We start from the raw sequence: 43,756 nt of genomic DNA on the forward strand, positions 1-43,756 counted from the left end.
TGCTGTAATCCTTGCTGCGCTGGTCGGTGTTGCGGATCAGCAGGGCGATGGGCGTGCCCGTGGTCTTGCCCTCGTACACGCCGGAGAGGATTTCCACCGCATCGGGCTCGTTGCGCTGCGTGACGTGGCGGCTGGTGCCAGGGCGGCGCCGGTCCAGGTCGGCCTGAATGTCCGCCTCGGACAGCGGCATGCCGGGCGGACAACCGTCAATCACGCAGCCAATGGCCGGGCCGTGGGATTCACCAAAATTGGTGACTGCGAATAGGGTTCCGAAGGTGTTGCCGCTCATGGGGCGGGATTATCCCAGAGCGGCGTGCGCCGCCGTCGCTGGGGCCCTCCACAGAGCAGGCCCCACCCAAGAATGACAGGCACAACATGGGGTTCAGATGAATACTTGCCACAAACGCGCTTGGCAGTGCGGCGCGCACTTGCTAGCATCCATGGACGATCTTTGGGACATCCATGCCCGTTTCAGCCCCGCACACTTCCGGCCCTCCTTCCCACCACGGCATCATGCCGCCAGCCCCTTTGGCCGATGCCCCGTTGCGCAGGGCACTGGATGCCAGCGACAACGCCATCGTGATGAGCAACAGCACCCGGCACGTGGTGTATGTGAATGAAGGATTCACCCGCCTGTTTGGGTTCAGCCCTGCGGAGGTGCTGGGCAAATACCTCAGCGACGTGCTGCTGGGCCCACACTCCGACCCCGGGCTGCTGAGCGAAATCCGTGATGGCATCGACCAGCAAGGGGGCTTTCATATAGAGACGCTGCTGTACAGCAAGGCTGGCCAGCCACGCTGGGTGTCGATGATGATCAATGCCTCGAACGAGGCCTCCGGCGGACCGGGGGGCAGCATCACGGTGCTGACCGACATCACACTCACCAAGATGCACGAGGTGCTTCAAAAGCGCGTGCTGGAGGGCATGGTCAACGAATTGCCGCTCGCCGACCTGATGGCTCTGGTGTGCCGCGAAGTGGAACGCATCGCCCCCGAAGTCACGGCCTCCATCCTGTCCGTGGACGAGCTGGGCCTGCTGCACCCGCTGGCAGCGCCCGGGCTGCCCCCCGCCATCTGCCAGGCGCTGGACGGGGTTCCCATCGGCCCTTGTGCCGGATCGTGTGGCACTGCGGCCTTCCGGCGGGCGCCTGTTGTGGTCACCGACATCACCACCGACCCCTTGTGGGCCGACTACCGCACCCTGTTCGAGCCCAGCGGCATGCGAGCCTGCTGGTCCAGCCCGATCTGTGACCACGCAGGCAAGGTGATTGGCACCTTTGCCTTTTATTTTCGGGAGCCGCGCGCGCCGGACGCGCTGCACCATCGGCTGGTGGACGTGTGCCTGCACCTGTGTGCGCTGGCCATTGAACGCAACGCCACACGCCAGCGCATTCACCAGCTCGCCTTTTTTGATGAACTCACGGGCCTGCCCAACCGCGCCATGTTCCGCAGCAGTGCGGAGCGTGCGCTGGCCAGCCTGCGGCAGGAAGACCACCCTGGTGCGGTGCTTTTCATCGACCTAGACCGCTTCAAGCAGGTCAACGACACCCTGGGCCATGCCGCAGGCGACGCGCTGTTGTGCGAAGTGGCCAAGCGACTCACGCAGTGCCTGCGCGCGCGCGATCTGATCGGCCGGCTGGCGGGTGATGAATTCGTGCTGCTGTTGTCCGAGTGCAGCACTGGGCAAGTCGTGCAGATGGCCCAGAGCATCCTGCAAGAGATGGCCCGCCCCATGGACCTCCACGGGCAAGCCCATGTCTGCCACGCCAGCATTGGCATTGCGATGTTTCCGGACGATGGCGATGCGATCGACACGCTGCTGCGCCACGCTGACCAAGCCATGGTCCAGGCCAAAAGCGACCACCGGCACAGCCTGCAATTGTTCAGCGCCGAAATGAACCGGCGCGCACAGGAGCGCGCCGCCCTGGAACGCGCCTTGCGCCAGGCGCTGACCGACCGCAGCCTGAGCCTGCACTACCAACCCCAGGTGCTCAGCAGTGCGCCTGGCACCCTGCACGGTGTGGAAGCGCTGGCGCGCTGGCAACATCCCGAATGGGGCATGGTGCCCCCCAGCCGGTTCATCCCAGTGGCCGAAGAGGCCGGCCTCATTCACGAACTGACCTTGTGGCTGCTGGACGAAGCCTGTGCGCAGCTGTCGGCCTGGCGTGCAGCTGGCCACAGCGTGCCCTGCGTGGCCGTGAACCTGTCAGGACGCAGTTTTCACCAGGCAGAGTTTGCGCAGCAGGTCTGCGACGCGCTGGAGCGCCACGGCCTGCGCACCAACGATGTGCTGCTGGAGATCACCGAAAGCGTGATGATGGATGCACGGCCGGTAACGCTGGCCAACATCGAGGCGCTGCACCACAAGGGCTTTAAGCTGTCGCTCGATGACTTTGGCACTGGCTACTCCAGCCTGAGCTACCTGCACCGCCTGCCCATCAGCGAACTCAAGCTGGACATGGCGTTTGTGCAAGACCTCACCACCAGCCCCACCGCACGCGCGCTCACGGTATCGGTGCTCAGCATTGCCCACAGCCTGGGCATGGTGGTGGTGGCCGAAGGGGTGGAAACTACAGGCCAGCAGCAATGGCTACAGGCCCACGGTTGCCCTGTGATGCAGGGCTATCTGTTCGGCAGGCCCATGCCACCAGATGAACTGGAAGCCTGGCTTTGCGCGCCTGCGCGGGGCGTGAGTTGAGAACAGCGCTCGGTGTCGCAGACGTCGCAGCGTTCAGCCGCTGCGGGACTCGTCTTCCGGCCAGTCGCGGATGTAGGCCTTGAGCATCTTGTTCTCGAAGTTCTGGCTGTCCACGACGGCCTTGGCCACGTCGTAAAAGCTGATCACGCCCATCAGCATGCGGCGGTCCATGACGGGCATGTAGCGCGCATGGCGGTCCAGCATCATGCGGCGCACTTCGTCCATGTCGGTTTCGAGCGTGCAGGTCAGGGGCGCGTCGTCCATGGCCGAGCGCACCAGCATCGTGCCCACGCTGCCCCCGTTTTTGACCAAGGCCTGGATCACCTCGCGAAAGGTGAGCATGCCCACCAGGTCGCCATGCTCCATCACCACCAGCGAGCCAATGTCGCGCTCGGCCATCAGGCTCACGGCACCCGCCAGCGGCTCGTCCGGCGATGCGGTGTAAAGGGTGTTGCCTTTGACGCGAAGGATGTCGCTGACTTTCATGGTGCAGAGTCTCCGGGGGATCGGGAAGAGTATGTGTGGACCCACAGGCACCAGCACATCCGCTGGGGTTGCCCAGGTGCTGCAGGCCGTTTGTCGGCAAATATAGCCCACAATGCCCGCCTGCATTGACAACATGGGAGACACAAGATGCCCGGTTACTCCGACCCCGGCTTTGACACGCTGGCGCTGCACGCAGGCGCGAGCCCCGACCCCGCCACTGGCGCGCGCGCCACGCCCATCCACCTGACCACGTCGTTCGTCTTCGAGTCGAGCGACCACGCGGCTTCGCTGTTCAACCTGGAGCGCGGCGGCCATGTGTACAGCCGCATCAGCAACCCCACCAACGCGGTGCTGGAACAGCGCGTGGCAGCACTGGAAGGCGGCGTCGGCGCGATTGCCACCGCCAGCGGCCAGGCCGCGCTGCACCTGGCGATTGCCACACTCATGGGCGCGGGCAGCCACATCGTGGCCAGCACGGCGCTGTATGGCGGCTCGCAGAACCTGCTGCACTACACGCTCTCGCGCTTTGGCATTGAGACCACCTTCGTCAAACCCGGCGACATTGACGGCTGGCGCGCCGCTGTGCGCCCCACCACCAAGCTGTTCTTTGGCGAAACCGTGGGCAACCCAGGCCTGGATGTGCTGGACATCCCCACCGTATCCTCCATCGCGCACGAGGCCGGCGTGCCGCTGCTGGTGGACTCCACGCTCACCTCGCCCTGGCTCATCAAGCCCTTCGAGCATGGCGCCGACCTGGTCTACCACTCGGCCACCAAGTTCCTCTCAGGCCATGGCACCGTGGTGGGTGGCATCGTGGTCGACGGCGGCAGCTTCGACTGGGACGGCCCAAAATCCGCCGGCAAGTTTGCCGAGCTGACCCAGCCCTACGACGGCTTTCACAACATGGTGTTCACCGAGGAGAGCACCGTGGGCGCCTTTCTGCTGCGCGCGCGCCGCGAGGGCTTGCGCGACTTTGGCGCCTGCATGAGCCCGCACACGGCCTGGCTCATCCTGCAAGGCATTGAAACCCTGCCGCTGCGCATGGCGCAGCACATGCGCAACACCGAGAAGGTGGTCGAATTTCTGGCCACACAGCCCTTTGTGTCGCGCGTGGGCCACCCTATGCTGGAGTCGCACGGGAGCCACGCCCTCGCGCAAAAGCTGCTGCCGCGTGGCGCGGGCTCGGTGTTCAGCTTTGACCTCAAGGGCAACCGCGAGCAGGGCAAGAAGTTCATCGAAACCCTCAAGGTCTTCAGCCACCTGGCCAATGTGGGCGACTGCCGCAGCTTGGTGATCCACCCGGCCAGCACCACGCATTTCCGCATGAGCGACGAAGCGCTGGCGGGCGCAGGCATCAGCCAGGGCACGATCCGCCTGTCCATCGGCCTCGAAGATGCCGACGACCTCATTGACGACCTGAAACGCGCGCTCAAAGCCGCAGAAAAGGCGGGGGCCTGACCATGCACATCCAAGTCAACGGCGCCGCCATCTACTGCTACACCGGCGGCAAGGCATTTGATGCCGCCAAACCGACCGTGGTGTTCATCCATGGCGTGCTCAACGACCACAGCGTGTGGGCCCTGCAAAGCCGCTACATGGCCAACCACGGCTGGAACGTGCTGGCCATCGACCTGCCCGGCCACTGCCGCAGCAGTGGCGAGGCGCCCGCCACGGTGGAGCAAGGCGCTGACTTCATCGGTGCGCTGCTCGATGCCACCGGTGTGCAGCGCGCAGCGCTGGTGGGCCATAGCTGGGGTTCACTCATTGCCATGGAGGCGGCCGCGCGCCTGAAGGACCGCATCAGCCACCTGGTGCTGGTGGGCACGGCGTTCCCGATGAAGGTCTCGCCCGCACTCATCGAAGCGTCACAGACCGACCCCGAGAAGGCGATGCGCATGGTCAACGTGTTCTCGCGCAGCACCTTGTCTGCGCCCCCATCGGCCCTGGGCCCAGGCACCTGGGTGTTTGGCGCGGGCATGGCGCTGGGGCGCAAGGTGCTGCGCAGCAATACGGCGGTCAACGTGTTCCACCGGGGGTTTGTGGCCTGCGATAGCTACACCGGCGGCGAAGCCGCCATGGCGCAGCTGACATGCCCGGTGCTGTTTGCGCTAGGCAGCCAGGACCAGATGACACCGCCCAGAGCCGCGCAGGGCCTGGTGAATGCGGCACGCGCAGCAGGCAAATCCGTGTCGATGGCCAACCTGCCGGTGGGCCACAACCAGATGACCGAGGCGCCGGAAGAAACGCTGTTCGCGCTGCGCGACTTTCTGGCCCGCTGAGCAGCGCTCCGCACGCGTCCCGGCCTGGAGTCAGGCCGGGACGCGCCGCCATGCGGGCCACTGCCACTGCGTGAAAGCACGCAGCAGCCATTCCACCGGACCATAGGCTTGCGTGGCCATCCAGCGGTGGCTCCACGCCAGCTGGGTGGCGTACAGCACCAGCACGCCCAGCACCACCCACCCAGGCGACACTTGGCCCACCAGCGCCAGTCCGTAGGCCGTAAAGACCAGCGCCCCCACCAGCGACTGCAGCAGGTAGTTCGTCAGTGCCATGCGCCCCGCTGGTTGCAGCGCAGCGCCCAGCCGGCGGCCGGCTGGGCCGCGCTGCAGCAACCACAGCAGCAGCGCGACATAGCCGAAAGTGAGAAACGGTGCCGTGGCCAAATCCACTGCCAGTGCAGCCAGACCCACATGCTCGGGCGAGTGAGCGCTGCCGCCTCCCTGCGTAGAGGCATAGAACAACGCGCCCGCCACACCGACAGGCAGGCAGCACACCATCCAGCGGCGCAGTCGCGCGGGGTGCTGCGCCACAGTGGCCAGATAGCCGGTGCGGTGCGCCGCCAGCCCCAACAGGAACATGGCCAGCGCACACGGGCCCTGCACGAACACCAGCACAAACCACACGCCCTCGGCCATGTCCCACCCGCGCTGCGCAATGGCCTCCAGGGCACTGGCGCGATACGCTTGCGCGGCTTGCTGCGCCTTGGCGTGCAGCTCTGCCAGGGGCAAGTCCATCGGCGGCACCTGCGCCGCCAGCCAGGCCAACAGGCCCCAGCCAGCGGCAGTGGCACCCAGCAGCACCAGTGCCAGCACCACTGCCGCGCCCGGACGCACGTCCCGCCATGCGAGCAGCAGCACACCCAGCAGCGCATAGGTAACCAGGATGTCACCCGCAAACAGCAGCCACGCATGCGCCAGCCCCAGCAATGCGAGCCCCAGCAAGCGCCGCAAAAAACGCGGCACGAAAACGCTGCCGGTGCGCCGGGCAGCGTCCATCTGCAGCGCAAAACTGTAGCCAAACAGCATCGAGAACAGCAGATAGAACTTGGTCTCGAAGAAGAAGCTCACCAGCCAGCGCACGGCGTGGTCCACCGGCCGCGAGAAGGCCGGGTCAGACACCCCCACGCCAAAGTAGGTGGAGGCAAAGCTGCCCGCATTGACCATGAGGATGCCCAGCAGCGCCAAGCCGCGCAGCGCGTCGATGGCGTGTTCGCGGCCCCCTGCGGGGGCAGCGAAGGACGGGGTGGTTGTGGATTCCGTGGAAGTCATCCTGGCGATGGTGACAGAACCTGTTCAACGACAGCCCACGGCATCTCATGTCCACAGTGGCACTGCATTTTCAAGGGCTTGGGCGTATAAAGCGTTTGGCATCAGGTAGCCCCACCCCCAAGGAGACAACGATGGACATCAGTGCCCCCCACACCACGACCACCGACCCGCGCACCTTCAAGCGTTTCGCCGACTTCTACCCCTTTTACCTCGGCGAACACAGCAACCCCACTTGCCGCCGCCTGCATTTCGTGGGCTCCACGCTCACCCTGGTCTGCCTGGCCATGCTGGTGGTCACGGGCAAACCGCAGTACCTGCTGTATGGCCTGCTGTGCGGCTACGGCTTTGCCTGGGTGGGTCACTTCGGCTTTGAGAAGAACAAACCCGCCAGCTTCAAGCGGCCGCTCTACAGCTTCATGGGCGACTGGGTGATGTACAAGGACATCTGGACGGGGAAGGTGCCGTTCTGAAGCGGTGATTCGCCACAGCTGTCACGGCGATAAATTCAAGTAAAAACAGGTCCTAGCGCTTATCCAGAAAGCGCCAGCAGCTATATATTCGATAGCTTACATGGGCACGGCCCGCTGCGCGCCCAGGCCGGGGTCAGCGCCTGCGCCCACCTGCAGCACATCCTCCAGCAGCAACCCGTCCAGCCGGGCCTGTGACCACAGCGGCTGCAAGCTCTCGGCGCGCTCCAGCAGCAGGCGCTGCACCAGCGGCGCCAGGGGTGTCGCGCCCGGGTTGGCCAGCAGCACATAGCGCGGCTCGGGCACGTCCGATGCGTCCACCGCCGCATCGTTGACCTGGCCCACCCAGTCCAGCGCGGTCAGCGCCTCGAGCACCGGGGCCAGCTGCAGCACATCCACCCGCAGCAACTGGGCGAGCTGGCCGGGGCGCAGGCCTTTGAGGGGCTGGTGGCGCACGCGGTGCAGTTGCTGCAGCACCTCCACTGCCAGTTGAAACGTCCAGCCCGCCACGGTGCCGCGCCGCGCCACACCTGCCAGCAAGCTGGGCAGGTAGGCCGTAACCACCGCGCCCAGCAGCACGATGACCCAGGCCACATAGATCCACACCAGCAAAATGGGCAGCGTGGCGAATGCACCGTACACCACCGAATACGTTGGCACCTTGCCGAGGTACAGCGCCAGCACCTTCTTGGCCAGCTCGATGCACACGGCCACGAACAGCCCACCCGTCCAGGCGTGCCGCCACTTCACCGGCGTGTTGGGCACATAGTGGTACAGCGACGCCATGCCCCCCGCCAGCACCACAAACTGGATCGAATCGAACAGCAGCTGCACACCATCGGGCAGGCGCTTGACCAGCCCGCCCGAGGCCGACATTACATACGACGTGAGCGCCAGACTCGCCCCCATGAGCAGCGGGCCGAGTGTGATGGCGGCCCAGTAGATCAGCACCCGCTGGCCCAGCGGCCGCAGCCGCTGCACGCGCCAGATGTCGTTGAGGGTGCGGTCGATGGTGAGGATCAGCGCCAGCGCCGTGGCCAACAAAATGCTGAAACCTGCCACCCCCAGGCTGCTGGCCTTGGCCGCAAACTGCGTGAGGTAGCCCAGCACCTGTCGCGAGATGCTGTCGGGCACCAGGCTGTTCACCAGCCAGCCCTGCAGCGCATCCTGCAGCTTGCCGAAGATGGGGAAGGCCGTGAACACTGCCAGCGCCACGGTGAAGAAAGGCACCAGCGCCAGGATGGTGGTGAAGGTCAGGCTGCTGGCCGTGAGCCCCAGATGGTCCTCACGAAAGCGCTCACGCAGCGTCTGGGCCGTGGTTTTCCAGGGGAAGTGCGACAGCTCGGTCACCAGCGCCTCCGCGCGCTGGGCCACTGCCTGTAAGGACAAGGACATGGCCGATATGATGCCACCCCAATGACCGCATCACCTTCTGCCCCGCCCGCCCTCCCCGTTCCCGCAGACAGCGCTGTGGAATCCACGCGCTGGCTGGCCACCGGCAGCCTGCTGGCGCTGATTGTTCTGTGCCTGGCCTGGGAGCTGGTGCTGGCCCCGTTGCGCCCTGGTGGCTCATGGCTCGCACTCAAGGCGCTTCCGCTGTGCATCCCGCTGGCGGGCATTCTCAAGAACCGCATGTACACCTACCGCTGGGTCAGCCTGGTGATCTGGCTGTATTTCACCGAAGGCGTGGTGCGCGGCTGGAGCGACAAGCCCCCGTCGCAGTGGCTGGCCTGGGCCGAGGTGGCCCTGTGCCTCGTGTTGTTCACCGCCTGCACGCTGCATGTGCGGCTGCGCCAGCGCAATGCCAAGGCGGCTGCAGCCGCCTCTGCTGCAGCCTGATGCCAACCTCCTCTTTTCATCGCCTTGAAGAAGAAACTCCTTGACCATGACCACTCTGCTTGACACCCTGCGCGCCATCGTCGGCCCCGCCAATGTGATCACCGAAGGCGACCTCTCTGCCTGGGAGCAGGACTGGCGCCGTCGCGTGCGCGGCAAGGCCCTGGCCGTGGTGCGTCCCGCCAGCACGCAGGAAGTGGCGGCTGTGGTCAAGGCCTGTGCAGCAGCAGGCACCGCCATCGTGCCCCAGGGCGGCAACACCGGCCTGGCCGTGGGCTCCACGCCCGACGACTCGGGCACGCAGATCGTGCTGAGCCTCACCCGCATGAACGCGGTGCGCAGCGTGGACACCGACAACCTCACCATGACGGTGGAAGCTGGCTGCATCCTGCAGAACCTGCAGGATGTGGCGCAGAACGCGGGCGTACTGTTCCCCCTGAGCCTCGCGGCCGAGGGCAGCTGCACCATTGGTGGCAATCTGGGCACCAACGCAGGCGGCACACAGGTGGTGCGCTACGGCAACGCGCGCGACCTGTGCCTGGGGCTTGAGGTGGTCACCGCCCAGGGAGAGGTGTGGGACGGCCTCAAGGGCCTGCGCAAGGACAACACGGGCTACGACCTGCGCGACCTGTTCATCGGCAGCGAAGGCACGCTGGGCATCATCACCGCTGCGACGTTGAAGCTCTACCCCCAGCCCGCCGCCAACCTCACAGCCTGGGCCGCCGTGCCGTCGATGGAACACGCCGTGGCCTTGCTTGGCCTGGCGCACAAGCAGCTGGGGGCGGGCCTTACGGGCTTTGAGGTGATGGGCCAGTTTGCGCTGAGCCTGGTGGGCAAGCACATGCCGCAGCTGCGCGTGCCCTTTCTGGGCGACGACAACGCGCCCTGGTGCGTGCTGCTCGAAAACTCCGACAGCGAATCCGAAGAACACGCGCGTGCACGGTTTGAGTCGCTGCTGGAGACCGCGTTTGAAATGGGCTGCGTGACCGACGCCGTGGTGGCAGAGAACCTCACGCAGGCCCACCAGCTCTGGCACATCCGCGAGAGCATTCCGCTCGCCCAGGCCGAAGAGGGCCTGAACATCAAGCACGACATCTCGGTGCAGATCTCGCGCATCCCCGCCTTTGTGGCCCACACCGACGCGGTGCTGCAGCGCGAGATCCCCGGCGTGCGCCTGGTCAACTTCGGCCACCTGGGCGACGGCAACCTGCACTACAACGTGCAGGCGCCCGCCGAGGGCGACCCCAAGGCCTTTCTGCGCGAGCACGAAGCCCATGTGAACCACCTCGTCTATGAGGCCGTGGCCGAGTTCGGCGGTTCATTCTCGGCCGAGCACGGCATTGGCGAACTCAAGGCCGACAAGCTGGAGAAGTACCAGTCGCCTGTGGCCATGGGCATGATGCGCGCCATCAAGCAGGCGCTGGACCCGCAGGGAATCATGAACCCGGGGCGGGTGCTCCAATAAATCTACTGGAGGTCACCCCATGACCGCTGCGGTTACCGTGCGCCCCGTCCAGCCCGAAGACTATGCCGCATGGCGCCCGCTCTGGGACGGCTACAACGCGTTCTACGGCCGCTTTGGCGCCACAGCGCTGCCCGAACACATCAACGCAACCACCTGGCAGCGCTTGCTGGACCCGGCAGAGCCCGTCTTCTGCCTCGTGGCGCACGACGCTGCGGGCGGCAAGATCCTCGGGCTTGCGCACTACCTTTTTCACCGCAGCACAACACGCATCGATCCCATCTGCTACCTGAGCGACCTGTATGCCAACGAAGCCGCGCGGGGCCGGGGCGTGGGACGTGCGCTCATCGACGCCGTGTACAGCGCAGCGCGGGCAGCCAAGGCATCGCGCGTGTATTGGCAAACCTACGAAACCAATACCACCGCGCGACTGCTGTACGACAAGATGGCCAAGCACCATGGGTCCATCGTCTACTCGCAGGAACTCTGATCAACGCCTGCCGGCCACGCCGAGATTTACTATGAAAACAATAGCTGATTGCGCTTACACATCAAGCGCCAGGGCCATTTTTTATTAACATTCTCGCTTCCAACAACTGCCATAACCCTGATGGACAGGGCACTCGGCGAGGTCGTGGCTCTGGGCATCGCGTTCCACGCGGCCCAGAGCCCCCTTCAGAACACCTTGCGCATCGGCTGTGCCTGCAGCCCTGCCCAAGACTGCACTGCACCTGCGGGTTCATAGCCATTGCGGCGGTAAAAAGCCTCCGCCGTTCGCGTGCTCTCCAGCCCCAGTGCCGCCAGCCGCGACTGTCGCGCGTGAGCCTCGGCCTCACGCAGTAGGGCGTGGCCTACGCCCTGGTGCAAGGCCTCTGGCACCACATAGCACAACGCCAACGTGGCCCTCGCCAGCAGCGCAAAGCCCACCATCATTCCGCCCCGGTATGCGCCCCACACCGCAGCGCCCGGCGCGGACATCCACGCAGCAAGGTTCTCGGGCGTCTTGTTGGCCAGCCAGGCCGTCAGGATAGCGGGGTCATTGGCATGGTCGAGCACGCAGCAGTGGGTGATGGACCGACGGATGACCGTGCAGGCGGCTTCTGCCGCCTCGGGGCCCACCGGGATGATCTTTGTGCCCTGAGGCACTGCGCTAACCGCAATCACGCCGAAACCAGCCCTGCAAGCGCGACAGCCAGCACAGCGAGCACCCCATAGAACAACAAGCCCACGAATATCAGGCCATTGGTCGTCACCACACGCTGTCCTTCATGCCGGAACGACAGTGCGCCCGCTGCACTCCAGGTCCGCGCTTCGTTGCTGCCCCAGCGCTCAGAGCGCCAGCGGCCCAGGCCGACCACCCGCACCACCTGAGCACCCGTGAAGACGATCAGCACTTCAACCACTGACCACAGCATCGCAACCAGAAACTCCGTCATCGGCATCCTCCGCAAATCTGCGACGGGAAATGATAGACGGCCTGCCACTCCAGAGACGGTGACCGAACCCCCATGTCAGCGCGGGTCTTGGGCTGCGGGATGCTGCTGGTTCCATGCGCGGGCAGCTTCCCAGCCCGGCGGCACGCAGCCTTGCTCCATCACGCACAAACTGGCGCAGGCCAGCGCATGGCGCAGCGCCTGCTGGCACGCATCGGCCGCCAGCGCTTCGACAAACCGCACAAAGCTCGCACCACCGGCAGCCTGCGATTGCCGCAGCAAATGCGCCAGCAGCCCGGCCAGAAAGCTGTCGCCCGCGCCCACGGTGTCCACCACTGGCAGCGGCTGGGCCTCTTTGGCAAAACGCTGCACGCCGTTGCGGTGCAGCAGCCAGGCGCCTTCCGCGCCCAGCGTGAGCGCCAGCAGATGGGCCTGTGGGTTGGCGGCCAGCAGGTGCTGTGCGCGGGCCAGGGCATCCACACCAGACACGGCCAGATGCTCCAGGTCTTCGTCGCTGGCCTTGATGATGTGGGCATGGGCCAGCGCGGCGTGCACCGTGGTGCGGTAGGCCGCCAGGTCGGGCATGACGGAGGGGCGCAGATTGGCATCGACCACCACACAGCGGCCTGCGGCGCGCTGGGCGGCCAGCCACGGCAGGTAGATGGCAGTGTCACGCGCGTCGAGCGCCAGCGCGCCGGTGCACACCAACTGCAGCCCGGGCAAGGTGGCGCAGCTATCGCCCAGACCTGCAGCGGACACGGCGCGGTCGGCCACGCCTTCGCGGTAGAAGGCGTAGTCGGGGTGGCCATGTGAGTCGAGATTGACCACGGCCAGTGATGTGACCGGCTGCACGGGCTCGGGCTGGGCCAGCACCACGCCGTCAGCCACCAGTTGCGCAGCCAGTTCACGCCCAAAACGGTCGCGCGACAGGGGGTTGAGGTACTGGGTGCCCACGCCCTGTCGCGCCAGCGCGCGGCACAGGTTGTAGAGCGCGCCGCCCAGGCACGGCAGGTAGCTGCCATCGGGGCGGCGGATCAGGTCGATGAGGGCCTCGCCGGCAATGGCGGCGTGGATGGGCGCTATGCCGTTGGAAATCGTGGATGCGGAAGTCATGGACGTTTGGAAGGAAGCAGACAGTGCGTCAGAACTGCGATTGCAGCGCGGGGTACAGCGCGACAAAGCGGGCATAGCGTTCGGCCAGCTGGGCTTGTTGTGCGGGCTGTGGCATGAAGGTGGCGTCAGCGGGCAGGGGCTGGCACCAGTGGGCTTCGTCACCACCGCAGGCCATGGCGGCGAGGCGCGCGGCACCTAGGGCTGCGGCAGCGTGTGCGCCCTGCGGGCGCTGCAGTGGGGTGCCCAGCGCGCTGGCCAGCAGCTGCGCCCAAGGGCTGCTGCGTGCGCCACCCCCGACGAGCGCCAGGGGCGCATCACTCCGACCTGTGTCACTACCCTTCCCCGGCCCTGCGGCGCGCATGGCGTTGAGACCATCGAGCAGGCCAAAGCCCACGCCTTCCATCACGGCATAGGCCAGGTCCGCCGCTTCGTGCTCGGCCCGCAGGCCCATGAACACGCCGGTGGCAGCCGCGTTGTTGTGCGGTGTGCGCTCGCCACTCAGGTACGGCAAAAACAGCGGCGCCTGCGCCTGGCGGGTGGTGTTGAGGACGCTGACGGCGTCAGACAGTTGCGCCTCGTCGCCACGCCCCGTCAGCCGGGTGACCCAGCCAAACGCACTCGCTGCACTGAGCATGACCGACATGTGGTGCCAGCGCTGCGGCAACGCATGGGCAAAGGCATGCACGGCGCGCTCGGTGGCAGGCGCAAAAGCGTCCGTCACGCGAAAGACCACACCCGAGGTGCCCAGCGACACAAAGCCCTGCCCCGCAGTACGGGCGCCCACGCCCACGGCACTGGCGGCGTTGTCGCCCGCGCCAGCAGCCACGACGATGCTGTCACCGAGCCCCCAGCGGCGTGCCACATCGCTGCGCAGTGTGCCGGTGGGCGCAATGCCCTCGGCCAGCGCAGGCATGTGCGAAACATCGAGCCCACAGGCTTGCAACATGGCCGGGCTCCAGGCGCGCGCCTGCACGTCCAGCCACAGCGTGCCCGATGCGTCGGACATGTCGCTCGCCATATCGCCAGTGAGTTGCAGGCGCAGCCAGTCCTTGGGCAGCAGCACGTTGCGGATGTGGTCGAACACGGCGGGCTCGTGCGTGCGCAGCCACAGCAGCTTGGGCGCGGTGAAGCCGGGCATGGCGAGATTGCCGGTGATCTGGCGCGAGGTGGGCACAGCCGATTCCAGCTGCGCACATTCGGCGCTGGCGCGGCCGTCGTTCCACAGGATGGCCGGGCGCAGCACCTGGCCCTGCGCGTCCAGTACCACCGCGCCATGCATATGGCCCGAGAGGCCGATGCCCCGCACCTGCGCCCACGGTGCGGGAGCCTGAGCGCGCAACTGCGCCACAGCAGTCTCCACGGCGGCCCACCAGTCGGCGGGGTGCTGCTCGCTCCAGGTGGGCTGGGGGCGCAGCTGGGGCACGGCGGCATCTGCCGTAGCGACCACAGTGTGCGCATCGTCCAGCAGCAGGAGCTTGACACCCGAGGTGCCTAAATCGATTCCGAGGTACATGGGTGATGGACGGATGTCAGTGATTCACAGTGAAAGCCATGGCCCGGTCTTTGCCTTTGGCGGGCTGCGTGCAGGGGTCACGCAACAAGGGCCTCCCCCCCTCTCGGGGTGCAGATCCGGCTGGGGATCAGGAAGTCTTTCCAAACCTTCCAGCGCCCTGCTTGCGGTACTCGCTGGGCGTCATGCCCTTGATGTCCAGAAAGCGGCGGTTGAAGTTGGCCATGTTGTTGAAGCCCACGTCATAAGCAATGTGCGTGATGTAGCGCTCGGTCTCCATCAGCAGCTGGCACGCGCGGTTCACGCGCACCAGATTCACAAAGTCGGTGAAGGTATTGCCCGTGGCGCGGCGGAAGAAGCGTGAGAAGCGGCTCTCCGTCATGCCCAGCTCCTGCGCCAGGTCGGCCGCCGACAGCGGGTCGGCCAGATGGTCGGTGATGCGGCTCACGATGGCGTTGATCTGGTCGAGCTGGGTGTCGTTGTCCTCGCTTTGCAGCTGCGTGCTCGACAGCAAGCGAAAGTCGGTGCAGCGCGCCAGGTCGCTCATGAACTCACAGAAAGCGCCGAACCGGGCGAGCCCCTGGCGCGCCTTGATGCGGTGCCAATGCTCTTGCGCCTGCGCTTCCATGCCGAAGAACTCCACACCGTGGCGCGCGCGCTCCAGCAGAGGCAGTACCTCGCGCAGCTCGGGGATGGTCTCGCTGCTGGCCACCAGCGGCGCGTGCGAGAACTGGATCACCAGGTCGCGCAGCGGCACGCCGCCTTCGGGCAGGTCCATGCTGATCCAGTTGTGCGGCAGGCGCGGCCCGGTCAGCACCAGGTGGCCGGGCTGGAACTGACCGATCCAGTCCCCCACAAAGACCTTGCCAGAGGTGGCCGTGATCAGGTGCAGCTCGTACTCGTCGTGGTAATGCCAGCGCGCCAGCGGCGTGGGAAACCCGTGCGACAGGCAACGGATGAAGCCCGCCGTCTCGGGCGACTCGTAGCCCAGCGCGGGCGAGCGCACATAGTCGTGCTCCAGCTCGGGCTTGGTCTGGCGCGGGGCGATGGGCATCTTCACGGTCATGGCGGTAGTGGACTCAAATTACACCAGCATCAGGCGCCTGTCCGCTCCGCCACAAAAGCCAGCACGCGGGCATAGGCTTTGCGCAACGCGTCCACCAGTTGGGGGTGGCCGGCCATCTCGCCCCACAGGGTCGTGTCGGCCGCATACGCTGCCACGGGGTCAGCGGCATCGCAGATGGCATGGGCCACGGCGGGGTCCATGGCCTGGTCCTGGTAGGTGTAGGGAATCTGCCCCGCGTGCCAGCGCTGCAGGTAGGCCAGGAACAGCGCTGGCAGCATGGCCACGCTGTCGAACGAAGCGTTGCGCGCGAGCTTGTCGCGGATAGTGGGCGCAATCATGCCGGGGATCTTGGAGAACGCATCCATGGCCACGCGCTGGTTGGTGTCGGCAATGGCAGGGTTGCCGAAGCGGTCCAGCACCACGTCGCGGTACTGCTCCAGGTTGATGGGGCATGGCTGCTCTGGGGTGTGGAGCACCGGGATCGCGTCGTCGGTGACGTAGTCGTAGGCCATCTGGCGAATGGCCGCGTCGTGTGTGCCTTCGTGGATGTACTGGTAGCCCGCCAGCGTGCCCGCCCAGGCAATGCAGCTGTGGGTGGCGTTGAGCAGGCGGATCTTGGCCTCTTCGTGCGCCTGCACCGACCGCACCATCTCGACGCCGACCGTTTCCCACGCGGGGCGGCCTGCGATGAAGTCGTCTTCAATGACCCACTGGATAAAGCTTTCACCCATGAGTGCTGCCTTGTCATCCCAACCTGTTGCAGCCTTCACGCGCTCGGCCACATCGGGCGTGGGGCGCGGCGTGATGCGGTCCACCATGGCGTTGGGGCTGGTGGTGTTCTGCTCTACCCACTCTTTGAGTGGCGCATCGCCCAGCGCCTCGATGAACTGCAGCAGCCCGCCGCGCGAGCGGTCGCCGTTGTGGCGCAGGTTGTCGCAGTTCATCAGCGTCACGGCGCCCGCACCGGCTGACCTGCGCGCGCGCAGGATGCTGACCAGACCGCCGTAGATGGTGTGGCCTGCCTGGCCCGCCTTCACGGCCGCCAGGTCGGCGCGCAGGTCGGCAAACGTGGGCCAGTCGAGCTGGTTCTGGGCATCCAGGTAGTAGCCCGCTTCGGTCACCGTGAAGCTGATGATGCGCGTGGCAGGGTCGGAACCCATGGCAATCAGCGGGGCCAGGTCATCCTGGTAGGGGATCACCCGCTGGATCGACTCGATGACGGTGTAGTTGCGCTCGCCTTGGGGGGTGACGGTTTCGAGCGTGTAGCGCCCATCCTGCGCTTGCAGCGCCGCGATGGTGTCGGCCATGTCCGGGCGCAGGTTGCCGCCCGCGATGGCCCAGCGAGTGTCTCCCTGCTGGCGCAATGCGTGAACGTAAACGGCCTGGTGGGCGCGGTGGAACGAGCCCAGGCCCAGGTGCAGGATGAAATTCATGGTGCGTGACTGCGGGTTTCTAGAGATCAAAGTTCGTGGGCATCATCACGACGTCGCGGATGGTCATGCCGCGCGGGCGGGTGAGCATGAAGAGCACCACGTCGGCCACTTCGGAGGCCTCGATGAGGCTGCCGCTGGCCTTGGCCTCGGCGAGCTTCTCCGCGGGCCAGTCGGCCAGCAGCGAGGTGATGACGGGCCCGGGCGAGATGGAGCCCACGCGGATGCCGTGCTTGAAGACCTGGCGGCGCACGGTCTGCACGAAGCAGTTGACGGCCCACTTGGACGATGCGTAGACGGGCTCCCACGGCGTGGGGAAATGCGCGGCCAGCGAGCTGGTGACGATGATGTCGCCCGTGCCGCGCTCGATCATGTGGGGCAGCACGTTGTGCACGTTCTTCATCACCACGTTGACGTTCAGGTTGAGCATGCGGTCGATAGCGTCGGGGTCGGCATCCACCAGGTCGCCGCCCACATACAACCCAGCATTGGCGTGGAAGATGTCGAGCTGACCAGCCAACGCCAGCGTGCGCTGCAGCAGGCTGGCGCATTGCCTGGCATCGAGCAGGTCCAGCACCAGCGGCAAGGCGCCGGGGCCGAGGGCTGCACACGCCTTGGTCAGCGCGGCCTCGTCACGGTCGATCAGCACCACACGCGCACCAGCGTTGGCCATGGCTTGGGCACTGGCAAAGCCGATGCCCGATGCGGCGCCGGTAACGGCCGCCACCTTGCCTTGAAGTTCTTGTCCGGGGGGCATGGAAGCAGTCATGGCGGTCATGCGGTCTGGCGGGCCACCACGCGGCCGTTCGGGTCGAACCAATGGGCTTGCGAGGCATCGATGTCCAGGCAAACCGCATCGCCCGCACGCAGGCCTGTGCGGTCGTTCTGGCGCGCCACAAACTGCGCGCCGCTGGGCGTGCTCACGTAGATCAGCGTCTCGGCGCCCAATGCTTCCACCAGGTCCACCTGGCCCGGCACCGGCGTCGCGCCGGTGTTGCGCACCGTGATGTTCTCGGGTCGCAGGCCGATGGCACCGCCCTCCGCCCCGGCGGGTGCCTGCTGTTGTACAGGCGATGGCAGCTGCGGCAGGGGCACCACATTCATCTGCGGCGTGCCGATGAACTGGGCCACGAACTGGTTGGCAGGCTTGTCGTACAGCTCCAGCGGCGTGCCCACCTGCTCGATGACGCCATCGCGCAGCACCACCACGCGGTCGGCCAGCGTCATGGCCTCGACCTGGTCGTGCGTGACGTAGATGGTGGTGGCCCCAAGGTCGCGGTGCAGCTTGGCGATCTCCACGCGCGTCTGGCCGCGCAGCGCCGCGTCGAGATTGGACAGTGGCTCGTCAAACAGGAACACCTTGGGCGCGCGCACGATGGCGCGGCCGATGGCCACGCGCTGGCGCTGCCCGCCCGACAGCTCCTTGGGCGTGCGCTGCAGGTACTGCGTGAGGTTGAGGATGCGCGCGGCGTTCTGCACCTTCTCGTCGATCACCTGCTTGTCCACCTTGGCGAGCTTGAGCGCAAAGCTCATGTTCTCGTACACGCTCATGTGCGGGTACAGCGCATAGCTCTGGAACACCATCGCCAAGTCGCGCTTGCTCGAGGGCTGGTCGGTGATGTCGCGGCCGTCCAGCATCAGGGTGCCGCCGTCGATATTTTCGAGCCCCGCAATCAGCCGCAGCAGCGTGGACTTGCCACAGCCCGAGGGGCCGACGAAGACGATGAACTCGCCTTGCTGGATGGTGAGGTCGATGCCCTTGATGGCGCGGTGTTCACCAAAGAATTTCTCGATGCCGCGCAGTTGAAGGTAGGCCATGGAATCGGGTTCCTGAAATCTTGAAAACTGGGAGGAAAACTACGGCTTACTTGACCGCACCAAACGTCAGGCCCTGCACCAGCTGCTTCTGGCTGAACCAGCCAAAGACCACGATGGGTGCAATGGCCATCAGCGAGGCGGCGGACAACTTGGCCCAGAACAGGCCCTCGGGGCTGGAGTACGACGCGATCAGTGTGGCCAGCGTGCCAGCCTTGGCGGCGCTGAGGTTCAGGCTCCAGAAGGCCTCGTTCCATGACAGCACCAGGCACAAGAGCCCGGTCGATGCCAGGCCGCCCATGCCCAGCGGCAGCAGCACCAGGCGCACCTCCTGCCACAGCGTGGCGCCGTCCATGCGCGCGGCTTCCAGAATCTCGCGCGGGATGTCCTTGAAGTGCGAATACAGCATCCAGACCATGATGGGCAGGTTGGACAGCGCGAACACGATGATGAGCGCAAGCTGCGTATCGAGCAGGTGGCTCTTTTGCGCCAGCACATAAATGGGTACCAGCGCGCCCACGGCGGGCATCATCTTGGTCGAGAGCATCCACATGAGGATGTCCTTGGTGTACTTGCCCTTGAAGAAGGCCATGGCGTAGGCCGCAGGCGCGGCCAGCATCAGGCCCACCAGGGTAGAGACCACGCTGGTGATGACCGAATTCTTGGCGTACAGCAGGTAGTCGCTGCGCTCCTGCACCTCGTGAAAGTTCTCGAGCGTGGGGATGAAGAACAGCTGCGGCGGCACGGCGATGGCCTGCAACTCGGTCTTGAACGCCGTGAGGAACAGCCAACCCAGCGGAAAGAACAGCAGCAGGGCCACGCCCCAGGCGGCCACGGTGCGCAAAGCCAGCAGGCCCAGCGGGTAGTTGGAGCGGCGTCGTTTTGTCGTTGTCATGAGCGTTGCCCCGTCTTACTTGTCAAGGTTCTTGCCGACCATGCGGATCAGAAACACCGCCGCGATATTGGCCAGCAACACTGCGAACAGCGCCCCGGCCGAGGCCACGCCCGCGTCGAAGTTGAGCAGTGCCTGCTTGAAGATCAGGAAGGTGACGTTGGTGCTCGCATCGCCCGGCCCGCCACCCGTGGTGGTGTAGATCTCGGCAAAGATGCTGAGCAAAAAGATGAGTTCGATCATCACCACCACCGCCACCGAGCGCGCCAGGTGTGGCACATACAGGTAGCGCAGCTGCTGCAGGTAGTTGGCGCCGTCCATGCGCGATGCTTCGAGCTGCTCGTGGTTCATGCTCTGCAATGCGGTCATGAAGATCAGCGTGGCAAACGGCAGCCACTGCCATGACACCATGACGATCACCGAGAACAGCGGGTGGTCGGTAAGCCAGTCCACCGGCTGTGCGCCAAAGAACATCCACACCTGGGCGAGCACGCCGTAGATGGGGTTCATCATCATGTTCTTCCACATCAGCGCGTTCACCGTGGGCATGACGAAGAACGGCGAAATCAGCAGCACCCGCACGATGCCACGGCCCGCAAACGGCTCGTTGATGAGCAGCGCAATCGCAATGCCAAACACCACCGTGATGAGAATCACACTACCCAGCAGCAAGATGGTGTTGACCACCGCCGTGCCGAACGAGGGGTCGGTGACGAAATACTCAAAGTTCTCCAGCCCGGCAAAGCCGGTCTGGTCCGGCTGCATGAGGTTGTAGCGGATGAGCGAGAAGTAGATCGTCATCACCAGCGGCACGATCATCCACAGGAAGAGCGTGGCCATGGCAGGCGTGAGCAGCAGGCGAGGGAGCAGGCGGCGGTTCATGGAAGCCTCAGAAAATAGTCCAGCAAAAATAGGCGTTCAGTCGGCGACGCGAGTGGGCCGAGTCGGGGTTGCTGTACCGGGGCCGCACGTTTGTACGGCGAGGAATACAGGCCCCGGATCGGCCCGTGCAGTAGCCGAATGAATGCCTATTTGTAGTAGCCGGCCTTTTTCATTTCGCGGTCTGCCGACACCTGGCTGGCCTTGAGCGCGGCGTCCACCGTCGTCTTGCCCGCCAGTGCTGCGCTCATCTGCTGACCCACCGCGATGCCGATGGCCTGGAACTCAGGAATGGCCGCGAACTGCACACCCACGTACGGGCTCTTCGGCAGGGTCGAATCCGTCGGGTTGGCCGAGTCGATGGCAGTCTTCTCTGCGGCCGCAAAGCGCGCTGCCTTCTGGAACTCCGGCGCCGCATACGTGCTCTTGCGCGTGCCGGTGGGCACGTTGGCCCATCCGTTGGTCTTGGCCACCAGCTGGATGTAGTCCTTGCTGGTGGACCAGGTGATGAACTTCTGCGCGGCGTCGACCTTTTTGGAACCAGCCGGGATGGCCAGATTCCACGACCACAGCCAGTTGGCGCCCTTCGGCGTGTTCATGGTGGGCGCCTGGGCAAAGGCCATCTGGTCAGCCACCTTGGACTGCTTGGGGTCGGCCACGAACGATGCCGCAATGGTCGCGTCCACCCACATGCCGCACTTGCCCGAGTTGGTCAGCGCCAGGATCTCGTTGAAGCTGTTGGCTGCAGAGCCGGGCGGGCCGTAGTTCTTGAGCAGGTCCACGTAGAAGTTGATCGCGTCCTTCCAGGGCTTGGACTCGAGCTGCGGCTTCCACTGCATGTCGAACCACTGGCCGCCGAAGGTGTTGACCAGCGTGGTCAAGAACGCCATGTTGTCGCCCCAGCCCGGCTTGCCGCGCAGGCAGATGCCGTACACGCCGTTCTTGGGGTCGTGCATCTTGGCGGCCAGGTCCTTGATCTGCGGCCAGGTGGGGCGCTCGGGCACCTGCACGCCCGCCTTGTCGGCCAGGTCCTTGCGGTACATGAGCATCGAGCTTTCGCCGTAGAACGGCGCAGCGAACAGCTTGCCGTCGATGGACAGGCCGTTGCGCACGGCGGGCAGCAGGTCGTCCACGTCGTAGGCGGCGTCGGTCTTGAGCTCCTGCAGCCAGCCCTTCTTGCCCCAGATGGGCGCCTCGTACATGCCGATGGTCATCACGTCGAACTGGCCGCCCTTGGTGGCGATGTCGGTGGTCACGCGCTGGCGCAGCACGCCTTCTTCCAGCGTGACCCACTTGAGCTTGATGTCGGGGTTGGCCTGCTCGAAGTTTTTGCTGAGCTTTTGCATCTCGATCATGTGGCCGTTGTTCACGGTGGCAATGACCAGCTCGGTCTGCGCGCTGGCGGCGCCGCACAGCGACAGGGCCAGTGCAGCGGCCAGGGCGAGGCGCTGAGGAGCAAAAACACGGGGGGAATGTGGCATCGGAATGTCTCCTTCGTAATTGGTATGGGATCGACCGTTCAACGCCAGTGCAGGCATACGGCATTGACGAACTGAACGATACCGATGCTGCAATGCTCGATTGGTACTCCAGATGCCTCCACAAATACTAATTTGCACCAGATACTCAGGATTTATACCTAGAGGTGTCAACAGGGTATCTAACCGACCAGGAAGAGAGGGGCCGGACCCCCAGCACGGTTAGTCGCGGATGCCCCAAATCACTATCAAATCAATAGCTTTTGGCGCTTATCTATCAAGCGGTAGAGGCCAATTTAATCCATATTTCGTGCACCAAGGCCCACCGGGGAAGACACCACTACCCCCTCCTCCATCCATTTGCCCGTCCGCCCACGGCAGCACTGCTCCCGTCAGAAATCCACCGTGGCAGAGAGAGTCACCGTGCGAGGACTTCCCACATACAGCCAGTTGCCGGAGCCGCTGGACCAGTAGTTGCGGTTGAACAGGTTGTCCACGCCCGCGCGCAGCACCAGCGGCCGGCTCCACGCCTGGGTCTTGTAGCGGGCACCGATGTCCCAGCGCGTCCAGCCCGGAATGCGCCGCAGGTTGGCGGCGTCCACATGCTGCGCGCTGCTGGAGATCATGCGGGCCGACAGCGTCAGTCCTGGAACGGCAGCCACGTCGTGGTCGCTGCCCAGGTTGAGCTGCCAGCGCGACACATTGGGTGCGGCGTTGCCGTTGTAGGTGCCGCCTTCGGTTTGGGTCAGCCGGGCATCGTTGAAGGTCACGCCGCCCAGCAGGCGCGTGCCCCGGGCCACCTCGCCGAAGACATTGAGTTCAACGCCGCGGTTGCGCTGCTCTGCACCGACCTGGTAGGTGAACGTGCCATCGCCGTTGGACGCCACCAGCCCGCTCGGCTTCTGGATGTGGAACAGGCTCGCTGTGGTGCTGAAGCGGCCCCAATCGGCCTTCACGCCCACCTCCCGCTGCTTCGTCCGGACCGGCGGGAACACCTGCCCGGCGTTGGTGGTGCCCAGCGGCGCTGAATCGCCCTGGACCAGCCCTTCGATGTAATTGCCGTAGAGCGATACGTGCGGCTGTAGCTTGAACACCGCCGCCAGCGCCGGCGTTACCGCGTGCTCGTCGTACGCGGTGCTGCCTGCCCCGGTGGTGGTGTCGTACTTGACGACCTTCACGCGCTGGTAGCGGGCACCCAGGGTGACGGCCAGGCGGTCTTGCCACAGCGAGACGGTGTCTGACAGCGCCACAGACGGCAACTGCAAGGAATCGGTCTGTGGCGGCCGCGATGAGAAACCGTCGATGGACGGACGCGCTGTGGCCGCGGGTGCATACATGTTCGTGGCGAAGCTGTCGAAGCCGTAGTACTGCGCCGTGAAGCCGCTGTCCTTCTTCAGGTACGACGCATGCAGGTGGATGCGGTGCGTGAGCTCGCCGGCGCGCACCGTGCCCTGCAGGCCACCTTGCACGGTGCGGTAGTTCGTCCAGTTGGGCCAGAAGTACGTGGTGGCCTGCGAATCGCCCTGCACGCTGGTCACGAACACGTCGGTGGCCAGGTAGCGGGACCGCGTGTGGCTGCCACCCGCGGCTGCAGAGAGCGTCCAGTCCGGGGTGAGGTCGTACTCGGCTTTGGCCAAGAGGTAATTGCTCTGTGACCTGGCGAATTCCCAGTCCTGGGCGATGCGGTGGCTGCCCCGGGGCGGCCTGGGGATGCCAATGCCGTCGTCGATGCCAAAGCCCGCGGCACCTTGTGGCGCTTCGTTGTTCATCGTCTGGTGGCCGGCATCCACCGAGGCCCGCAACTGACTGCCCCGGTAGTCCACGGCCAGCGCCGCAGCGCCCAGCTCGACGGACTGGCCCTGGGTGGCGGTCTTCCCGTCACGGTAGACGCCGTTGAAGCGCACACCCCACTGGTGGTCGTCGCCGAACCGGCGGCCCACGTCCAGGTGGCCGCCCAGGTTGCCTTTGGACAGGTAAGTGGTGGTCAGGCGGGTCAGCGGCACATCGCCCGCCCGCTTGGGCACCAGGTTGATGGCGCCGCCCACCGCGCCGCCCGCCCCAGGCGCCATGCCGTTGAGCAGCGCGTTGGGGCCCTTGAGCACCTCGACGCGCTCGGCCGCTTCGACCGCCACGGCACGGTTGGTGGCGATGCCGCCGATGCCGTCGAACAGCACCGAGTCCTGCACCGAGAAGCCGCGGATCAGAAAGATGTCGCCCCCCGCGGCAGCGTTCGTCAGGCTGTAGGACACCGTGCGCACGGACGGGTCGTTGGCCAGCACATCGGCCACGGTGATCGCCTGCTGGTCCTGCATGAGTTCGGCCGTGTAGCTGGTGATGTGAAACGGCGTGTCCATCAGGCTCTGCTGACCCAGCAGGCCGACCCGGCTGCCCGTGGCGACCTGGCCGCCGGCATAGGCGGGCAGCAAATCGCCGGGCGCTGACTCGGCGCTGGCCGTCACGGTGACGGCGCCCAGGGTGGCGGCATCGCTGAGCCGGGGCGCCTGCGCTGCAGGGCGCGATGCCTCACGCAGCGTGAAGACGCCGCCCGTGGCCTGCCGCAGCTCCAGCCCCGAACCCGCCAGCGCGCGGCGCAGTGCCTCGGGTGCATCGAAGCGGCCGCGCACGGGCGCCGCGTTGCGGCCTTCCACCAACTGCGCATCGGCGGTGAGGGCCAAGCCTGCGTCGCGCGCGATGCGGTTCAGGGCAGCCCCCAATGGCCCGACGGGCAGATCGTAGTCGCGCACCGCCGCAGCGCTGGCCGTGGCCGCAGGGGCCTCTGCCGTGGCTGGCTGTGCAGCCACCGCAGAGGCCGCCAGCGCCATCAGCAGCGCCGCAGCGCAGGGGTTCAGCGGAAAGGGGAAAACAGCAGAGGGCATGGGTCAGACTCCGAAACGGTCACGTCAGAAAAGAGGGGCAACCGCGCGGATGCACGGTCTCTGTCTGATTGCCGAACGGGTGCCGAAAAGTGAGAGGGGGCCGGGGCAATTTCTTTTTTTGGGCCGGCATCGCTGGTGGATAGGATGCCGGCTGGCAGCGGCGCTCTGGGTTGATCTGCTTCGGCGGGTTGATCTGGGTTGAACTGAATGGAACCGTCGATCAGCCGCACCAAGTCACTCATCTTTTGATAGCTGCCAGCGCTTACCCATCAAGCGGTAGCGGCCGATTTTCTTAGTATTTTCATCCTCAGGGCGCAGCACGCGGCTTGAGCATGACCCACCAGCGCGTGGTCCAGACCACCTCCACCGGCACGGCCGCGGTCAGCGCCAACAGGGCTTGGTCGGTGTCCGCCAGGGGCAGCGTGCCCGTCACGCGCAACCCGGCCACACGGGGGTCGACACCCAGGTGGCCGACCCGGTGCCGCGCCAGCATGGCCACCACCTCGCCCAAAGGTTGGTTGTCCACGACCAGCATGCCGTCCTTCCAGGCGTCGGCATCGGGCGGGGCCGCCCACGGGTCCACCCACCCGCCTTCCAGCCGCGCGCCCTGCCCGGCCGACACGATGCGCTCGGCAGCGCACGGCTCGGACGCTGCTGCCGCACAGTTCGCCGGGCGGGCCGCAACGGCCGACTGGGTGACCGCGACCTCGGTGGCGGGCGCGCCACGGCCCTGCGCCCCATCGCTGCCAGCGGTGTGCGCCCGTGGCCAGCGGCGCACGGTGAAGCGGGTGCCCAGAGCGCGCAGGCTGCCGTCCTCGGTCAGCACGACGAACGGGCGTCGCTCGGCCGGGTCGGCATGGCTGGTTTCCACGGCCACCTCGCCCGCGCGCAGGTGGATGGCGCGCTGGTCTTGGCTGAACACGACATCCACAGCGCTGCGGGTGTTCAGGTGCAGCACGGTCTGGTCGGGCAGCACGATGGTGCGGCGCTCGCCGGTGGCGGTGCGGTGGTCGGCCAGCAACTGGCCCACGGGCTGGTAGCGGTCCAGCACCAGCACGCCGCAGGCCACCGCCAATGCCAGGCCCAGCACGGCGCCCGCCACACGGGCAGGACGGCGCTGGCGCGGTGGCAGCAGCAACGCTGCGCGGGCTCCGGGACCTGCGGCGGCACGGGCCAAGTGCTGGTCGATGTCGCCCAGCTGGCGCCAGGCGCGGGCATGGTCGGGGTGTGCGGCCAGCCAGTCGGCCAGGGCTTGGGCGTCCGCCGGCGAGTTATCACCCTCGCCCTGGCGCAGTTGCCAGCCGATGGCGGCCTCCAGCACGGCAGGCGGCACGGGATGGTCGTCGCCTGTACCACCAGGTGGGCCGCCCATTGTCCAGCCCGCACTGCTCACGCCGCGCCGCCAAAACGCAGGTGGTAGGCGTGGCGCATGGCGTTGGCCAGGTACTGGCGCACGCGGGGCACCGACACCTGCAGCTGCTCGGCAATCTCTGCATGCGTGAGGCCATCGAGCCGGTTCATGAGCCACGCTGCGCGCGTCTTGGGCGTCAGGCCCTGCAGCAATGCATCGACCGCGTGGAGCATCTGCACGGCGGCCAGGCGCTCTTCGGGGGATGGCTGCAGCACCTCGGGCTGCAGGGCCAGGTCTGCCAGGTAGGCGCGCTCCAGTTCACCCCGGCGCCAGAAGTCCACCAGCAGCCCGCGTGCCACCGTGGTCAGGTAGGCGCGCGGCTCGCGCATCGCGTCGGGGGCGATGGCGGTTGGCCGTGCGAGCAGGCGCACGAAGGTGTCCTGCGCCAGGTCGGCCGCATCGTCGGCACAACCGAGCCGCCGGCGCAGCCAGGACTGCAGCCACCCGTGGTGGTGGCTGTAGAGCGCGTGCAGGGGATGAGCGGCAGACATGGCGTGACGGCCTTTTTGAGAATGATTCTCGATTATAGAAACACATTCCCGCCCAGATCCTGGGCACGCCACCACGCGGACAGGTCGGCTGCGCGCTCAGCGCCGCGCGTTTTCCATCATCGTGGCAACGTGGGCCGGCAGGGTCTTCGGGGTCCCCAGGTCCTGTACGTCCCATTCCTCCCCGCCGGTCAGCAGCCATACGCGTACCGTGTCGGTGGCGGCGTGGATCACGATGGCGGCGGCCGCCGTGTCGCCTGCGTCCGGCCGGTTGCCGGTGATGTAGAGCATGGAGCCGTCTTGCCGCAGCGGCCCACTCACCTGCAGGTTGTCCAGCAGCACGTTGTAGTTGGCGAGACCGAGCAGCCCACGCAGCCGCTCGGCCAGCGGGCCGGCACGCAGGAAGTCTGAGCCCCCGACCGGATAGTTGCCTACCTGGGTTTGCAGGTTCCCCCAGGGATTGGCGGGCGCGGCAGGTACGTCGTTGAGCACAGGACGCGCGACCTTGCGCGGCGCAGTGGGCGCGGTGGGTACCGTACCCACGCAACCCGGCAGCAGCACCGCCAACGCAAGAGCGGCCAGCACGGCGCGTGACAAAGGGGCTGGAGAGACAGGGCGCATGATCGGGGGCTTCTTTCTAGAAAGGGCAGATGGGCGAAAAGGTCTGCGAGCTTAGCCGGTTCCAGCCGGCAGCCGCCCCCCTAAAATCGCGTCTTTCGCCTTCCAACCGCCATGACAGAACACGCCCGCCCCGTCCGCTCACAATACGAAGACTTCATGCGCCACGTGTTCACCCATGGCGTGGACAAGTCGGACCGCACGGGCACCGGCACCACCAGCGTGTTCGGCCACCAGATGCGGTTTGATTTGAAAGAAGGCTTCCCGCTGGTCACCACGAAGAAGGTGCACCTCAAATCCATCATCCAGGAGTTGCTGTGGTTCCTCACGGGGTCGAGCAACAACAACTGGCTCAAGGAGCGCGGCGTGACCATCTGGGACGAATGGGCGCGAGAGGACGGCGACCTGGGCCCGGTGTACGGCGTGCAATGGCGCAGCTGGCCCACGCCGGACGGCGGCCACATCGACCAGATCAGCGACGTGATCAATACGCTCAAAACGAATCCCGACTCGCGCCGCATCATCGTGAGCGCCTGGAACGTGGCCGAGCTGCACAAGATGGCGCTCATGCCCTGCCATGCGTTCTTCCAGTTCTACGTGGCCCCGGCACAAGAACCCGGCGGGCGCGGCACGCTCAGCTGCCAGCTGTACCAGCGCAGCGCAGACATCTTCCTCGGAGTGCCCTTCAACATCGCCAGCTATGCACTGCTGACCCACATGGTGGCCCAGCAGTGCGATCTGGACGTGGGCGACTTCATCTGGACGGGCGGCGACTGCCACATCTACAGCAACCACCACGAGCAGGTGCAGACCCAGCTGGCGCGCACGCCCTACCCCTACCCGGTCTTGAACATCAAACGCAAGCCCGACAGCATCTTTGACTACGAGTACGAAGACTTTGAAGTGCTGGACTACCAGTGCCACCCCGCCATCAAGGCTCCTGTGGCCGTTTGATCAGCCGACATCCCTCTTTGGTACCCCCTACCTCTTGAGTCCCAAGGGCAGAGTCAACAGCGCCTTGCCTGCTTCCACCCAACACCACGAGCTTTTATCCATGTCTTCCGGCGGATTTCACGTACACGGCCCCCACGACCACGCAGTGGAGCATGCCACCCACGGCGACCACGCTGCAGCGCACGGCACCGACAGCAACTCGTCGATGAACAAGATCGCCATGTTCACCGCCATCGTGGCCACGGTGGGTGCCATCTTTGCCTACATGGGCGGCGCCACGCAAGCCAATGCCGGCCTGCTCAAGAACGACGCAGCCATCAAGAAGACCGAAGCATCCAACCAGTGGAATTACTTCCAGTCCAAGAGCACCAAGCAATCCCTTGCCGAGCTGGCCCGCGACCTGGCGCCCGACGACCGCAAGGCAGGCTACCAGACCAAGGTGGAGCGCTACGAGGCCGAGAAAAACGAGATCAAGGTGGTGGCCGAAAAACTCGAAGCCGACGCCCATGAGTTCGACCGCAAGAGCGAGGCCCAGATGCACCAGCACCACCGCTGGGCACAGGCCACCACGGCGCTGCAGGTGGCGATCGCCCTGGCCGCCATTGCGTTGCTGACCAAGAAAAAATGGCTGGAGTACGGCATGTACGGCGTGGCTGCCGTAGGCCTGGGCGTGGGCGCCCTCGCCGCCTTGCATATCTGAAACAAGGAGGCCCCACCATGCCCCTGCACCTCATCTACGCCCGCGCCGCCAATGGCGTCATTGGCAAGGACAACACCATCCCATGGCACATACCGGAGGACATGGCGCACTTCAAGCAACTCACGCAGGGCTGCGCCGTCATCATGGGCCGCAAGACTTGGGACTCATTGCCCCCGCGTTTTCGCCCCCTGCCCGGCCGCACCAACATCGTGGTCACGCGCCAGGGCGACTGGCAGGCCGAGGGCGCCGTGCGCGCCACCAGCCTGCAGGATGCGCTGCAGCAGGCACCTGCCGATCAGACGGTGTGGGTGATCGGCGGCGCGCAGATCTACGCCGAGGCCCTGCCCCTGGCCGACCGCCTGGAAGTGACCGAGATCGACCAGGAATTCGACGGGGATGCCTACGCGCCCACGCTGGGTGCGCCATGGACAGAATCCGCACGCAGCCGCCACGTCAGCACCAAGGGGCTGCCCTTCAGCTTTGTGACCTACGTGCGCGCAGGTTGACACGGCTCCGGAACGCAAAGCTCATCAATTGATAGCGCTTAGCGCTTATCCATCAAGCGCCGGAGGCCAAAAACATGCAAATCGCCACCTGGAATGTCAACTCCCTCACTGTCCGCCTGCCCCAGGTGCTGGCCTGGCTCGCGGCCAACCCGGTCGATGCGCTGTGCCTGCAGGAGCTCAAGCTCACCGACGACAAATTTCCGCACGACACGTTCAAGGAGGCAGGCTATGAGGCCGTGACTTTTGGCCAGAAGACCTACAACGGCGTCGCTATCCTGAGCCGCCACGCCATGCGCGACGTGGTGCGCAACATCCCCGGGCACACGGACGAGCAGGCCCGCGTCATTGCCGCCACGCTGGACACGCCCGACGGGGAACTGCGTCTGGTGAACTGCTACTTCGTGAACGGCCAGGCCCCGGGATCGGAGAAGTTTGCCTACAAGATGCTGTGGCTTGCGGCGCTGCATCGCTGGCTGCGTGAAGAGCTGCTGGTCCACCCGCGCCTGGCGCTGCTGGGTGACTTCAACGTAGCGCCCGAAGACCGCGATTCGTTCGACCCGGTGGGCCTCAAAGACACCATCCACCACACGGTGGAAGAGCGTCAGCATTTCCAGGACCTGATTGCCCTGGGCCTGACCGACACCTTCCGCATGTTCGAGCAGCCCGAGAAAAGCTACTCATGGTGGGACTACCGCATGCTCGGGTTTCAGAAGAACCGGGGGCTGCGCATTGACCACATTCTGGTGAGCGATGCACTGCGTGCGAGTGTGACCGCCTGCACGGTAGACCGCGCCCCCCGCAAGAACCCACAACCCAGCGACCACGCGCCCGTGGTGCTCACCATGGCATAACAACCCTTGACGACGCGGGCCGTGCGACAACAAGCTGGACGCCCGGCATACACAAAAGGCTGCAAGGAAAATCCTTGCAGCCTTTGTTTTTGGGGAATCGGCGCGCAAGAAACCTGCGCCGAGAGATCCCTTTGGCCTATGGCCTACGACTTGCGACGCACCGGGAGCCCCTGACCGACACCCCAGCGCGCAAGCTGAGCCCTATCAGCTATTGGCGAACGTGTCGCGCAGGCCACGTACTTCATCGTGGTTGCGCTGCGCGCCCTGCGACTGGCGCTCTACCAGGGCCCGCACATCCAGCGGCAGGGTGGCCTTCAGGGCCTTGCGGTAACGGGCCACGGCAGCGTCCTCGCCGCGTTCGCATTCCTGCAGCACGGCCTTGTCGTCGTGCACCGACAGGGCGGATTTCACCGACACCCAGCCGCGGTGCAGCGCGCCAGCCACGGTGCCGCCTGAAGCAGGCTCGCCCCCCAGGCGACGCACCTCGTGCTCCAGTTCGACAGCGGCGGCCGCACATTCGCGCGCATGGCGCTGGAACACGCTCTTGAGCTGGGCAGAGTCGGCATGCTCGGCGCAGGCGGTGAAGCCGTATTCGCCATCGCGGGACGACTCCAGTAGGTCGTTGAGCACATCCACCACGTCTTCGTTGTCCACGACATCCATGGGGCGGTCGTCGTTCAGGCTGGAGCGCGAGACCCGTTCCCAGGCGGCGCGGGCGGCGGGGCGGGCATCCGTCCAGGCCAGGCCGTCCGAATGGCGCGCCCGCCAGTCATCGGCCAGGCGAGGTTCCACCGCCTCAAAATCGCCTTCATAACGGCCCACCGACGACCAGCCCAGTTCGTAGGCAGGGCGGTATTGTTCGTAGGTGCGACCACCCACGTAATAAGGCTCGCGGTGGAAGCTTTCGCGCCAGTAGGCATCTTCCTCGGTGGGGTTGACCGCCTCCGCGGCGGCCTTGCCCGCCAGGCCGCCGGCTACCGCACCGGCCACGCCGCCAATGGCTGCGCCGACCGGGCCGCCAAAGGCGCCTGCTGCGGCACCCGCAGCGGCGCCGCCCAGGGCAGCACCGACCCCGGTTCCGACGGGATGGGAACCCGGTTCATTGGTCAAAGGGTCACGGTTGGCATCGTTGAAATCCGACATAGAAGCTCTCCGGTTGGTTGACAGTGCCTTCATTGTTGAAGTCACTCCCGGAGGGCTGGGTCGGCCCAAGGAGGGCCTGCTTGTAGGACATTGGGAGGTGTGCCTGCCCCGGCATCCGCCAAAACAGACCCACTTCAAGCACTACAAAATTTATAGCATTTAACGCTTTACCATCAAGCGCTAGAGGCTATTTTTATGCCTCATCGGGCGCATCCAGGCCCAGCTCCTGGATCTTGCGTGTGATGGTGTTGCGACCAATGCCCAGGCGCTGCGCGGCTTCCATGCGGCGCCCATGGGTGGCCGTGAGCGCGGTGCGGATCAGGCGCGATTCGAACCGCCGCGTAAGGGCGTCCCACACTTCGGGCTGGCCGCCCGCAAGCAGCTTCTGCGCCTCGGTCTCCAGCGCCTGCTCCCAGGTCGCCGCAGTGCCAACGGTGGCAGCTATGCCGCCCGAACCCGTCGCCATCTGCGCCTCGGCGGGCCAGTGGGGCGTAGCGCCCAGCGCCGGGGTGGCAGAGGCCGCAAGACCGCCCACCAGGGGCTGCGTGGCGACAGTGGCAGGTTGTGGCAGCCCTCCCACCAGCTCCACCGCTGGCGCAGGGGTTGGCATTGGGGCCGCAACGGCGTGCACGGCAGCTACCGCCGCAGACGGATCACTGCCGGGTCGGGGAGCGGGTTGGTAAAGGGGCGCTTCCAGCACTTCGGGCGGCAGATCCTGCAGCGAGATGACCTGGGCGGGCGCCATCACCGTGAGCCAGTGGCAGATGTTCTCCAGCTGGCGCACATTGCCCGGAAAGGCGAACTGCTCCAGCCGTGCGATGGCCGAGTCGGCAATGCGCTTGGGCTCCACGCCTAACTGCCGCGCGCTTTGCTGCAGGAAATGGCGGGTGAGCACGGGCACGTCCTCATGCCGCTCGCGCAGCGCGGGCAAGCGCAGGCGGATGACGTTGAGGCGGTGGAACAAGTCTTCGCGAAAGCCCCCCTCCTTCACGCGCCGCTCCAGGTCCTGGTGGGTAGCAGCGATCACGCGCACATGGGCCTTCACGGCGGCATGGCCGCCCACGCGGTAGAACTGGCCGTCCGACAGCACACGCAGCAGGCGCGTCTGCAGGTCAAACGGCATGTCGCCGATTTCATCGAGGAACAGCGTGCCGCCCTCGGCCTGCTCGAAGCGGCCGCGCCGCTGCGTCTGCGCGCCGGTGAAGGCGCCGCGCTCGTGGCCGAAGAGTTCAGATTCGAGCAGGTCCTTGGGGATGGCCGCCGTGTTGATGGCGACAAAGGGCCCGTCTGCGACCGGCGAGTGCTTGTGCAGCGCGCGCGCCACCAGTTCCTTGCCCGAGCCCGATTCGCCGGTAATGAGCACCGTGACCTGGCTTTGGCTCAAGCGGCCGATGGCGCGGAACACGTCCTGCATCGCCGGAGCTTGGCCCAGCATCTCCGGGGCTTCGGCCTGGCGCTCTTCGGTCACTTCCTCGCGCTGGCTTTCTTCGACCGCGCGGCGGATGAGCTCCACCGCCTTGGGCAGGTCAAATGGCTTGGGCAGGTATTCGAACGCGCCGCGCTGAAAGGCCGACACGGCGCTGTCCAGGTCGGAGTACGCCGTCATGATGATGACGGGCAGGCCGGGCTGCAGTTCGCGGACTTTCTCCAGCAACTGAAGGCCAGAGCCCCCGGGCATGCGAATGTCGCTTACCAGGACCTGAGGGCCCTGCCGCGCCGGGTCGCCGGGGGTGATATCGGCCAGCGCGTCCAGCACTTCGCGGGGGTGCGTGAAGCTGCGCGTGGGCAGGTTCTCGCGGGCCAGCGCCTTTTCGAGGACGAAGCGGATCGAGGGGTCGTCATCTACTATCCAGATCGGCTTCATATGTTTTTCTTACCTTCCCTGTGGTTGCGTGTCAGGGACCATCTGCGCTTTTAAGGCAAGGGAATCAGGATACGGAAATCGGTGCGACCCGGTACGCTGTCGCATTCGATCAACCCATGATGGCGCTGCACGAAGGTTTGTGCCAACGTGAGCCCCAGCCCTGACCCGCCGTCCCGACCCGACACCAGAGGGTAAAAAATCCGCTCCTTGATCGCGTCGGGCACGCCCGGTCCGTTGTCGATGACATGCAATTCCAGTGCCAGCCGATAGCGCTGGCGACCAAACGTTACTTGTCTCGCAACACGGGTGCGCAGTGTGATCGTCGCCTCACCCTCTGCGATGCGCTCGGTCAGCGCCTGGGCTGCGTTCTGTACGATGTTCAGCAGTGCCTGGATGAGCTGGGCGCGGTCGCCACGGAACTCAGGGATCGAGGTGTCGTAGTCGCGCAGCACCTTGAGGCCCTGGGGGTATTCCACCAGCACCAGAGACCGCACGCGCTCGCACACCTCATGGATATTGACGTCACCCACCAGGTGGGGATGGCGATGGGGTGCCAGCAGCCGATCTACCAGGCTTTGCAATCGGTCGGCCTCGTGGATGATGACCTGGGTGTACTCGGTCAGTTCGCGGCTTTCAAGCTCCATCTCCAGCAGTTGCGCAGCACCGCGAATCCCGCCCAGCGGGTTCTTGATCTCGTGGGCCAGGTTGCGGATCAACTCCTTGTTGGCCTGGGCTTGGTCCAGCAGGCGCTCCTCGCGGTCCTGGCGGGCCTGCTGCTCCAGCGGCCACAGCTCCACCAGGATTTCGCCGACCTGCTCGGCATCGGCCACGCTCACATGCACGGGCACCGGGTCCTGGTGCTGGCGCTTGAGGCTGGCTTCATACCGCAGGGCCGCGAAGTCCTTGCCCCGCGCGCCCGCCAATGCGGTCTGTAGCAAGGCGGGGTCGGTGAAGAAGGTGGAGAAGTCCACCCCCTCCAGGGTGCGGCGCGAGAGGCCGAGCGCGTTCTCCAGCGCTGCATTGGCGAATTGCACGGCGCCATCGGCGCGCAGCACCGCCACCAGGGTGGACATCAGGTCCAGCGAATGAAAGCGCCCCGTGTCGGAGGCTGGGGCTTCAGTAAAGGGTGAGGAACTCACACGCGTGCCAAACGAGGGAAAGAGATTCAGTTGGCCGGAAGACGGGCGATTTCGCGCTTGATGCCTGCGATATCGCTTTCGCTGCGGGCGACGCTGGCCTTGAGTTCTGCCGTGCGCTCCATGTAGCGCTGCGGGTTGCGCAGGTCGAGCGCGTTGCGCTCCGGCGCGCCACCGTTGTATTCCTTCACCAGCTCGGCATGGCGCGCCTCGGCCTTGCGCAACTCGGATTCGAGGATGGCACGGGCATCGGCATCGCGGGCCTTCTGGTCGTTGGTGGCGACACGGGGTGCAGACGGGGGAGATGCGGCGGGAGCTGTGCCCGCCCCAGCCCCGGTTCCCGCGGCTGGCGCTGCCGTTGCTGCGCCTGCAGGTCGGGTGCCCTGGACCACGGTGACGTTACCTCCCTCAACCAGCTTGCAGCCGCGCTCCTTGGCCTGCTGGGCGTTGTTGGTGTATTCGTTGCCGCAACGGTAGATGCGGTCTTGCGCCCATGCGGCGGGAGCCGTCGCGGCGATCAGTAACAGGGTGATGAGCGTTTTCTTCATTCGGTTTCCTCGCACTGCCATGCAGGGGTTCGGGGAGTATCCCCCAATCGCCACACATCGCCAATCCAACACCAGCAGCCCCGCACAGGGCTTTGTACAAGGATGCAACGGCCCAGCCAGTGGTTCCGTTTCAGCGAAACCCGATCCTTGAGCGCAATAAAAAAAGGCGGCCGGGGCCGCCTTTTTGAGGGTAATGGCCTGCAGGCAGGCGATTACAGGGAGTAGTACATGTCGTACTCGACAGGGTGAGGCGCCATGCGGAAACGCGTGACTTCGCCCATCTTGAGTTCGATGTAGGCATCCAGCATGGAGTCGGTAAAGACGCCACCCTTGGTAAGGAAACCACGGTCCTTGTCCAGATACTCGAGCGCTTGGTCCAGGCTGTGGCACACGGTGGGCACCAGCTTGTCTTCTTCGGGCGGCAGATGGTACAGATCCTTCGTGGCGGCTTCGCCGGGATGGATCTTGTTTTCCACACCGTCCAGGCCCGCCATCATCAGTGCCGAGAAGCACAGGTAAGGGTTGGCCGATGGATCGGGGAAACGCGCTTCGATACGGCGGCCCTTGGGGTTGGCCACGTAAGGAATGCGGATCGAGGCCGAGCGGTTGCGGGCCGAGTAGGCCAGCTTCACAGGGGCTTCAAAGCCGGGCACCAGGCGCTTGTAGGAGTTGGTGCCGGGGTTGGTGATGGCGTTCAGGGCACGTGCGTGCTTGATGATGCCGCCGATGTAGTACAGCGCAAAGTCGCTCAGGCCAGCATAGCCGTCGCCTGCGAACAGGTTCTTGCCGTCCTTCCAGATGGACTGGTGCACGTGCATGCCGGAGCCGTTGTCGCCCGCGTAGGGCTTGGGCATGAAGGTGGCGGTCTTGCCGTAGGCATTGGCCACGTTCCAGACCACGTACTTCAGGACCTGGGTCCAGTCGGCGCGCTCGACCAGCGTGCTGAAACGCGTGCCGATTTCGTTCTGGCCAGCGCCCGCCACTTCGTGGTGGAACACTTCGACCGGGATGCCCAGAGATTCAAGGATCAGGGACATCTCAGCGCGCATGTCTTGCGTGCTGTCGACAGGAGGCACTGGGAAGTAGCCGCCCTTGACGGTGGGACGGTGACCACGGTTGCCGCCTTCGAGCTTGGCGCCCGAGTTCCAGGGGGCTTCGTACTCTTCGATCTCGAACATGACCTTGCCGGGTTCGTTGGACCAACGCACGCCGTCGAAGATGAAGAATTCTGGCTCTGGGCCGAAGAACGCCGTGTCGCCCAGGCCGGAGGCCTTGAGGTAGGCTTCAGCGCGCTTGGCGATGGAACGTGGATCGCGGTCGTAGGCTTTGCCGTCACCGGGTTCGATCACATCGCACTGCAGGAACAGTGTGGTTTCTTCAAAGAAGGGGTCGATGTTGGCGGTGCTGGGGTCGGGCATGAGTTGCATGTCCGAGGCTTCAATGCCCTTCCAGCCGGCTACCGAGGAGCCATCAAATGCATGGCCGGACGTGAACTTGTCTTCGTCGAAGTGGGACACAGGCACGGTCACGTGCTGTTCCTTGCCACGGGTATCGGTGAAACGGAAGTCAACGAACTTGACTTCGTTCTCCTTCACCATCTTCATCACGTCTGCAACGGTCTTGGCCATCAGGTTCTCCTGGATAAAGCGCTTGTTGAAAAAAGGAATTTACCGAAATTAAAAGCAGTTTGCGTGCCAGCTGGGTGCAGCCGCCGCACTATGAAGGAGCACTAAGGACTGCAGGCCGAGGGAGCACCCGCCGAACCGCACCAATTTAGTGCAAACCTGCTATCAACACAGGGCATCACAGGTTGCGCACCAATTCAGGGCCGCAATTTGCACCAAATTCGTGCAAAGCCCGTTTCAGATCCTGCCATGCAGCGGGAACGAGGGGAGCAGGACCTTTGACACCCAGTTCAATATGCCGCCCGTATTGTGGATGATCCACGCTGGGCAAACTGAACACCCGAACGTTCGGGTGCGTTTTTTCGATGCGCTCCATGAGGGGCGTCAAAGCCGCTTCCATGGCCCCATAGACCACCACGGACTGCTCGGTCTGCGGCGTGCGGTTGAAAAACGCTGCGTAGTGCTGGTCCAGCACCCACTCGATCATCGGCCAGGCCATGACAGGGAATCCGGGTACAAAATGCACGCCCCCACCACGACCGCCCTCGCAGCTGAACCCGGGGATCTTGTTGTAAGGGTTGGGAATGATGTGGGCACCTGCCGGAAACACCCCCATGTTGAGCCGGTGCACGTTGTCGGGACGGTCCGGCTCATACGTCACACCCTGCTCCTGGGCCACGTCCTGCATGCGCTCGCGGATCAGAGCCTCAGCGTCGGGGTGTAGTACCAGGTCCCGGCCCAGGGCGCGCGCGGCGCATTGGCGGGTGTGGTCGTCCGGCGTTGCGCCAATGCCACCGCAGGAAAACACCACGTCACCCGACGCAAAAGCGCGCTGCAGCGTGGCCGTGATGCGGTCCGGGTTGTCACCCACGTAGTCGGCGTAAGTCAGCGAAAGCCCTCGCGCTGACAGCAGTTCAATGACCTTGGGCATGTGCTTGTCGGCACGCTTGCCAGACAGGATTTCATCGCCCACGATGATCAGGCCGAAAGATGGGGTCATGGTGCAGGGGCTCCGTTGGCAGGAGATATGGGGGCAGGAAGAACAGCAGTGGACGCCAGCGCCCCCGCGTCTGCGGCCACCGGGGTAAACGCGTCACCGGGGGTTCTCCCTCCGCCCTCGGCGCGCAAACGCTCTAGGGCTGCTAGGCAATAATGGATAAACCAGAGTGAGGAGAACGCAAAAACCAGGGTGTAGATCCAGATCGCAAGCGGCACCAGGATAAAAAAAGCGGCGGCAAAGACCACGCCCGAAGCCCACACGATGCTGGGCGCCGCCCCGAGGTAGCCCGTGAGGATGCCAATGCCCAGCAGGCTGCTGCGGTGGCGGCGGAAAATCTCTTGCCGCTCCTCCTTGCTGGCATGGTCAGCCAGCGCATCAAACACCATCACGCGGTAGGTCAGCCACCCCCAGATCAAGGGGGGCAGGATGAGCACCAGCGGTGGCACCAGCCACAGGGGCACCGACACCACCAAGGCAATCAATGCCAGCACGGTGGAGCTGACCGACCAGGCCACGCTGGCGATGAAGGAGCCACCCTTCTTGCGCTCCAGCACAGGGAAACGCCGATCCGCCACCAACGCCACCAATGCGGGGGTCATGAGGACCGCGACCACCAGCAGCGAGACCACCACCAAAGCCGGAGCCACCGCCAGAACCACCATGAGGGGCGCCACGACGGAGGTGACATCACCCAACCCCCACCCTTGCAGCCAATTCCAGAAGCTGGCCAGAAGCGGAGAGGCATCCAGCAGCGCGCGCATGCCCTGCACGGCTCCGTCCCAATAAAAATAGCCCAGCCCCAACGCCAGCCCCACCATCAGCAGCAACGGCAAAACGGACAGGGCCATGACGCGGGGCCGCAGGCAATAGGCCGCAGCACGCCAGAAAGAATCAAGCAAAAGTCCCATGCCGACAAGCATACCTTCTTGACCGCGTGGAGGGTCTTTCAGGCCTTGCCCAGCAGCCTCAGAACACCCCGCCATTGCTGCGACCAAAAGCCCCTGCCATAGTCGCGCAAGCGCCCGTCTGGCCCCGGCTCCACCTGATCGCGCACGCCCGTGGGATCAAAACGCAATTCAAAGTTGGCCGTGCGCATCAGCATGTCCCACCAAGGCAGCAATACGCCGAAGTTGTGCCCGCCCAGCACCACGCGGTATCTGGCGCCCTGCGCAGCGGCAGCCTCCCCGGACAATGGCTTGACGGTCTCATGGCCGATTCCGATGCTGTGGTGCAGCCGGTGAAACCGCGGACTGATCCACAGCCGCTCGCCCCAGCGCCCAAACCACAGGCGCACATTGGCGTGCTGGAAGCTCTCGCTGAGCTGCGTGATGGCCACGATAGCGATGAACTGTCCAGGTGCCACACCGATGAGCTGCGCCACCACCACCAAGATGGTGTCGCGCAGCACGTCGTCCAGCAGATGGTTGCGGTTGTCGCTCCACATGGTCATCTGGCGCTGCGCGTGGTGCAAGGAATGCAGGCGCCACCACCATTCAAAGTGGTGCTGCCCCCGGTGAATCCAGTAGTCCACGAAGTCGAACACCACCAGGTACAGCAGCAGGCTGACCCAGGGTACGTCGGTGAACCCAGGCCAGAGGCCATCAAGCTGGAAGGTGCTGATGCCAGCCACTCGCAATGCCCCAAAGATGGAATCCATCAACGGATCCACCGCGAGGAAGAGACCCAGGCGAAACAGCCCCAGCCGGTGAATCAGCGTGTAGAGAATGTCGGTGCGGATCGTCGCGCGGTCGGTCACAGCCTCTACCGGCCGCCAATGCTGCAATGGGCCAATCACTGCCGCGATCACCACCAGCTGCAGCAGCCCCACAAGAATCCATCCAGAGGCCTCATAGCCACTTTCGAGCTGGTTGCCCAGGCCTACAGCGAACATCACCGGCTGCAACAGGCTTTCGAAAAGCCATTGCTGAGCCGCATCAAAGCCATTGCCTAGCCAACCCATTGCGTCATGCTCCCTCTATCTCTCACCACACACGCCCTTGCTCCGAACGACCTCCACGATCTGCCTCGCCTCCTCCACCGCATTCAGCGCCTCACCAACGGCGCGTAGTCAGGGTGTTCTCGCAGCGTGCGAAAGCAGAATCCGCGCTCCTTCAGCCCGACGATCAGCGGCTCCAGCACGGCAGGCGCCCAGGGATCCTTGCGTGACCAGATCCCCAGGTGCGCAAGCAGAATGTCGCCACTGCGCACATCCCGCAAAGCCTTGTTCAGCAACGTGGTGTTGCTGGCCTTTTCACTGGGCAACTCATCGCCCAGGAATCCCGCCGGTGACCACCCCACATGCGTGTACCCACATGCGCGGGCACTGGCAAGCAACTGCGGCGAAGTCTTTCCACCTGGGGCGCGAAACAAGGGCAAGGGTATTTTGCCGGTCACGTGCTTCAAGCGATCAGCGGCCCGAGCGATCTCCTCACAATAACCGGCGGCCGTCAGCACAAAATCCTGCCCCGCGCGCGGCCCGGCCGATGGTCGAACACGGAACGAAGGGGCCTGCGCCGATCCCAGATCCGCGCGCCAATAGGTGTGGTCCCAGGTGTGGGATGCAAATTCGTGCCCCTCAACGGCCCGAGCGTGCCACCAGGAAGCCCAGTGGTCGCTCAGGCTGCCATCCCCTTCCTGGGTGCGTTCGTTGGCGGCGAAAAACGTCACGCGTACCTGCTGGCGTGCGAGAACGTCGGCGACCAAAGGCGCCACGGCCATATGGCCAGTATCGAAGGTCAGATAGAGAGGCTTTTTACAGTCTCTTTGGGCACTAGCGCTGGATACAAAAACGCTAGTAGCTACAAAATATATAGCAAAACAAAATCGCAGAGACACTCCCCTGCGAGGCGCCGACGCCCGCACACCATCGCCAATCAGCGGGGCGCGTGTTGCAACGTCCATACGCCATGGGGCGACTTGCCCACAGTGACCTGCCGCACGACCTTCTTGGCCTCGGTATCCACCACAGAGAGCTTGCGAGCCCAGCGGGAACTCACATAAATGAAGCGGCCATCGGCCGACACTTCCATACAGTCCGGCCCACCGGGTACCGGATAGGATTCGACCACCTGCTGGGTGGTCATGTCGATCTTGCTGATGGAATTGGCCACCCGGTTGCTGACATACAGGTGGCGCCCATCGCCGGCAGCGCGAAAGGCGTGGGCACCATTGCCCGTTTTGATCTTCTTGATGCTCACGGGCTCGCGTCCCGAGACGTCAAATACCTCCACGCTGTCGCTACCCGTCAGGCCCACAAAAAGGCGCTTGTCGTCTGGGCTGCCATATACGTCCGCCGGCATAGCACCCGTCTTGGTGCGCCACTTGATCGTCTGCGTTGCGATATCGATGGCCACCAGCTCATCGCTATCCTGCATGGTGGAATACACCGTGGTGCTGCGACTGTCGATCCACAAATGGCTGGGAGTCCGGGAGGTGGCCACCCGCTGGACGAGGGTCAACTCCTTCCCGTCCCAACGGTAAAAATCCACATGGTTCAAACGATTGGCAGCGGTGATGAACCACTTCATGTCGGGTGTGAACCGCAGGTGGTAGGGGTCCACAATGCCCCGCACCGTGCGTTGAATCTGCGCAGTGCGCGGATCCAGGAACGTCAGCGTATCCCCCAACGCATTGGCCACAATGATCGACTTCTCATCCGGCGTGAGATACAGATGGTGCGGCTCCTTGCCCGTCGGAATGCGGGCCGTCTCGGTCCAGGTCACCGGGTCAATAACACTGACATTGGCTTCGAGGGAGTTCAGCACAAACAGTGGTGGCGCGGCAGCCAGTGCCCCCCCTATTGAGATCCACAGCCCACCCAAGACAGCGCACGCGCGTGCAATCGAGAAAATCTTCACAGAACCACTTTCAACACAGCCAAGAAGTGTAGCTGTGCACTTACCAATACCTTGGGAGAGAACACGTAACATTCTTGATGTGGAACGAATTTCGACGAGCAAAAGAGCACCTCACTCGACTGGCAACCACTGGCGCTCATCATGGATTCGTCAAGTCAGCGCATTCGCCGCCACGCTCTCGTCATCATCGAATCCTTCCAGAGATGTAGCGGTCGCTTCGCTTAGTCAGATCGCACACCAAGTAGCGCTTCACCATCTGTTGTGGTCCAAGCCCCTCAGGACGACTGAGCCAGCAAGGACAGATCCTCCTGACTGAGCCATTTCCATGCCCCAGGAGGCAGGTCAGCGGGCAACACCAGAGCACCGATCTGCGACCGATGCAATCCCTCTACACGATTACCGACGGCAGCAAGCATACGCTTGACCTGATGGTACTTGCCCTCGGTCAGGGTGAGGTCCAGCCGATGGCTCGCAGTCTGCTCACAAGCCGCCGCTTTTACGGGCTTGGGGTCATCGTCCAGAACCACCCCCGCCAACAAGCTCGATATCTGTTTTTCATCGACTGGATGTTTGGTAATGACCTGATAAACCTTGGGCACATGTTTCTTGGGCGAACTCATGCGGTGAATGAATTGCCCGTCATCGCTCAACAACAGCAACCCGGTGGTGTCTTGGTCCAGCCGTCCTACGGCCTGCACCCCTTGCACCGCGCTTTTTGTTGGCCGCTGCCGCAAAGGGGCTGGCAACAAGGTATAGATGCTGGGATAGGTTGAGGGTTTTTGAGAGCACTCTGTCCCCGCCGGCTTGTGCAGCAGCACATAGGCTTTCGCGTGGTAGGGCCAATTGATGCCTTGGACCTGCAGCTGCAGGCCTTCTGGGTCCAGCTCAGCAGTCGCATCGACGCACGGCTCGTAATCCTGAGTATCAGATGATGACCCGCGTATAGAAACCCAGCCCTGCTGAACCAGCCCCGCACAGACACGGCGGGTGCCAAAACCTTGGGAATACAAAATATCCTGGAGCTGCATAGAAAGGGGCAGGAAAAAGAATTCTTGAGTCACAAAGCAAAACGCCCCTCTGCTCGATTGAGCAGAAGGGCGATTTGGGCTGTAAGAGCCTGACGATGACCTACTTTCACACGGGAACCCGCACTATCATCGGCGCAAAGTCGTTTCACTGTCCTGTTCGGGATGGGAAGGAGTGGTACCAACTTGCTATGGTCATCAGGCATAACTTGGTGCTGGGCTGTTTTTGTGAACAGCCTGGCGAATTCATAGAGTTTGGAATCAGATTTTTGTGTCTTTTGACTGCGTCAACTTGGCATAACAATCTTTGAGCTTTTCATGCATCCTTACGGTTTGCATATTGGCTATCAAAGTTATAGGGTCAAGCCGCACGAGCAATTAGTATCAGTTAGCTTAACGCATTACTGCGCTTCCACACCTGACCTATCAACGTCCTGGTCTTGAACGACTCTTTAGGGGGCTCAAGGCCCCGGCAGATCTCATCTTGAAACGAGTTTCCCGCTTAGATGCTTTCAGCGGTTATCTCTTCCACACTTAGCTACTCGGCAATGCCACTGGCGTGACAACCGATACACCAGAGGTGTGTCCACTCCGGTCCTCTCGTACTAGGAGCAGGCTTCCTCAAATCTGCAGCGCCCACGGAAGATAGGGACCAAACTGTCTCACGACGTTTTAAACCCAGCTCACGTACCTCTTTAAATGGCGAACAGCCATACCCTTGGGACCGGCTACAGCCCCAGGATGAGATGAGCCGACATCGAGGTGCCAAACACCGCCGTCGATATGAACTCTTGGGCGGTATCAGCCTGTTATCCCCAGAGTACCTTTTATCCGTTGAGCGATGGCCCTTCCATACAGAACCACCGGATCACTATGTCCTGCTTTCGCATCTGCTCGACTTGTCAGTCTCGCAGTTAAGCACGCTTATGCCATTGCACTATCGTCACGATGTCCGACCGTAACTAGCGTACCTTCGAACTCCTCCGTTACGCTTTGGGAGGAGACCGCCCCAGTCAAACTGCCTACCATGCACTGTCCCCGA

The 43,756-nt window shown here is 64.6% G+C and carries 41 protein-coding genes and 2 rRNA genes (2 of these 43 cut by a window edge); 11 read left to right on the forward strand and 32 right to left on the reverse strand.

The window, feature by feature from the left end; genetic code table 11:
* Nucleotides 1–289: the start of a chorismate synthase gene (gene aroC, locus C8C94_RS09645; RefSeq protein WP_055394766.1), read on the reverse strand. Its footprint begins 809 nt before the window's first position; 289 of the gene's 1,098 nt are visible here — the first part of the coding sequence; the start codon lies at nucleotides 287–289; the stop codon falls past the left edge of the window.
* A gap of 173 nt (nucleotides 290–462) precedes the next feature.
* Here aroC and C8C94_RS09650 point away from each other — a divergent pair, with 173 nt between their 5' ends.
* Nucleotides 463–2,697, forward strand: a complete 2,235-nt coding sequence (locus C8C94_RS09650) for an EAL domain-containing protein (RefSeq protein ID WP_233573440.1) — start codon at nucleotides 463–465, stop codon at nucleotides 2,695–2,697.
* A 33-nt stretch (nucleotides 2,698–2,730) separates the two neighbouring features.
* Here C8C94_RS09650 and C8C94_RS09655 read toward each other — a convergent pair whose 3' ends face one another.
* Nucleotides 2,731–3,183: a CBS domain-containing protein gene (locus C8C94_RS09655; RefSeq protein ID WP_055394762.1), complete on the reverse strand. Its 453-nt coding sequence runs from the start codon at nucleotides 3,181–3,183 to the stop codon at nucleotides 2,731–2,733.
* A gap of 147 nt (nucleotides 3,184–3,330) precedes the next feature.
* Between C8C94_RS09655 and C8C94_RS09660 the strand changes: the two genes are divergently transcribed.
* Together C8C94_RS09660 and C8C94_RS09665 are read left to right on the forward strand one after the other, a co-directional pair.
* On the forward strand, nucleotides 3,331–4,641 hold the full coding sequence (locus C8C94_RS09660; RefSeq protein WP_121420562.1) for an O-acetylhomoserine aminocarboxypropyltransferase: 1,311 nt from the start codon (nucleotides 3,331–3,333) through the stop codon (nucleotides 4,639–4,641).
* A 2-nt stretch (nucleotides 4,642–4,643) separates the two neighbouring features.
* A complete protein-coding gene (locus C8C94_RS09665; protein WP_121420563.1) occupies nucleotides 4,644–5,462 on the forward strand; it encodes an alpha/beta fold hydrolase in 819 nt (272 codons plus the stop codon).
* A gap of 30 nt (nucleotides 5,463–5,492) precedes the next feature.
* On the opposite strand, the gene C8C94_RS09670 is transcribed toward C8C94_RS09665, so the two are convergent.
* Nucleotides 5,493–6,731: a DUF418 domain-containing protein gene (locus C8C94_RS09670; RefSeq protein ID WP_199731227.1), complete on the reverse strand. Its 1,239-nt coding sequence runs from the start codon at nucleotides 6,729–6,731 to the stop codon at nucleotides 5,493–5,495.
* A gap of 131 nt (nucleotides 6,732–6,862) precedes the next feature.
* Here C8C94_RS09670 and C8C94_RS09675 point away from each other — a divergent pair, with 131 nt between their 5' ends.
* Nucleotides 6,863–7,201, forward strand: coding sequence for an Mpo1-like protein (locus C8C94_RS09675; protein ID WP_121420565.1), 339 nt, complete (start codon nucleotides 6,863–6,865; stop codon nucleotides 7,199–7,201).
* A 96-nt stretch (nucleotides 7,202–7,297) separates the two neighbouring features.
* Here the strand turns inward: C8C94_RS09675 and C8C94_RS09680 are convergent, their stop codons facing one another.
* Nucleotides 7,298–8,593: a YihY family inner membrane protein gene (locus C8C94_RS09680; RefSeq protein ID WP_121420566.1), complete on the reverse strand. Its 1,296-nt coding sequence runs from the start codon at nucleotides 8,591–8,593 to the stop codon at nucleotides 7,298–7,300.
* Nucleotides 8,594–8,614: 21 nt separating this feature from the next.
* Between C8C94_RS09680 and C8C94_RS09685 the strand changes: the two genes are divergently transcribed.
* From C8C94_RS09685 to C8C94_RS09695, 3 genes are read left to right on the forward strand one after another with little or no spacing between them, the layout of a single operon-like run.
* Entirely contained in the window at nucleotides 8,615–9,037 is a 423-nt protein-coding gene (locus tag C8C94_RS09685) for a DUF2069 domain-containing protein (RefSeq protein WP_121420567.1), read from the forward strand.
* A gap of 46 nt (nucleotides 9,038–9,083) precedes the next feature.
* On the forward strand, nucleotides 9,084–10,499 hold the full coding sequence (locus tag C8C94_RS09690) for an FAD-binding oxidoreductase (protein WP_121420568.1): 1,416 nt from the start codon (nucleotides 9,084–9,086) through the stop codon (nucleotides 10,497–10,499).
* 19 nt (nucleotides 10,500–10,518) lie between these two features.
* Nucleotides 10,519–10,986: a GNAT family N-acetyltransferase gene (locus C8C94_RS09695; protein WP_121420569.1), complete on the forward strand. Its 468-nt coding sequence runs from the start codon at nucleotides 10,519–10,521 to the stop codon at nucleotides 10,984–10,986.
* A gap of 185 nt (nucleotides 10,987–11,171) precedes the next feature.
* Here C8C94_RS09695 and C8C94_RS09700 read toward each other — a convergent pair whose 3' ends face one another.
* From C8C94_RS09700 to C8C94_RS09770, 15 genes are all read right to left on the reverse strand, one after another.
* Nucleotides 11,172–11,642 (reverse strand): GNAT family N-acetyltransferase, encoded by a 471-nt coding sequence (locus C8C94_RS09700; protein ID WP_233573441.1) that lies wholly within the window; start codon nucleotides 11,640–11,642, stop codon nucleotides 11,172–11,174.
* Nucleotides 11,643–11,656: 14 nt separating this feature from the next.
* Complete coding sequence (locus C8C94_RS09705) at nucleotides 11,657–11,932, reverse strand: hypothetical protein (protein ID WP_055402739.1); 276 nt, start codon at nucleotides 11,930–11,932, stop codon at nucleotides 11,657–11,659.
* 75 nt (nucleotides 11,933–12,007) lie between these two features.
* Nucleotides 12,008–13,042: a PfkB family carbohydrate kinase gene (locus C8C94_RS09710; RefSeq protein ID WP_121420571.1), complete on the reverse strand. Its 1,035-nt coding sequence runs from the start codon at nucleotides 13,040–13,042 to the stop codon at nucleotides 12,008–12,010.
* Between the two features lie 28 nt (nucleotides 13,043–13,070).
* A complete protein-coding gene (gene xylB, locus C8C94_RS09715) occupies nucleotides 13,071–14,555 on the reverse strand; it encodes a xylulokinase (RefSeq protein WP_121420572.1) in 1,485 nt (494 codons plus the stop codon).
* A gap of 127 nt (nucleotides 14,556–14,682) precedes the next feature.
* On the reverse strand, nucleotides 14,683–15,618 hold the full coding sequence (locus C8C94_RS09720) for an AraC family transcriptional regulator (protein ID WP_056743668.1): 936 nt from the start codon (nucleotides 15,616–15,618) through the stop codon (nucleotides 14,683–14,685).
* A 29-nt stretch (nucleotides 15,619–15,647) separates the two neighbouring features.
* Entirely contained in the window at nucleotides 15,648–17,051 is a 1,404-nt protein-coding gene (gene dalD, locus C8C94_RS09725; RefSeq protein ID WP_121420573.1) for a D-arabinitol 4-dehydrogenase, read from the reverse strand.
* A 19-nt stretch (nucleotides 17,052–17,070) separates the two neighbouring features.
* Complete coding sequence (locus C8C94_RS09730) at nucleotides 17,071–17,817, reverse strand: SDR family oxidoreductase (protein WP_199731229.1); 747 nt, start codon at nucleotides 17,815–17,817, stop codon at nucleotides 17,071–17,073.
* A gap of 5 nt (nucleotides 17,818–17,822) precedes the next feature.
* Nucleotides 17,823–18,866, reverse strand: coding sequence for an ABC transporter ATP-binding protein (locus C8C94_RS09735; RefSeq protein WP_121420575.1), 1,044 nt, complete (start codon nucleotides 18,864–18,866; stop codon nucleotides 17,823–17,825).
* Between the two features lie 46 nt (nucleotides 18,867–18,912).
* The gene (locus C8C94_RS09740) at nucleotides 18,913–19,758 is read right to left on the reverse strand and encodes a carbohydrate ABC transporter permease (RefSeq protein ID WP_121420576.1); all 846 of its coding nucleotides are present in this window, start codon (nucleotides 19,756–19,758) and stop codon (nucleotides 18,913–18,915) included.
* 15 nt (nucleotides 19,759–19,773) lie between these two features.
* On the reverse strand, nucleotides 19,774–20,637 hold the full coding sequence (locus C8C94_RS09745) for a carbohydrate ABC transporter permease (protein WP_069105336.1): 864 nt from the start codon (nucleotides 20,635–20,637) through the stop codon (nucleotides 19,774–19,776).
* Between the two features lie 146 nt (nucleotides 20,638–20,783).
* Nucleotides 20,784–22,115 (reverse strand): sugar ABC transporter substrate-binding protein, encoded by a 1,332-nt coding sequence (locus C8C94_RS09750; protein WP_121420577.1) that lies wholly within the window; start codon nucleotides 22,113–22,115, stop codon nucleotides 20,784–20,786.
* A 389-nt stretch (nucleotides 22,116–22,504) separates the two neighbouring features.
* Nucleotides 22,505–24,988 carry a TonB-dependent receptor gene (locus tag C8C94_RS09755; RefSeq protein ID WP_121420578.1) on the reverse strand — a complete coding sequence of 828 codons (2,484 nt, stop codon included), beginning with the start codon at nucleotides 24,986–24,988 and terminating at the stop codon, nucleotides 22,505–22,507.
* A gap of 307 nt (nucleotides 24,989–25,295) precedes the next feature.
* Nucleotides 25,296–26,360, reverse strand: a complete 1,065-nt coding sequence (locus C8C94_RS09760; RefSeq protein ID WP_121420579.1) for a FecR domain-containing protein — start codon at nucleotides 26,358–26,360, stop codon at nucleotides 25,296–25,298.
* Nucleotides 26,361–26,377: 17 nt separating this feature from the next.
* Complete coding sequence (locus tag C8C94_RS09765; protein ID WP_121420580.1) at nucleotides 26,378–26,890, reverse strand: sigma-70 family RNA polymerase sigma factor; 513 nt, start codon at nucleotides 26,888–26,890, stop codon at nucleotides 26,378–26,380.
* Nucleotides 26,891–26,986: 96 nt separating this feature from the next.
* Complete coding sequence (locus tag C8C94_RS09770; protein ID WP_121420581.1) at nucleotides 26,987–27,508, reverse strand: hypothetical protein; 522 nt, start codon at nucleotides 27,506–27,508, stop codon at nucleotides 26,987–26,989.
* A 111-nt stretch (nucleotides 27,509–27,619) separates the two neighbouring features.
* Here C8C94_RS09770 and C8C94_RS09775 point away from each other — a divergent pair, with 111 nt between their 5' ends.
* The 4 genes from C8C94_RS09775 (at nucleotide 27,620) to xth (ending at nucleotide 30,516) form a co-directional block, all read left to right on the forward strand.
* Nucleotides 27,620–28,459, forward strand: a complete 840-nt coding sequence (locus tag C8C94_RS09775; RefSeq protein ID WP_121420582.1) for a thymidylate synthase — start codon at nucleotides 27,620–27,622, stop codon at nucleotides 28,457–28,459.
* 100 nt (nucleotides 28,460–28,559) lie between these two features.
* The gene (locus tag C8C94_RS09780; protein ID WP_055400411.1) at nucleotides 28,560–29,159 is read left to right on the forward strand and encodes a DUF4337 domain-containing protein; all 600 of its coding nucleotides are present in this window, start codon (nucleotides 28,560–28,562) and stop codon (nucleotides 29,157–29,159) included.
* 17 nt (nucleotides 29,160–29,176) lie between these two features.
* Nucleotides 29,177–29,665 (forward strand): dihydrofolate reductase, encoded by a 489-nt coding sequence (locus C8C94_RS09785; protein WP_121420583.1) that lies wholly within the window; start codon nucleotides 29,177–29,179, stop codon nucleotides 29,663–29,665.
* A gap of 74 nt (nucleotides 29,666–29,739) precedes the next feature.
* Nucleotides 29,740–30,516 (forward strand): exodeoxyribonuclease III, encoded by a 777-nt coding sequence (xth, locus tag C8C94_RS09790; RefSeq protein ID WP_121420584.1) that lies wholly within the window; start codon nucleotides 29,740–29,742, stop codon nucleotides 30,514–30,516.
* A gap of 204 nt (nucleotides 30,517–30,720) precedes the next feature.
* Here xth and C8C94_RS09795 read toward each other — a convergent pair whose 3' ends face one another.
* From C8C94_RS09795 to C8C94_RS09855, 13 genes are all read right to left on the reverse strand, one after another.
* On the reverse strand, nucleotides 30,721–31,659 hold the full coding sequence (locus tag C8C94_RS09795) for a PA2169 family four-helix-bundle protein (protein WP_055397175.1): 939 nt from the start codon (nucleotides 31,657–31,659) through the stop codon (nucleotides 30,721–30,723).
* Between the two features lie 193 nt (nucleotides 31,660–31,852).
* Nucleotides 31,853–33,523 carry a nitrogen regulation protein NR(I) gene (gene ntrC / locus C8C94_RS09800; RefSeq protein WP_055397177.1) on the reverse strand — a complete coding sequence of 557 codons (1,671 nt, stop codon included), beginning with the start codon at nucleotides 33,521–33,523 and terminating at the stop codon, nucleotides 31,853–31,855.
* A gap of 50 nt (nucleotides 33,524–33,573) precedes the next feature.
* A complete protein-coding gene (gene glnL / locus C8C94_RS09805) occupies nucleotides 33,574–34,596 on the reverse strand; it encodes a nitrogen regulation protein NR(II) (protein ID WP_010457747.1) in 1,023 nt (340 codons plus the stop codon).
* A gap of 92 nt (nucleotides 34,597–34,688) precedes the next feature.
* Nucleotides 34,689–35,207, reverse strand: a complete 519-nt coding sequence (locus C8C94_RS09810) for a hypothetical protein (RefSeq protein WP_055397181.1) — start codon at nucleotides 35,205–35,207, stop codon at nucleotides 34,689–34,691.
* A 212-nt stretch (nucleotides 35,208–35,419) separates the two neighbouring features.
* Nucleotides 35,420–36,835, reverse strand: coding sequence for a type I glutamate--ammonia ligase (gene glnA, locus C8C94_RS09815; protein WP_121420585.1), 1,416 nt, complete (start codon nucleotides 36,833–36,835; stop codon nucleotides 35,420–35,422).
* 175 nt (nucleotides 36,836–37,010) lie between these two features.
* Nucleotides 37,011–37,832 (reverse strand): molybdopterin-binding protein, encoded by an 822-nt coding sequence (locus C8C94_RS09820; protein WP_121420586.1) that lies wholly within the window; start codon nucleotides 37,830–37,832, stop codon nucleotides 37,011–37,013.
* Complete coding sequence (locus C8C94_RS09825) at nucleotides 37,829–38,740, reverse strand: EI24 domain-containing protein (RefSeq protein WP_121420587.1); 912 nt, start codon at nucleotides 38,738–38,740, stop codon at nucleotides 37,829–37,831. The genes C8C94_RS09820 and C8C94_RS09825 overlap by 4 nt, the downstream gene beginning before the upstream one ends.
* A 38-nt stretch (nucleotides 38,741–38,778) precedes the next feature.
* Nucleotides 38,779–39,792: a sterol desaturase family protein gene (locus C8C94_RS09830; RefSeq protein WP_121420588.1), complete on the reverse strand. Its 1,014-nt coding sequence runs from the start codon at nucleotides 39,790–39,792 to the stop codon at nucleotides 38,779–38,781.
* Nucleotides 39,793–39,875: 83 nt separating this feature from the next.
* A complete protein-coding gene (locus C8C94_RS09835) occupies nucleotides 39,876–40,733 on the reverse strand; it encodes a polysaccharide deacetylase family protein (protein WP_370449744.1) in 858 nt (285 codons plus the stop codon).
* Nucleotides 40,706–41,689, reverse strand: coding sequence for a YncE family protein (locus tag C8C94_RS09840; protein ID WP_121420589.1), 984 nt, complete (start codon nucleotides 41,687–41,689; stop codon nucleotides 40,706–40,708). The genes C8C94_RS09835 and C8C94_RS09840 overlap by 28 nt, the downstream gene beginning before the upstream one ends.
* A 275-nt stretch (nucleotides 41,690–41,964) precedes the next feature.
* Entirely contained in the window at nucleotides 41,965–42,717 is a 753-nt protein-coding gene (locus C8C94_RS09845; protein ID WP_121420590.1) for a 16S rRNA pseudouridine(516) synthase, read from the reverse strand.
* An 87-nt stretch (nucleotides 42,718–42,804) separates the two neighbouring features.
* A 5S ribosomal RNA gene (rrf, locus tag C8C94_RS09850) occupies nucleotides 42,805–42,917 on the reverse strand.
* Between the two features lie 154 nt (nucleotides 42,918–43,071).
* Nucleotides 43,072–43,756 (reverse strand): 23S ribosomal RNA (locus C8C94_RS09855); it runs 2,194 nt beyond the window's last position.

Origin of the sequence: Acidovorax sp. 94, from assembly GCF_003634645.1 — a bacterium.
In the GTDB taxonomy this organism is placed as follows: domain Bacteria; phylum Pseudomonadota; class Gammaproteobacteria; order Burkholderiales; family Burkholderiaceae_C; genus Acidovorax; species Acidovorax facilis.

What these genes read in the sequence shown, in the direction of transcription:
- C8C94_RS09650 (WP_233573440.1), top strand. Translation starts at nt 463, where the DNA reads ATGCCCGTTTCAGCCCCGCACACTTCCGGCCCTCCTTCCCACCACGGC.
- C8C94_RS09655 (WP_055394762.1), bottom strand. Translation starts at nt 3,183, where the DNA reads ATGAAAGTCAGCGACATCCTTCGCGTCAAAGGCAACACCCTTTACACC.
- C8C94_RS09660 (WP_121420562.1), top strand. Translation starts at nt 3,331, where the DNA reads ATGCCCGGTTACTCCGACCCCGGCTTTGACACGCTGGCGCTGCACGCA.
- C8C94_RS09665 (WP_121420563.1), top strand. Translation starts at nt 4,644, where the DNA reads ATGCACATCCAAGTCAACGGCGCCGCCATCTACTGCTACACCGGCGGC.
- C8C94_RS09670 (WP_199731227.1), bottom strand. Translation starts at nt 6,731, where the DNA reads ATGACTTCCACGGAATCCACAACCACCCCGTCCTTCGCTGCCCCCGCA.
- C8C94_RS09675 (WP_121420565.1), top strand. Translation starts at nt 6,863, where the DNA reads ATGGACATCAGTGCCCCCCACACCACGACCACCGACCCGCGCACCTTC.
- C8C94_RS09680 (WP_121420566.1), bottom strand. Translation starts at nt 8,593, where the DNA reads ATGTCCTTGTCCTTACAGGCAGTGGCCCAGCGCGCGGAGGCGCTGGTG.
- C8C94_RS09685 (WP_121420567.1), top strand. Translation starts at nt 8,615, where the DNA reads ATGACCGCATCACCTTCTGCCCCGCCCGCCCTCCCCGTTCCCGCAGAC.
- C8C94_RS09690 (WP_121420568.1), top strand. Translation starts at nt 9,084, where the DNA reads ATGACCACTCTGCTTGACACCCTGCGCGCCATCGTCGGCCCCGCCAAT.
- C8C94_RS09695 (WP_121420569.1), top strand. Translation starts at nt 10,519, where the DNA reads ATGACCGCTGCGGTTACCGTGCGCCCCGTCCAGCCCGAAGACTATGCC.
- C8C94_RS09705 (WP_055402739.1), bottom strand. Translation starts at nt 11,932, where the DNA reads ATGACGGAGTTTCTGGTTGCGATGCTGTGGTCAGTGGTTGAAGTGCTG.
- C8C94_RS09710 (WP_121420571.1), bottom strand. Translation starts at nt 13,042, where the DNA reads ATGACTTCCGCATCCACGATTTCCAACGGCATAGCGCCCATCCACGCC.
- xylB (WP_121420572.1), bottom strand. Translation starts at nt 14,555, where the DNA reads ATGTACCTCGGAATCGATTTAGGCACCTCGGGTGTCAAGCTCCTGCTG.
- C8C94_RS09720 (WP_056743668.1), bottom strand. Translation starts at nt 15,618, where the DNA reads ATGACCGTGAAGATGCCCATCGCCCCGCGCCAGACCAAGCCCGAGCTG.
- dalD (WP_121420573.1), bottom strand. Translation starts at nt 17,051, where the DNA reads ATGAATTTCATCCTGCACCTGGGCCTGGGCTCGTTCCACCGCGCCCAC.
- C8C94_RS09730 (WP_199731229.1), bottom strand. Translation starts at nt 17,817, where the DNA reads ATGACTGCTTCCATGCCCCCCGGACAAGAACTTCAAGGCAAGGTGGCG.
- C8C94_RS09735 (WP_121420575.1), bottom strand. Translation starts at nt 18,866, where the DNA reads ATGGCCTACCTTCAACTGCGCGGCATCGAGAAATTCTTTGGTGAACAC.
- C8C94_RS09740 (WP_121420576.1), bottom strand. Translation starts at nt 19,758, where the DNA reads ATGACAACGACAAAACGACGCCGCTCCAACTACCCGCTGGGCCTGCTG.
- C8C94_RS09745 (WP_069105336.1), bottom strand. Translation starts at nt 20,637, where the DNA reads ATGAACCGCCGCCTGCTCCCTCGCCTGCTGCTCACGCCTGCCATGGCC.
- C8C94_RS09750 (WP_121420577.1), bottom strand. Translation starts at nt 22,115, where the DNA reads ATGCCACATTCCCCCCGTGTTTTTGCTCCTCAGCGCCTCGCCCTGGCC.
- C8C94_RS09755 (WP_121420578.1), bottom strand. Translation starts at nt 24,988, where the DNA reads ATGCCCTCTGCTGTTTTCCCCTTTCCGCTGAACCCCTGCGCTGCGGCG.
- C8C94_RS09760 (WP_121420579.1), bottom strand. Translation starts at nt 26,360, where the DNA reads ATGGGCGGCCCACCTGGTGGTACAGGCGACGACCATCCCGTGCCGCCT.
- C8C94_RS09765 (WP_121420580.1), bottom strand. Translation starts at nt 26,890, where the DNA reads ATGTCTGCCGCTCATCCCCTGCACGCGCTCTACAGCCACCACCACGGG.
- C8C94_RS09770 (WP_121420581.1), bottom strand. Translation starts at nt 27,508, where the DNA reads ATGCGCCCTGTCTCTCCAGCCCCTTTGTCACGCGCCGTGCTGGCCGCT.
- C8C94_RS09775 (WP_121420582.1), top strand. Translation starts at nt 27,620, where the DNA reads ATGACAGAACACGCCCGCCCCGTCCGCTCACAATACGAAGACTTCATG.
- C8C94_RS09780 (WP_055400411.1), top strand. Translation starts at nt 28,560, where the DNA reads ATGTCTTCCGGCGGATTTCACGTACACGGCCCCCACGACCACGCAGTG.
- C8C94_RS09785 (WP_121420583.1), top strand. Translation starts at nt 29,177, where the DNA reads ATGCCCCTGCACCTCATCTACGCCCGCGCCGCCAATGGCGTCATTGGC.
- xth (WP_121420584.1), top strand. Translation starts at nt 29,740, where the DNA reads ATGCAAATCGCCACCTGGAATGTCAACTCCCTCACTGTCCGCCTGCCC.
- C8C94_RS09795 (WP_055397175.1), bottom strand. Translation starts at nt 31,659, where the DNA reads ATGTCGGATTTCAACGATGCCAACCGTGACCCTTTGACCAATGAACCG.
- ntrC (WP_055397177.1), bottom strand. Translation starts at nt 33,523, where the DNA reads ATGAAGCCGATCTGGATAGTAGATGACGACCCCTCGATCCGCTTCGTC.
- glnL (WP_010457747.1), bottom strand. Translation starts at nt 34,596, where the DNA reads ATGTCCACCCTGGTGGCGGTGCTGCGCGCCGATGGCGCCGTGCAATTC.
- C8C94_RS09810 (WP_055397181.1), bottom strand. Translation starts at nt 35,207, where the DNA reads ATGAAGAAAACGCTCATCACCCTGTTACTGATCGCCGCGACGGCTCCC.
- glnA (WP_121420585.1), bottom strand. Translation starts at nt 36,835, where the DNA reads ATGGCCAAGACCGTTGCAGACGTGATGAAGATGGTGAAGGAGAACGAA.
- C8C94_RS09820 (WP_121420586.1), bottom strand. Translation starts at nt 37,832, where the DNA reads ATGACCCCATCTTTCGGCCTGATCATCGTGGGCGATGAAATCCTGTCT.
- C8C94_RS09825 (WP_121420587.1), bottom strand. Translation starts at nt 38,740, where the DNA reads ATGGGACTTTTGCTTGATTCTTTCTGGCGTGCTGCGGCCTATTGCCTG.
- C8C94_RS09830 (WP_121420588.1), bottom strand. Translation starts at nt 39,792, where the DNA reads ATGGGTTGGCTAGGCAATGGCTTTGATGCGGCTCAGCAATGGCTTTTC.
- C8C94_RS09835 (WP_370449744.1), bottom strand. Translation starts at nt 40,733, where the DNA reads ATGGACGTTGCAACACGCGCCCCGCTGATTGGCGATGGTGTGCGGGCG.
- C8C94_RS09845 (WP_121420590.1), bottom strand. Translation starts at nt 42,717, where the DNA reads ATGCAGCTCCAGGATATTTTGTATTCCCAAGGTTTTGGCACCCGCCGT.